53 protein-coding genes, 2 pseudogenes and 2 riboswitches (1 of these 57 running past the window's edge) are annotated in these 57671 nt (G+C 46.4%); of the genes and pseudogenes, 53 read left to right on the top strand and 2 right to left on the bottom strand.

Annotated features, from left to right (window positions below):
• From glmU to urtE, 12 genes and pseudogenes are all read left to right on the top strand, one after another.
• Positions 1-657, top strand: partial view of a bifunctional UDP-N-acetylglucosamine diphosphorylase/glucosamine-1-phosphate N-acetyltransferase GlmU gene (glmU, locus tag ACIFSR_RS26630; RefSeq protein ID WP_430061187.1) — the final stretch only. It extends 741 nt beyond the left edge of the window; 657 of the gene's 1398 nt are visible here — the last part of the coding sequence; its start codon lies beyond the left edge, outside the window; its stop codon occupies positions 655-657.
• Between the two features lie 258 nt (positions 658-915).
• Positions 916-1566, top strand: a complete 651-nt coding sequence (locus ACIFSR_RS26625) for a 50S ribosomal protein L25/general stress protein Ctc (RefSeq protein ID WP_339205868.1) — start codon at positions 916-918, stop codon at positions 1564-1566.
• Between the two features lie 184 nt (positions 1567-1750).
• Positions 1751-2311: an aminoacyl-tRNA hydrolase gene (pth, locus tag ACIFSR_RS26620; RefSeq protein WP_430061185.1), complete on the top strand. Its 561-nt coding sequence runs from the start codon at positions 1751-1753 to the stop codon at positions 2309-2311.
• A gap of 63 nt (positions 2312-2374) precedes the next feature.
• Positions 2375-2605, top strand: coding sequence for an anti-sigma-F factor Fin family protein (locus tag ACIFSR_RS26615; protein WP_339205871.1), 231 nt, complete (start codon positions 2375-2377; stop codon positions 2603-2605).
• Between the two features lie 109 nt (positions 2606-2714).
• Complete coding sequence (gene mfd, locus ACIFSR_RS26610) at positions 2715-6242, top strand: transcription-repair coupling factor (RefSeq protein ID WP_430061183.1); 3528 nt, start codon at positions 2715-2717, stop codon at positions 6240-6242.
• 71 nt (positions 6243-6313) lie between these two features.
• Positions 6314-7369, top strand: coding sequence for a peptidylprolyl isomerase (locus ACIFSR_RS26605; protein ID WP_339205874.1), 1056 nt, complete (start codon positions 6314-6316; stop codon positions 7367-7369).
• Positions 7370-7485: 116 nt separating this feature from the next.
• Positions 7486-7944: pseudogene (locus ACIFSR_RS26600) on the top strand (iron(3+)-hydroxamate-binding protein yxeB); the annotation flags it as partial.
• 327 nt (positions 7945-8271) lie between these two features.
• Entirely contained in the window at positions 8272-9546 is a 1275-nt protein-coding gene (urtA, locus tag ACIFSR_RS26595) for an urea ABC transporter substrate-binding protein (RefSeq protein WP_430061181.1), read from the top strand.
• Between the two features lie 129 nt (positions 9547-9675).
• A complete protein-coding gene (urtB, locus tag ACIFSR_RS26590) occupies positions 9676-10581 on the top strand; it encodes an urea ABC transporter permease subunit UrtB (RefSeq protein WP_339205875.1) in 906 nt (301 codons plus the stop codon).
• A gap of 22 nt (positions 10582-10603) precedes the next feature.
• The gene (urtC, locus tag ACIFSR_RS26585; RefSeq protein ID WP_339205876.1) at positions 10604-11686 is read left to right on the top strand and encodes an urea ABC transporter permease subunit UrtC; all 1083 of its coding nucleotides are present in this window, start codon (positions 10604-10606) and stop codon (positions 11684-11686) included.
• On the top strand, positions 11658-12431 hold the full coding sequence (gene urtD / locus ACIFSR_RS26580; RefSeq protein WP_430061178.1) for an urea ABC transporter ATP-binding protein UrtD: 774 nt from the start codon (positions 11658-11660) through the stop codon (positions 12429-12431). The genes urtC and urtD overlap by 29 nt, the downstream gene beginning before the upstream one ends.
• Entirely contained in the window at positions 12409-13104 is a 696-nt protein-coding gene (gene urtE, locus ACIFSR_RS26575; protein WP_076271287.1) for an urea ABC transporter ATP-binding subunit UrtE, read from the top strand. Before urtD ends, urtE begins: the two co-directional genes overlap by 23 nt.
• 87 nt (positions 13105-13191) lie before the next feature.
• Here the strand turns inward: urtE and ACIFSR_RS26570 are convergent, their stop codons facing one another.
• Positions 13192-14064 (bottom strand): phosphotransferase, encoded by an 873-nt coding sequence (locus ACIFSR_RS26570; protein WP_430061176.1) that lies wholly within the window; start codon positions 14062-14064, stop codon positions 13192-13194.
• Positions 14065-14089: 25 nt separating this feature from the next.
• Positions 14090-14581, bottom strand: a complete 492-nt coding sequence (locus ACIFSR_RS26565) for a hypothetical protein (protein WP_430061174.1) — start codon at positions 14579-14581, stop codon at positions 14090-14092.
• A 155-nt stretch (positions 14582-14736) separates the two neighbouring features.
• Here ACIFSR_RS26565 and ACIFSR_RS26560 point away from each other — a divergent pair, with 155 nt between their 5' ends.
• From ACIFSR_RS26560 to ACIFSR_RS26360, 41 genes and pseudogenes are all read left to right on the top strand, one after another.
• Positions 14737-15609, top strand: a complete 873-nt coding sequence (locus tag ACIFSR_RS26560; protein ID WP_339205884.1) for an SPFH domain-containing protein — start codon at positions 14737-14739, stop codon at positions 15607-15609.
• A gap of 12 nt (positions 15610-15621) precedes the next feature.
• Positions 15622-15807: a hypothetical protein gene (locus ACIFSR_RS26555; RefSeq protein WP_339205886.1), complete on the top strand. Its 186-nt coding sequence runs from the start codon at positions 15622-15624 to the stop codon at positions 15805-15807.
• A 343-nt stretch (positions 15808-16150) separates the two neighbouring features.
• Positions 16151-16693, top strand: coding sequence for a stage V sporulation protein T (spoVT, locus tag ACIFSR_RS26550; RefSeq protein WP_430061172.1), 543 nt, complete (start codon positions 16151-16153; stop codon positions 16691-16693).
• A gap of 127 nt (positions 16694-16820) precedes the next feature.
• Positions 16821-19202, top strand: coding sequence for a polysaccharide biosynthesis protein (locus ACIFSR_RS26545; RefSeq protein WP_430061170.1), 2382 nt, complete (start codon positions 16821-16823; stop codon positions 19200-19202).
• A 1518-nt stretch (positions 19203-20720) separates the two neighbouring features.
• Positions 20721-22217: a nucleoside triphosphate pyrophosphohydrolase gene (mazG, locus tag ACIFSR_RS26540; protein WP_430061168.1), complete on the top strand. Its 1497-nt coding sequence runs from the start codon at positions 20721-20723 to the stop codon at positions 22215-22217.
• A 180-nt stretch (positions 22218-22397) separates the two neighbouring features.
• Positions 22398-22670: an HU family DNA-binding protein gene (locus ACIFSR_RS26535; RefSeq protein ID WP_053373361.1), complete on the top strand. Its 273-nt coding sequence runs from the start codon at positions 22398-22400 to the stop codon at positions 22668-22670.
• A gap of 3 nt (positions 22671-22673) precedes the next feature.
• Positions 22674-22964, top strand: a complete 291-nt coding sequence (locus ACIFSR_RS26530; protein ID WP_076271293.1) for an RNA-binding S4 domain-containing protein — start codon at positions 22674-22676, stop codon at positions 22962-22964.
• Between the two features lie 131 nt (positions 22965-23095).
• Positions 23096-23839, top strand: coding sequence for a hypothetical protein (locus tag ACIFSR_RS26525; protein WP_430061165.1), 744 nt, complete (start codon positions 23096-23098; stop codon positions 23837-23839).
• 166 nt (positions 23840-24005) lie between these two features.
• Positions 24006-24293, top strand: coding sequence for a sporulation protein YabP (gene yabP / locus ACIFSR_RS26520; protein WP_076271295.1), 288 nt, complete (start codon positions 24006-24008; stop codon positions 24291-24293).
• Positions 24290-24898: a spore cortex biosynthesis protein YabQ gene (gene yabQ / locus ACIFSR_RS26515; RefSeq protein WP_339205893.1), complete on the top strand. Its 609-nt coding sequence runs from the start codon at positions 24290-24292 to the stop codon at positions 24896-24898. The genes yabP and yabQ overlap by 4 nt, the downstream gene beginning before the upstream one ends.
• Positions 24899-24906: 8 nt before the next feature.
• Positions 24907-25215, top strand: a complete 309-nt coding sequence (locus tag ACIFSR_RS26510) for an FtsB family cell division protein (RefSeq protein WP_076271297.1) — start codon at positions 24907-24909, stop codon at positions 25213-25215.
• 148 nt (positions 25216-25363) lie between these two features.
• Positions 25364-25882, top strand: a complete 519-nt coding sequence (locus ACIFSR_RS26505) for a S1 domain-containing RNA-binding protein (RefSeq protein ID WP_076271298.1) — start codon at positions 25364-25366, stop codon at positions 25880-25882.
• 504 nt (positions 25883-26386) lie between these two features.
• The gene (spoIIE, locus tag ACIFSR_RS26500; protein ID WP_339205896.1) at positions 26387-28879 is read left to right on the top strand and encodes a stage II sporulation protein E; all 2493 of its coding nucleotides are present in this window, start codon (positions 26387-26389) and stop codon (positions 28877-28879) included.
• 716 nt (positions 28880-29595) lie between these two features.
• Positions 29596-30321, top strand: a complete 726-nt coding sequence (locus ACIFSR_RS26495) for a vWA domain-containing protein (protein ID WP_339205898.1) — start codon at positions 29596-29598, stop codon at positions 30319-30321.
• Complete coding sequence (locus ACIFSR_RS26490; RefSeq protein ID WP_430061161.1) at positions 30305-31228, top strand: protein kinase domain-containing protein; 924 nt, start codon at positions 30305-30307, stop codon at positions 31226-31228. Before ACIFSR_RS26495 ends, ACIFSR_RS26490 begins: the two co-directional genes overlap by 17 nt.
• Positions 31229-31267: 39 nt before the next feature.
• Positions 31268-32680, top strand: a complete 1413-nt coding sequence (gene tilS, locus ACIFSR_RS26485) for a tRNA lysidine(34) synthetase TilS (protein WP_430061159.1) — start codon at positions 31268-31270, stop codon at positions 32678-32680.
• 49 nt (positions 32681-32729) lie between these two features.
• Positions 32730-33269, top strand: a complete 540-nt coding sequence (gene hpt, locus ACIFSR_RS26480; RefSeq protein ID WP_339205901.1) for a hypoxanthine phosphoribosyltransferase — start codon at positions 32730-32732, stop codon at positions 33267-33269.
• Between the two features lie 98 nt (positions 33270-33367).
• Positions 33368-35365 carry an ATP-dependent zinc metalloprotease FtsH gene (ftsH, locus tag ACIFSR_RS26475; RefSeq protein ID WP_339205903.1) on the top strand — a complete coding sequence of 666 codons (1998 nt, stop codon included), beginning with the start codon at positions 33368-33370 and terminating at the stop codon, positions 35363-35365.
• A 345-nt stretch (positions 35366-35710) separates the two neighbouring features.
• Positions 35711-36766 carry a BMP family lipoprotein gene (locus ACIFSR_RS26470; RefSeq protein ID WP_339205904.1) on the top strand — a complete coding sequence of 352 codons (1056 nt, stop codon included), beginning with the start codon at positions 35711-35713 and terminating at the stop codon, positions 36764-36766.
• Positions 36767-36928: 162 nt separating this feature from the next.
• Complete coding sequence (locus tag ACIFSR_RS26465) at positions 36929-38473, top strand: ABC transporter ATP-binding protein (RefSeq protein ID WP_076271306.1); 1545 nt, start codon at positions 36929-36931, stop codon at positions 38471-38473.
• Between the two features lie 5 nt (positions 38474-38478).
• Positions 38479-39561, top strand: coding sequence for an ABC transporter permease (locus tag ACIFSR_RS26460; protein WP_076271307.1), 1083 nt, complete (start codon positions 38479-38481; stop codon positions 39559-39561).
• A 1-nt stretch (position 39562) separates the two neighbouring features.
• Positions 39563-40525, top strand: coding sequence for an ABC transporter permease (locus ACIFSR_RS26455; protein WP_430061156.1), 963 nt, complete (start codon positions 39563-39565; stop codon positions 40523-40525).
• A 350-nt stretch (positions 40526-40875) separates the two neighbouring features.
• Positions 40876-41814, top strand: a complete 939-nt coding sequence (gene nadA / locus ACIFSR_RS26450; RefSeq protein WP_430061154.1) for a quinolinate synthase NadA — start codon at positions 40876-40878, stop codon at positions 41812-41814.
• Between the two features lie 33 nt (positions 41815-41847).
• Positions 41848-43461 (top strand): L-aspartate oxidase, encoded by a 1614-nt coding sequence (gene nadB / locus ACIFSR_RS26445; RefSeq protein WP_339209446.1) that lies wholly within the window; start codon positions 41848-41850, stop codon positions 43459-43461.
• Positions 43454-44338, top strand: coding sequence for a carboxylating nicotinate-nucleotide diphosphorylase (gene nadC, locus ACIFSR_RS26440; protein ID WP_430061152.1), 885 nt, complete (start codon positions 43454-43456; stop codon positions 44336-44338). The genes nadB and nadC overlap by 8 nt, the downstream gene beginning before the upstream one ends.
• Positions 44335-45108: a type III pantothenate kinase gene (locus ACIFSR_RS26435; protein ID WP_076271311.1), complete on the top strand. Its 774-nt coding sequence runs from the start codon at positions 44335-44337 to the stop codon at positions 45106-45108. The genes nadC and ACIFSR_RS26435 overlap by 4 nt, the downstream gene beginning before the upstream one ends.
• Positions 45108-46016, top strand: a complete 909-nt coding sequence (gene hslO / locus ACIFSR_RS26430) for an Hsp33 family molecular chaperone HslO (protein WP_430061150.1) — start codon at positions 45108-45110, stop codon at positions 46014-46016. Before ACIFSR_RS26435 ends, hslO begins: the two co-directional genes overlap by 1 nt.
• Positions 46017-46033: 17 nt before the next feature.
• Positions 46034-47026, top strand: coding sequence for a peptidylprolyl isomerase (locus ACIFSR_RS26425; protein WP_076271313.1), 993 nt, complete (start codon positions 46034-46036; stop codon positions 47024-47026).
• A 127-nt stretch (positions 47027-47153) separates the two neighbouring features.
• Positions 47154-48092, top strand: coding sequence for a cysteine synthase A (gene cysK, locus ACIFSR_RS26420; RefSeq protein ID WP_054025838.1), 939 nt, complete (start codon positions 47154-47156; stop codon positions 48090-48092).
• A 113-nt stretch (positions 48093-48205) separates the two neighbouring features.
• Complete coding sequence (locus tag ACIFSR_RS26415; protein ID WP_430061147.1) at positions 48206-49810, top strand: anthranilate synthase component I family protein; 1605 nt, start codon at positions 48206-48208, stop codon at positions 49808-49810.
• On the top strand, positions 49807-50388 hold the full coding sequence (pabA, locus tag ACIFSR_RS26410) for an aminodeoxychorismate/anthranilate synthase component II (RefSeq protein ID WP_339205911.1): 582 nt from the start codon (positions 49807-49809) through the stop codon (positions 50386-50388). The genes ACIFSR_RS26415 and pabA overlap by 4 nt, the downstream gene beginning before the upstream one ends.
• Complete coding sequence (gene pabC, locus ACIFSR_RS26405) at positions 50385-51275, top strand: aminodeoxychorismate lyase (protein WP_430061145.1); 891 nt, start codon at positions 50385-50387, stop codon at positions 51273-51275. Before pabA ends, pabC begins: the two co-directional genes overlap by 4 nt.
• 45 nt (positions 51276-51320) lie before the next feature.
• Positions 51321-52169, top strand: coding sequence for a dihydropteroate synthase (gene folP, locus ACIFSR_RS26400; protein ID WP_339205913.1), 849 nt, complete (start codon positions 51321-51323; stop codon positions 52167-52169).
• Between the two features lie 61 nt (positions 52170-52230).
• The gene (gene folB / locus ACIFSR_RS26395; RefSeq protein ID WP_339205914.1) at positions 52231-52617 is read left to right on the top strand and encodes a dihydroneopterin aldolase; all 387 of its coding nucleotides are present in this window, start codon (positions 52231-52233) and stop codon (positions 52615-52617) included.
• Positions 52592-53149: a 2-amino-4-hydroxy-6-hydroxymethyldihydropteridine diphosphokinase gene (gene folK / locus ACIFSR_RS26390; RefSeq protein ID WP_339205915.1), complete on the top strand. Its 558-nt coding sequence runs from the start codon at positions 52592-52594 to the stop codon at positions 53147-53149. Before folB ends, folK begins: the two co-directional genes overlap by 26 nt.
• Positions 53101-53313 carry a helix-turn-helix domain-containing protein gene (locus ACIFSR_RS26385; RefSeq protein WP_054025845.1) on the top strand — a complete coding sequence of 71 codons (213 nt, stop codon included), beginning with the start codon at positions 53101-53103 and terminating at the stop codon, positions 53311-53313. Before folK ends, ACIFSR_RS26385 begins: the two co-directional genes overlap by 49 nt.
• Positions 53314-53371: 58 nt before the next feature.
• Positions 53372-53544 (top strand): annotated as a pseudogene (locus ACIFSR_RS26380) (tRNA-dihydrouridine synthase); the annotation flags it as partial.
• 5 nt (positions 53545-53549) lie between these two features.
• Positions 53550-53759, top strand: coding sequence for a tRNA-dihydrouridine synthase (locus ACIFSR_RS26375; RefSeq protein WP_430061205.1), 210 nt, complete (start codon positions 53550-53552; stop codon positions 53757-53759).
• A gap of 314 nt (positions 53760-54073) precedes the next feature.
• Positions 54074-54550: a transcription elongation factor GreA gene (greA, locus tag ACIFSR_RS26370; RefSeq protein WP_076271320.1), complete on the top strand. Its 477-nt coding sequence runs from the start codon at positions 54074-54076 to the stop codon at positions 54548-54550.
• A 168-nt stretch (positions 54551-54718) separates the two neighbouring features.
• Positions 54719-56239, top strand: a complete 1521-nt coding sequence (gene lysS / locus ACIFSR_RS26365; protein WP_430061203.1) for a lysine--tRNA ligase — start codon at positions 54719-54721, stop codon at positions 56237-56239.
• Between the two features lie 169 nt (positions 56240-56408).
• Positions 56409-56487, top strand: a riboswitch (cyclic di-GMP riboswitch).
• Between the two features lie 51 nt (positions 56488-56538).
• Positions 56539-56617: riboswitch (cyclic di-GMP riboswitch) on the top strand.
• A gap of 12 nt (positions 56618-56629) precedes the next feature.
• The gene (locus ACIFSR_RS26360) at positions 56630-57439 is read left to right on the top strand and encodes a transglutaminase-like domain-containing protein (RefSeq protein ID WP_076271321.1); all 810 of its coding nucleotides are present in this window, start codon (positions 56630-56632) and stop codon (positions 57437-57439) included.
• The last annotated feature ends 232 nt before the right edge of the window (positions 57440-57671 follow it).

Raw genomic sequence — 57671 nt, 5'->3', positions numbered from 1 at the left:
CTGCTTGGCGGCGTCACTTTGATTGATGCGTCCTCAACTTACATCGAAGCGGGTGTTCAGATCGGATCTGACACTGTCATATATCCAGGCACAGTGCTTCGCGGGTCAACAATTATCGGAGAAGATTGTGTTATCGGTCCTCAAGCTGATATTGCGGACAGTACGATCGGCAACGGCGTCGCGATTAAATATTCAGTTGTTTCTGAATCTGTAATTGGCGATACAAGCGCTGTGGGGCCATACGCTAATTTGCGTCCAGGCTCGAAGCTTGGCGTTGGCTGCAAAGTTGGTGACTTTGTGGAGCTCAAAAACGCATCACTTGATGATGGCAGCAAAGTATCGCATCTAAGCTACGTTGGTGACGCTAAGGTTGGCAAAGACGTGAATATCGGCTGCGGCGCCATAACGGTCAATTATGACGGTTACAATAAATTTGTAACGGAAATCGGCGATAATGCCTTCATTGGCAGCAATGTCAATTTGATTGCACCATTGAAAATTGGCGATGGCGCATATGTTGTTGCCGGCTCTACGGTTACGCATGATGTACCTGCTGGTGATCTTGCGATCGCACGCGAACGCCAAGTGAATAAATCAGGTTATGCGGATAAGATCCGTGGACGTGCAAAAGCTAAAAAAGAAAAGAAACAATCATAATACCAAATGGTTGATATAGAGGATGCAGTGACGAATTCAGAGGATGAATTCGTTGCTGCATCTTTTTTTATGCAAATGTCATTTAAAGTTTAATTTTTGGCTGTAGTGGGTAAGTTATAGGGAAATCAAAACAGAAGCGAGTTTTTGCTTCACAAAAACAAAGCGTATGTTTGCGAAGCGAGTTTTTGCTTCACAAAACCTAAGCGTATGCTTACGAAGCGAGTTTTTGCTTCACAAAAACTTTAGGAGGTAATCAATATGGCGATAGCTATGAACGCGGATCAACGAACTGGCACGACGAAAGGTGAGTTGCGCCAATTGCGGCTCCAAGGGAAAATACCGGGCGTTATTTATGGTAAACAGTTGAGTGATGCAGCACAGGTCATAGTGGATAGTAAGGAACTGCAGGCTTTGCTGCGTTCTCAGCCGAATGCGGTGCTTGAAATTAATATTCCATCCCATGGAAAAACCTCCGTTATGATCGCAGAGGTGCAACGTGATTCTTTGAGCAGACAAGTGCTGCACGTTGATTTCCATCAAATTAATATGAACGAGAATGTGCGGGCGAACGTTCGTATTCATGCAGAAGGCGATTCTCAAGGTGTACGCGAGGGCGGTATCTTGCAGTTGATTTTGCATGAGCTTGAGGTGCAATGCTTGCCGGGCAGCATTCCTGATTCTATTTCCGTCGACATATCGTCGCTGGAGATTGGCGGAAGCATACTCGTAAGCGATTTGAAGCTGCCGAGCGGCGTGGAATTACTAGCCGAGCCTGAGCAGGTAGTTGCAACGATTCTTGCGCCGCAAAAAGAGCTTACAGAAGAGGAAGCAGAGGCTGCTGCAGTGGAGCTTACAGAAGCAGAGTCACGCTCCAACGAAGCGAAGCTTGAGGGCGTTAAGAGCCTGTAGAATCTCTTTTGAAAAATTACGTATACCATGCAGTACCGAGCATATTCGGGCGCCGTCCTCCATCAGGGCGGCGTTGTTTGCTTTTTGGGGAAAATAGAATGAAAGTTCTGACGCAGAACGGCTTCCGATGTTTACGCTCGTAATAGATTATGTTACATTTGTCCATAAAGGAGTGGAGTGAGCAATGAGGTGGATTGCAGGACTTGGCAATCCCGGTGCTGCTTATCAAGGAACCCGGCATAATGTCGGATTTATGGTTATTGATGAGCTTGCAAGGCGCTGGGGCATTAGTGTAACGCAAAATAAATGCAAGGCATTAATCGGAGAAGGCAACGTACAAGGCACGAAGGTTGTCCTTATTAAACCGATGACATATATGAATTTGTCTGGAGAGTCAGTAAGATCATTTCTAGATTACTTTAAGGCTGAGGTTCAGGACGGCTTAATCGTTTATGATGATTTGGATACGGAGATCGGCAAGCTTCGCCTTCGCTATCAAGGCAGTGCGGGCGGGCATAACGGAATCAAATCATTGATTCAGCATTTGGGCACGCAAACTTTTGACCGCGTTCGGATGGGCATTTCGCGCCCGCAGCCAGGCATGAACATTGCGGACTATGTGCTCTCCACTTTTCCGAAGAGCGAGCATGATAAATTGTCTGCTATGGTTGCTGACGCTTGTGATGCTATTGAGTTTAGATTGAAGGCGCCTTTCGAGGAGACAATGGCAAAGTTTAACCGATAATCTGTTAGAAATTGATTATGAGGGCATACTGAAGGATATAACTACCCTTCAGGAGGCATACATATGGCAGTAAACTATATTTGTCGGCACTGCAGAACATCGATGGGGTCGCTTAGTGGGTCAAATATAACGGAGCATCAACTGGGCTTCCATTTCTTGACCCCCGAAGAACGCAGCGATATAATAGCGTATGACCCAAATGGGGATGTAACGGTAAAAGTGGTCTGTGATTATTGCCGCGAGGCGATTGATGCGAACCCAGAGCTTCATTTGGTAACTAGTCCTCTTCAATGACGGAAAGTGAATAGTATGAGCCTTAGCAGATGGCTGAGGCTTATTTTCAATGTACAGGGAGCGATCGTATCACTCTCCGATTGTGTAAAGAAACGGGGTGTCGCAAAAGTTGAAAGCTTTAATTAATGCTTTTGCCGCGGATACGGACGTTCAGTCCGTTATATCCGGTATTCGTAAAGGCATGCGTGAGCAGATGATATCTGGCCTCGCAGGCTCTTCCAGACAAGTGCTCATTGCAGCGCTGCGGGAGGATGTAGAGCGTCCTATGCTTGTTGTGACGCATAACATGTTCTCTGCGCAGAAGATTGCGGAGGACCTGCAGGAATGTCTTTCGTCAGAAAATGTATTATTATATCCCGCAAATGAGCTGGTAGCTGCAGAAGCGGCGATCTCGAGTCCTGAGACGCTTGCGCAGCGAATGGATGTGCTGATCAAGCTGTCCCAAGGCTATCGCGGGATTGTTGTCGTGCCCTTCTCCGGCGTTCGGCGCTATTTGCCTATAAGCAGTGTTATGGCTGAAGCGCAAGTAGAGGTTCAAGTTGGCCAGTCACTGCCGATAGATGCTTTTCTGCGGCAAATGACCGCTCTTGGTTATACACGGGCTGACCGCGTAGAATTGCGCGGCGATATGAGCGTGCGCGGCGGGATTGTTGACTTCTATCCGCTTACGGCTTCACAAGCGTACCGGATCGAGTGGTTTGGCGATGACGTTGATTCCATACGTACCTTTGATCCAGCAGATCAACGTTCTTTGGATCGCTTGGAATCTTATGTGGTTCCGCCATGCCAAGAGCTGCTCGCAGATGGACACCGTATGGAGACAGCGGCTAATCATGCGCAGCGGCTGCTAGAGAAGCAGCTCGATAAGATGACAGATCGTACAGCCAAGGATCGACTTTGCACGGAGCTGGGCGGAGAGATTGAAAGGCTGCGTGAGCATGTTTATTTTCCGGAAATTTATAAATATATTTCGTTGTTATACCCAGAGCGTCAAACGATTCTTGACTATATGCCAGCCGACACACTGCTCATACTAGACGAGCCAACGCGTTTAATAGAGACAGCGAAGCAATTGGAGCGGGATGAAGCGGAATGGTCCATGCATTTGCTGCAAAACGGCAAGTCGCTTCCGGATCTTGCTCTTGCCCGCGATACAGAGGAGATTTTGCATCACCGTCCGTTTCCAACGCTTTTCTTGTCCTTATTCTTAAGGCAAATCCCACATTCGCAGCCGCAAAATATATTGAACATGACAAGCCGCTCGATGCAAAATTTTCATGGGCAAATGAATGTGCTGAAGGCAGAAATGGAACGTTGGCGCAAGACGGGTGCCACAGTAATGATGCTTGCCGGCAATGCAGAGCGCATGGAACGCATGCGCCGAGTTCTTGACGACTATAGCATTGAGACGCCTACTCTGCTAGAAGGTAATTTGCAGTCCGGTTTTGAGCTGCCATCCTCTCACCTTGTCATTATTACTGAAGGCGAGATGTTCTCCCAGAAGCAGCGCAAAGCCCGGAAAATGGATAAAAAAGTTGATAATGCCGAGCGTATTAAGAGCTATACAGAGCTTAAGGTCGGAGACTATGTCGTTCACCATAATCATGGTATAGGCAAGTATGTAGGCATTGGCACGCTTGAAATAGCAGGTATTCATAAAGATTATTTGCATATTCTCTATGCTGGCGGCGATAAGCTGTCTGTTCCAATCGAGCAAGTGGATATGATTCAGAAGTACGTCGGCAATGAAGATAAAGAGCCTAAGGTCAATAAACTCGGCGGCAGTGAATGGACACGGGCGAAGAGTAAAGTAAAAGCATCTGTTCAGGATATTGCTGATGATTTGATCAAGCTTTATGCGGAGCGGCAGACGGCACCGGGGTACGCTTTTGGACAAGATACGTCGTATCAGAATGAGTTCGAAGCGATGTTCCCTTATGACGAGACGCGTGACCAGCTCAGAGCGATCGAAGAGATTAAGAAGGACATGGAGAAAACCCAGCCGATGGATAGGCTGTTATGCGGAGACGTCGGTTACGGAAAAACCGAGGTCGCCATTCGTGCTGCCTTCAAATCAGCAATGGACAGCAAACAGGTAGCGGTGCTAGTTCCGACGACAATTTTGGCGCAGCAGCATTATGAGACATTCCGCGAGCGTTTTGCAGGTTATCCGATTAACGTTCAGGTGCTCAGCCGTTTCCGTTCACGCAAGGAGCAGAATGAAACGATGAAGGGCCTGAAGGCGGGAACAGTAGATGTCGTTATTGGGACGCATCGACTGCTGTCGCAGGATATTATTTTCAAGTCGCTCGGCCTTCTGATCGTGGATGAGGAACAACGTTTTGGCGTATCGCATAAGGAAAAGTTGAAGAAGCTGAAAACTAATGTCGACGTGCTTACGCTGACTGCAACACCAATTCCAAGAACGCTTCATATGTCGATGCTTGGCGTGCGGGACTTGTCTGTTATTGAAACGCCGCCGGAAAATCGTTTCCCTGTGCAAACCTATGTTGTGGAGTACAGCCCGTCCCTCGTACGGGAGTCGATAGAGCGCGAGCTGGCACGTGGAGGCCAAGTCTATTATTTGTATAACCGTGTTCAAGGCATCTACCAAATGGCGGAGCAAATCAATGCCCTTGTACCAGGTGCTAGAGTTGCGGTCGGCCATGGGCAAATGTCAGAGCAGGAGCTGGAGAAGACCATCCTTGATTTCCTCGATGGTGAATCCGATGTTCTCGTAAGCACCAGCATTATTGAGACAGGCGTCGATATTCCGAATGTGAATACGCTTATTGTGCATGATGCTGATAAAATGGGACTCTCTCAGCTGTATCAGCTGCGCGGACGCGTTGGTCGTTCGAATCGTATTGCATACGCTTATTTCACGTATCAACGGGATAAGGTGCTTACGGAGGTTGCCGAGAAGCGTCTGCAATCCATCAAAGAATTTACTGAGCTCGGCTCAGGCTTCAAGATCGCGATGCGCGATCTATCGATTCGCGGAGCGGGCAACCTGCTTGGGGCGGAGCAGCATGGCTTTATTGCCTCGGTAGGCTTCGACATGTATTCGCAGATGCTGGCTGATGAGATCGCGAAGCGCAAAGCGGAGATGAGCGGCGAAGAAGTCAAAGAAGAGAAGCCAGTTAGCATGCTTATTGATATTAGCGTAGATGCTTATTTGCCTTCGGATTACATTTATGACAGCATCCAAAAAATTGAGATCTATAAAAAAGTGGCTGCTATCCGAACGTTCGAAGAGGCAGATGATGTGATTGATGAGCTTGTGGATCGTTTTGGCGATTTACCGCAAGCGGTAAGCAATTTGCTCGCAGTGGCTAGATTAAAAGTGTATGGCACGATGTATGGTATTGAACAGCTCAGCGGCAAAGGTGATGATCTGCTGCTTCGTTACGCAGCTAGCGAGAAGCGGAGGATTGACCGTAAGAAGGTTGATCAGCTTTGTCTGAAGCATGAGAACCGCTTTAAGCAGGGCAGCGAGCAGGAGCCAAACCCAAGTATTTTGCTGCGCGGCAAGGGATTGAATATGGAGCAGAAAATTCATATGATTGAACAATTTTTGCAAGCGTACAAGGATGTTCTCCTTTATAAAGACGAATTGCAAGATGCGACAACATAGACAAGATTCGCTTTATACGCCCCTTTTCTGATACAATACTATCAAGTTCTCAATATGAAAGGGGATTCAACATGTTACACAGTTCACGCAAATCGGCATGGCGCAAAGGCGCGCTGCTTATTGTGGCAGTCGTGCTGGTCTTGACGATGGCGGCATGCGGCGGCGCGAAGGAAACAGAAGTTGCAACCTATAAAGGCGGCAATGTGACAGACAAGGAATTCAACAAGTATTTGGATGTATTTACGGTAATGCAGCCAGCGTATGCGCAAGTTATTGAAATTCCGCAATTTAAGGAGCAGCTGCTCCAGCAGTATATTTCCTACAAAATTTTAAGCGGCCAGGCTTCTAAGGAAGACGTTAAAAAGGCTGAAACAGAAGTAAAAGAACAAATGAAGCAGTACAAAACAGCACTTTCCCAAGATGCGGAATTGAAAGCTGCTGTAGATGCAAAAAAATTAAAAGACAAAGATATGGAAAACTATTTGCTTATGACTTCCAAGCTTGTAGCTCATATGAACGCTCAAGTAACTGAGGAAGAAATGAAAGCAGAATATGAAAAGAACGGTATTAACTATGCAACCGTTTCTGTTCGCCACATCTTGGTATCAACCAAAACAACGGATCCAACTACACAAGAAGAAAAAGAGATTCGCACGGATGCAGAAGCATTGGCTCGTGCTAAAGAAGTGAAAGACAAGCTGGCAGCAGGCGGAGACTGGGCTGCCCTTGCCAAAGAATACTCCGACGATCCAGGCTCGAAGGACGCAGGCGGTCTATATGCGGACAAGAAGAATGGTCAATGGGTAGAAGAGTTTAAACAAGCTGCTTATAAACAAGAAATTGGCGTTATCGGCGAGCCTGTGAAAACAGATTTTGGCTACCATGTTATCCTTGTTGAGAAACGTGATACGCCAGCATTTGATAAATTAACTGATGCAGATAAAGAATCAGTAAAAGGTACAGTTGCTTCTGAGAAAATGAACAAATACATGACAGACGAGCTTCCTAAGCAAGAAATCGTCATTAAGCTTCCAAAAGCAAGTGATACTCCTGCTAGCGATGCTCCTGCTGGTGAAGAAACGCCGGCTACGGATGCTCCAGCTACAGAAGCACCTGCAACGAAATAAGTGCAAAACAAACATGTCAGACCCTTTAACCATTCACCGGTTAAGGGGTCTTTTTCTGAAACTATGCTGAGTAAGGATGGATTGTATGCTGAACACAAATCAATATTTGCTGCGTGAAGCCAAAAGCGGGCCGTGAGAAGCTGAAAGGTGTTGTCGATGAAAATACGACAGTCGGCATTTTTGAGCTTACAGATAAAAGCGAAATATGGATGTTTGGCGAAAATTCGGGCAGATCGGGTCAAGCGGTATATAATACACTGGGTCTAAAAATTCCTGAATCGATTAAAAAGCAAGTGGATGCCAACGACGGCTTTTTCCAGCTGTCTAAAGAAGAACTTCCTGAGTATTCGGCAGATTATATGTTTATGACCGTCTATGACCCGGAGAAGAAGGGTGAGGCGATTAAGCAGCTGACAGACTTAGCGGTTTGGAAAAGCTTAGACGCCGTGAAAAACAATCAATATTTTGAAAATGATTTTAATACATTCTATCGTTATGATCCTATTGCTATAAGCGGGCAAGTCGATCTTATTGTAGACATGCTTATTGCAAGAGCAGAAGAAAATAAAAAATAACATATTAATTTAAACAAGTTAACCCAACTTGAGGCATTTGCCGTAGGTTGTTTTTTTTTGCATTAATAAATATGTCATATAATAAACCGTTCGCACATAAAAGAAGTAATTCCACAAACAAGTGTCATCATACCTGACATAAATACAAATTAATTGCCCCTAATTGACCATTTTTAAGTATAAATGTATCCCTTGAAAAAATTAATGTTAACTATATTGACATTAACTTAATTCCCAATCTATAATAAAAGCACGAACAATGGGAGTTAATTCCATGTAAATGTTCGGAAATATAGAGACAAATATGAAGCGATGGGGAGTGGGAAGATGAAAAAGAGAATGTTTTATTCATTTGGCCTTATGTTTGTAGCTTTAACAATCGTATTGACAGGTTGTGGCACAAACAACAACAAACCAGCATCTACGAATGGGGAAACAGATAAACCTACGAATGCTGCCAATGCCGGATCGGGAGCAGACGGGGAAATAAAAGTGGGAATATTGCACTCACAGAGCGGCACCATGGCAATTAGCGAGGTATCGGTTATCGATGCTGAAATGATGGCTATCGATGAAATTAATGCTGCAGGCGGCGTTTTAGGCAAAAAGATTGTACCTGTACTTGAAGACGGCGCTTCGGATTGGCCGACCTTCGCTGAGAAGGCACGCAAGCTTATTTCCGAAGATAAAGTGGCTACCGTATTTGGTGGATGGACTTCCGCAAGCCGGAAAGCAATGAAGCCGGTATTTGAAGAGTTAAATGGCCTGCTGTGGTATCCGGTGCAATATGAAGGTCTTGAATCTTCTCCGAATATTTTTTATACAGGCGCTACAACAAACCAACAAATCGTTCCATCTGTCTCGTGGCTGCTTGAAAACCGCGGCAAGAAATTTTACTTACTCGGATCGGACTATGTATTCCCTCGTACCGCAAACCTCGTAATAAAAGAACAGTTGAAGGCTGAAGGAGGCGAACTGGTTGGAGAAGAATACACGCCGCTAGGCCATACAGATTACAGCACGCTAATCAGCAAGATTAAAGAAGCTAAACCAGATGTCGTATACAACACGCTTAACGGTGACAGCAACGTTGCGTTCTTCAAGCAATTGAAGGATGCAGGCATTACAGCTAAAGATTTGACTACATTGTCAGTATCGGTTGCAGAAGAAGAGATCCGCGGTATTGGCGTCGATGTGCTGGAAGGCCATTTGGCGGCGTGGAACTATTATCAAACAACGGATACGCCAGCTAACAAAACATTCGTCGAGAACTACAAAAAGAAATACGGTGATGAGCGTGTAACGGCTGACCCTATCGAAGCCGGCTATACAGCGGTCTACTTGTGGGCAAAGGCGGTCGAGAAAGCAGGCTCCACGGACGTAGATAAAGTAAAGGAAGCAGCCAAAGAGCTGGAGTGGGATGCTCCAGAAGGAAAAGTGAAAATCGACGGCGCTACTCAGCATATTTACAAAACGGTTCGTATTGGCGAAGTGCAAGCGGACGGCCAATTCAAGGAGCTGTGGAACTCAGGTGAAGCGGTTAAGCCGGATCCGTATCTCAAAGGCTACGACTGGGCAGCAAGCATTCAACCAACGCAATAATTCATAAGCAAACAATGGTCTAATACACAGCAATTAATGGGGGAGTATTCGATCGCTTCGAATGCTCCCTTCTGCTTTTTTTGTGACAGAGGAAGGCGACAGCCGTTTACGCTAGAGAGGAGCGGTCATATGGAAGTGTTTCTGCTGCAGCTATTTAATGGTTTAAGCATCAGTTCCATTTTATTGCTGGTTGCTTTGGGGCTTGCGATTACGTTTGGCTTGATGAAGGTCATCAATATGGCGCATGGTGAGTTAATTATGATCGGTGCGTACTCCACGTATTTGACGCAAAATGTGTTTCATGATTATTTGCCGAAATCGATGTTTGATTGGTATTTTGTATTGGCTATTCCGGTCAGCTTTATCGTTGCATTTATCATTGGTCTCATTCTCGAAATGTCGCTGATTCGCTTTCTATATGGACGGCCGCTTGATAGCTTGCTCGCCACTTGGGGTGTGGGTCTCGTGCTGCAGCAGCTTGCAAGATCTATCTTTGGGGCGCCAAACGTTGCAGTCACAAGCCCAGCATGGCTAAATGGCGGCTTAAAGATTATGGATGGAACATTGCTTCCTTACAAAAGGTTATTCATCATCGGACTCGTCATCGCTTGTTTAGTTGCTATGTATTTCTATATTTACCGCAGCCATGAAGGCAGAAGGATGCGGGCAGTGATGCAAAATCGCGATATGGCTGCATGCCTTGGCGTTTCGACAAGACGAGTGGATGCGATGACCTTCGCTATCGGCTCGGGTATTGCCGGCATTGCCGGCTGTGCGTTAACGCTGCTTGGTCCTATCGGTCCGTCACTTGGCACTTATTATATCGTTGATGCCTTTATGGTTGTCGTGCTTGGCGGAGTCGGCAAGCTGGTTGGGACGGTGCTCGGGGCAACAGGGATTGGAATGTTTAATACGTTGTTTGAGTATTGGACGAATGCTTCGCTTGGCAAGGTGCTAGTGTTTGTCTGTATAGTTGCTTTTCTCCAATGGAAGCCTATGGGACTCGTTGCCATGCGTTCGCGGTCGCTTGACTAGGGAAAAGAAAGGTGGAACGCTTATGCGCTTGCAAAAGTTTACTCCTGCGCGGATATGGATCTTAATTGGCTATGCGGCAGCAGCGGCAGCACTCTTCTCCGCTCCGCTATTTGTAAGTGATTTTCGGCTCAATTTGTTAGCGAAATTTCTAGCCTTTGCCATAGTAGCATTAGGGCTTGATCTGATATGGGGCTACACCGGCATTTTAAGTTTAGGGCATGGCATTTTCTTTGGCTTAGGCGCCTACGCTATGGCGATGTATTTGAAGCTGGAGGCAAGCGGAGGAAGGCCGCCGGACTTCATGGGCTGGAGCGGTCTTAAGGAGCTTCCTCTATTCTGGCAGCCATTTCAGAGCTTCTGGTTTGCGGTAGCGATGGGAATTGCCATACCTGCGCTGCTCGCGCTTGTGCTTGGTTACGTCACGTTCCGCAACCGAATTCGCGGCGTTTACTTCACGATCTTGACGCAAGCGCTCGTTATTATTACGACGACACTGCTCATTGGTCAGCAAGCTTTTACAGGCGGTACGAATGGGATAACAGGCTACTCCACCGTGCTTGGCTTCTCTATAGGTTCTCCTGAGACAAAGCGCGTGCTTTACTATATTACCGTCATTGCTCTCATTGCTATCTTCATCTTTTGCCGCTACGTCATCGGCAGCCGCTTCGGCAAGGTGCTTCGCGCGATTCGCGATGGCGAGAACCGGGTGCGGTTTATCGGCTACAATCCCGCAATTTATCAAATGGTTGTATTTACGATTTCGGCTGGCATTGCAGGTATAGCGGGCATGCTGTTTGTACTCCACGTCGGTATTATTTCACCGTCGATGCTCGGAATTGTGCCTTCGATTGAAATGGTTCTTTGGGTAGCGATTGGCGGACGTGGAACGCTGGTTGGAGCCGCACTCGGCGCTATCCTCATGAACTGGGCTAAAAGTGAGTTCAGTACCGCTTATCCGCAGGGCTGGTTATTCTTTATGGGGCTGCTGTTTGTGGTCGTGGTCGTATTTATGCCTAAAGGTGTTGCTGGCTTAGTTGGCCAATTGAAATTACGCAAAAAAGGGAGGGAGCCGAAGCATGAAGGAGTCCGCAATCCTGCTGTGTGATGATGTGACTGTTGAGTTCGATGGCTTTAAAGCGGTCCAAGGCATGAACCTTAAGCTTGAGAAAGGGGAGCTTCGTTTCCTCATTGGTCCAAATGGAGCCGGAAAAACGACAATTTTGGATGTGATTTGTGGGAAAGTAAGGCCTACGGCGGGGCGTGTTACCTTTGGCAAGGTGGATATAACAAAAAAGAAAGAGCATCAAATTGCTGAGCTTGGCATCGGCCGCAAATTTCAAGCCCCTTCAATATTTCCCTCGATGACGGTAGCTGAGAATTTGGAAATCGCGATGCGCCAGAAGCGTACCGTTTTTGCGACGTTGTTTGCGAAGATGGTAGAGGAAGAGCGGGCTAAAATTGACGGGCAGCTCGTTATGATTGGTTTGCAGAAAAAATCGAGCTGGCGGGCAGGCGGTCTGTCGCATGGAGAGAAACAGTGGCTCGAAATTGGCATGATGCTGCTCCAGGAGCCGGAAATATTACTGCTCGATGAGCCGGTGGCGGGGATGACCGATAAGGAGACGGATAAAACGGGCGAGCTTCTCCACCAGATAGCCCGTATGCGATCGATTGTAGTCGTGGAGCATGATATGGAGTTTGTTCGTAATTTTGCGAGCAAGGTCACCGTTATGCATGAAGGGAAGCTGCTAAAGGAAGGCTCGATGGATGAAATTCAACGAGATGACCGCGTGGCGGAAGTGTACTTGGGGAAAAGGCGGGATGCCGATGTTAGCCGTTCAACAGCTTGAGGCCGGTTACGGCGAAAGCATTATTTTGCGGGATGTGTCGCTGAAAGTGAAGCAAGGGCAGGTTGTATGTCTGCTCGGGCGGAATGGCGTTGGCAAGACGACGCTGATGAAAAGCATTATGGGATTGCTGAAGGCGCGTGAGGGTTCTGTTTCTTATAATGGCTCGGATTTAACGAAGAAAGCGCCGGGACTGCGGGCTAAAAGCGGAATCGGCTATGTACCGCAAGGACGCGAAATCTTTGCTCAGCTGTCGGTTTATGAGAATTTGCTGCTTGGCCTTGAGGCTTCAAAGTCGAAAATATCTTCTATTCCGGAAGAGGCTATTGCGAAGTTTCCTGTGCTGCCGGCAATGTATACGCGCCGCGGCGGCGACCTCAGCGGCGGACAGCAGCAGCAGCTCGCCTTCGCGAGGGCGTTAGCTTCAAGGCCTCAAGTATTGCTGCTTGACGAGCCTTGTGAGGGGATTCAGCCTTCCATTGTCGATGATATTAGGGATGTTATTCGCTCAATTAAAGCGGATGGCAAGACGGCTATTTTGCTGGTGGAGCAAAGCCTGGATTTCGTGAAGAGTGTAGGAGACTACTTTTACGTGCTGGAAAAAGGGGCGATTGCGTGGGAGGGCGGCTTGGAGTCGCTGGATGATGAGGTCATACGCAAATATTTGACGGTATAAAGCGAATGATGAGCTAGAAGCGCCTTTATGAGAGGCGCTTTTTGCTTTGTGTTGTTAGAGCTGTTTTTGAGCTGTGATGATAGTGGTTTATTCATTGCTTATTAAGGACTTCCAGTAACGCCATGCTTGTAAGTAATCGTCTATATCGTGAGGGTGATGCTTGAGGCAAATGCCTACGCGGTAATAGAGCTGAATGATCACTTCTTCAATTAGCCTTGGTTGATCCGCATCCGATTGATTAAGCATAACGAATGCAGGCATTAACGTCTCTATGCTCAAGTCATCAGGTGAGGAACAGAATGCATAAAGCAAGTCATAGAGCGGAGGTCCGATTATTGGTGAAGGATCGATAACGCCAATTAACTCGTTATGACTAAAGATGAAGTTGTGAACACCGCAGTCGCCGTGAAGCAAAAATTTCCCCTGAGATTCGCTCATCGTTGCTTTCATTAAAAGTGACTTTACAAGGGTATGATCCTCTAATGGCAAGCGGTCGCCGATATAACTTCGAGCGTAATCGGCTTTCTCCTCCATAAATTCTCGCCAAGTATTGCGGGGATAATCCAGCCAATCTCCCCATTTCTGTGAGGGTGAGCAGCTTATGTAATGCTGAATAAGTCCGCTCACTAAAGCCTTCAACCATTGCTCCTTAGAGCAGCCAATACAATCGGTTGAACCTTTGAGAAATGTATAAACGATATATGTTTTATCTGGAGCGGTGTAAGTAAGCTTAGGCAACAGAGGAGCATCTGGATATGTTTTTTTATATTGTTCAACTAAAGAAAGTGCATCTGGCTGATCGAGCTTTAGCACATATTTGGGTGATTCATCGACGTTAATGAGGTATACAAGACCTTCCGTCGTTCCGTCCATTTGTTTATGGATTTCGGACTGTTTTTCAATGGCACTTATATGCCGAAGATTTTTGATGATTTCCTGCACGTCGTTCTTTATTTTCATTTAATCCCCCTGTATATGGAATGCTTTATGCTTCATCTGGTGAAGTGCTTTTATATTTCTCAGTCCAGCTTTTACGCCACTCTTGATAAGACATTCCTTGAATATCTTCTAAGTTTTTGCCGTCTATAGACCAATACCCGCCGTCTGTAGTGTCTCCGTTTGGAAATGAAGTTCCTCCTATAGGCTGACTATCAGCCAAATAAACAAAAACATCTACTTTCCCTTTGCTCAGCGGATGGTTCGTTACGGTAAATTTCTGTATATGAATCGTTTTTCCAATATAATCGGAGGGGTTCACGCGCTGCAACCCCCAGTACATCATATAGGGCAATGCTGATAATTTCTGTTCGGTAAGCTCATAGCTCTCAACTTGCCCTTCTTTTGAGCTGATTCGATATCCTTTTTCTTCAAGATAGCTTTGAGAAATGGATTGCTCTGATGTTGTTTTGGTTTCTTCTGTACAACCGATCGACAAGGAAAGCAGAAATAGGATTAATAAATATTTCAATGTATTCATCCCTTCTTAATCTCTTTGCTTTTTGTGACGAAGCAGAAGCTTCCATTGTTGCAGAAAGAGGTTGGATGTAAAAAGAAATAATTGCTTATATATGTAAAAAGTGATATCATATTTATATCAAAACAATATAGAAAAAGATGAAGGAGTGGGGTTTAATGAACGAGAAGAAAGCCTGGTATGTTAGCGGATACATGGCATTGCTATTTTCGGTAGTTGCTGCTGCTGGCGGTATTTTTCTAACGATATCGGAAGCATCCAAGGACAGCGGGTCTGGGGTAATTATTGGTGTTGGCGCCTTTTTAATTTTGCTGTCCGTCATTTGTTTATCCTCTCTTACGATCGTGCAGCCGAATGAGGCGAAGGTGGTTACGTTTTTTGGAACGTATATGGGCTCTGTGCTGGAAAGCGGCTTATGGATGGTTCTTCCACTTACGAACAAGGTTAATATTTCACTTAAAGTACGCAATTTCAATAGCCAAACACTAAAGGTGAATGATGCGGAAGGAAATCCGGTGGAGATTGGTGCGGTTGTTGTATTTAAAGTAATGGATACGGCAAGAGCGAGCTTCGACGTTGATAATTATGAGCGTTTTGTAGAAATTCAAAGCGAGACGGCGATACGTCACATTGCCGCGCAATATCCTTACGATGTTTTCTCTTCAGACGCGGCTTCCTCACTTAGAGGCAATGCGGATGAGGTAGCGGCGGAGCTAGGCAACGAGCTGCAAAACCGTCTTGCAGTTGCCGGCGTAAAGGTGCTTGAGACTCGCTTGACTCATTTGGCGTATGCTCAGGAAATCGCTAGTGCAATGCTTCAAAGGCAGCAGGCGATTGCGATTGTAGCGGCACGTTCCAAAATTGTTGAAGGTGCAGTTGGTATGGTAGATATGGCACTGCGGCAGTTGGAGGAAAACGGGATTAGCTTGGATGCCGAACGGAGAGCGGCGATGGTGAACAATTTAATGGTGGCGATTGTATCTGATCGCGCAGCAACTCCAGTCATTAATACAGGAACTCTTTACGGCTAGAGGCTGATTATTATGGCTAAAGAAAAGAAAGCATTTCCGCTTCGTTTGGATCCCGATATCCATCGTGCTCTTGAGCAATGGGCCGCAGACGAATTCCGCAGCGTCAACGGGCACATTGAGTTTTTGCTCAGAGAAGCGCTTGGCAAGGCAGGCAGGCTCAAAAAAACGAATCTGATGGACAATAATGAAGGTAAATAATATTCAGGAAAAGGGCGGTTATCGATTCAAATCGATAACTGCCTTTTTTAATCCATAAACAATTAAAAAGCATTTGCTTCTCATGCAAGCAAAAGGGAGAAATGGGGAATGCTGAAAACGAGCTCGGGGAAGCGTAAAACGAAGGCTGGACGATACGTCGACGGCCTTTTTCACAAAGAGATGGAACGTTTGGCTTGAACTGTAGTCCGTGCATAAGAAATTGGGAGCGGATGAATACTATGGTCAGATTCAAAATCTTTTGAAGGAAGTTTCTTCTTCGTTATAAACAAGCTGCAAGAATCCAGTCGATTCAAAATCCTCTAGGAAAGCGGGGCAACAAGAAATGAAAGCAACTGGAATTGTACGTCGCATCGATGATCTCGGGCGTGTCGTCATTCCGAAGGAGATCCGCCGTACACTGCGTATTCGCGAGGGAGACCCTCTAGAAATATTTGTAGATCGTGATGGCGAAGTTATTTTGAAAAAATATTCTCCTATCGGTGAGCTTGGCGACTTCGCTAAGGAATATGCGGAATCGTTATTTGAGGGAACAAATCATGTTACATTGATCACGGACCGGGATACCATAATTGCTGTAGCTGGAGCCTCCAAGAAAGAACTGCTTGATAAGCAGGTAGGCACTGTTCTGGAGAGCTGTATGGAAAATCGCAAGACGCTTGCTGAAGCAAATGGCGGTGCCTTTGAAATTGTGAAGGATACGCAGGAAACTTACAGCTCCTTCGTTATTGCACCGATCATTGCTGGTGGCGACCCCATTGGAACAGTCGTGCTGCTTAGCAAGGATGAAACGGTAAAAATGTCTACTATGGAAACAAAAATGGCTGAAACGGCAGCGGGCTTTTTGGCAAAACAGATGGAGCAATAGTAAGAAATGTGGCTATAACAGCTTCTTTGATCGAGATACACTCGATTGGGGAAGCTTTTTCCACGTTTACGATTGTGAGGTATAATAGATACCAATAGAAATCGTGCGATAGGCAGGAGTGAACGGAATGAACCGCAAGCCGGGGGAAAATGGGCAATCGGCGGAAATGCTGGGGCAGGCGGGCGAGCGAAAAACAAGCGCGGGAGTGGTCGAAGCACGCCAAGCTGAGGCTGAACTCACGGAGAGCCAAGAGCGACCTTATGACGGCGAACAGTCGCTAGCTAAAGCAGCAGAAACAACAGTTGAAGGACGGGTTCAAGTAGAACGAAGCTCGAAGCAGCATCTCATGAATGGCGTGGCGCTCATGGCGGGTGCGGCGCTGCTGTCAAAGTTGATTGGTGTTTTTCAAAAAATACCGCTGCAAAATCTAGCTGGGGACCGCGTGTTTGGCATTTACAACGCCGTGTATCCGTTTTATCAGCTGGCAGCTGTTCTAGCCACTGCGGGATTGCCAACGGCCGTATCGCTTCTCATTGCAGAGAGGCTTCGCAAGGGAGATGATGCAGAAGGCGTCAGGCGAACGTTATACGCTGCGCTTTTGCTGCTTGGTGTGACGGGTATTATTTCGTTTGGCTTGATGTGGGGTGGAGCGAATCAAGTAGCAGGTTGGATTGGCGATGCGGAGACGGCTGGTGCAGTGCGCTCGGTCTCGTTTGCGCTGCTGCTTGCTCCATTCGTTGCTGCGTTAAGAGGATATGTACAGGGAATTGGACAAATGGGATTGTCTGCCGCCTCACAAGTTGTTGAGCAAATGATTCGTGTAGGCGTAATGCTGCTAGTGCTTGCATTAAGCTGGTCCGCTGGATGGGCAGATGCATCTGTAGCGTCTGGTGTGATGAGCGGTTCGGCATTCGGAGCTTGCGCATCGCTTTTGCTGCTGGCTATATATTTATGGCGCAGACGCAGCGGGGAGCGGCTTAATCGAATGGCAGGGGCAATACGAGCAGAGATGAGAAAGCTTGCCGTTATTGCACTGCCTGTCGCGCTTGGCGCGGTGGTTGTTCCTGTTCTTGGCGTTGTGGATGCCTTTATGGTTCCTCGCTTATTGCAGGAAGGCGGATCTTCGGAAGCTGCGGCAATGACATCGTTTGGCGTGTACAGCCGAGCGCAGCCGCTTGTTCAGCTTGTTGTTATGGTAGCCGGAGCGGCGGCAGCGGCGCTCGTACCAAGCATTGCGTTAGCGCGTATGCGAGGGGCATACGGACAGCTTCGAGTGCAGCTCTCGCTTGCTGAGCGGGCGGCTTGGGCAATCGGCGCTGCAGCAGCCATCGGCTTGGCGCTGCTCGCGGAACCGCTCAATATGATGCTGTATTCGGATACTCAAGGCACATTCGCCTTCGCTTTGGTTGGCTGCACTGCTCTTGCGGGCAGTGTGAATGCGGTGACGGCTCCTGTGCTTCAAGGATTAGGCGCTGTACGTATTCCAGCTATTCTGCTGCTGGTTGCAGCGCTGCTTAAAGGCGTAATTAACGCTGTGCTTGTGCCCACTTATGGCATTGAAGGCGCAGCCATCGCAGGCGTCGCGGCGCTAAGCGTGGCGGCTTTGCTTGGGATCATTGCAGTGCGGTATGCAGCAGCGGGTTCTGGAGCGGCGCTAGCTGGCGGACGAGCGGGAGTGGAAGGGCGAGTGAAGACGCGCGAGCGAGTGGTTGGTGAGAGGGTAGTGAGAGAGCGGGTGCTGGGGGAAGAGCGGGGAGGAGTGCAAGGGCAGGAGCAAATGCAGGGGCGAGTGCAAGAGAAAAGTCAGGAGCAAGGGCAGGAGCAAGGGCAGGGACGAGTGCAAGAGCAAAGTCAGGAGCAAGGGCAGGAGCAAGAGCAGGAGCAAGAGCACGGGCAGGAGCAAATGCTGAAGGATGAGCAGGGCCGAGTGCGAGAGCAGGGGCAGGGGCGAGTGCAAGGGCGAGAGCAGGAGCAGGAGCAGGAGCAGGAGCAGGAGCAGGAACAGGAGCAGGAACAGGAGCAGGAACAGGAACAGGAGCAAGAGCAAGGGCAGGAGCAAATGCTGAAGGAAGAGCAGGGCCGAGTGCGAGAGCAGGGGCAGGGGCGAGTGCAAGGGCGAGAGCAGGGCCGAGTGCAAGAGCAAGGGCAGGAGCGAGTGCATGGGCGAGAGCAGTGGAGAGAGCAAGAACGAGTGCTCGAGGAAGAGGGACGCCAGCCGTCGCATGGGCGAGCGGCGGCGGGCACGGTCTTTGCGCTCGCGGTCATGGCCGCGGCGCTTGTTATCGCCGAGCGAGCGCTGAGCGCTGCGCTTGGCGGGCTGCCGCCTAGGGCGGCAGCAGCTGCGCTTGCGCTGACGTGCGTTGCCGTCGGCGCTTGCGCCTTTGGCGCCGCAGCTTTGCGCGGCGGCGCTATCAGCGCGCGCGAATTGCGCGCGTTGCCGGGCGGCGCGGTGCTGGCCGCCCGTTTGCAGCGCTGGCGGCTTATTCCGCCAGCGAAAGATGAGCGCTAGCGCCGCAAGTTGGCGGCGGTGAGCGCTTGTAAAGCAAGTGTTTTTCATGGAGTAATATGAAAAACGCCAACTGTCTGTGCTGCACAGGTTATCTCGTGTAGATTATTAGGGTTTTCTCTAGAGTTGAGAAAACCTAAGCATCTTTTCAGCACAATCATTGCTGTGCGGCATCGCTTGCCACGGTTGAATGTGTAATCTCTCAACGTGATGAATCCATAGATCTATTTCTGACCATTCCGCAGTTCTGCTGCCCATTGGCAGAAAGCGCTACAAGATAAGACTAATATCTAGGCTTATTTGTGTAATATTGATCATTCCGAAGTAAATAGAACTAAATTCTAGTCCTATTTCTGACCATTCCGCACTTCTGCTGCCCATTGGCAGAAAGCGCTACAAGATAAGACTAATATCTAGGCTTATTTGTGGAATATTGATCATTCTGAAGCAAATAGAACTAAATTCTAGTCCTATTTCCGACCATTCCGCACTTCTGCTGCCCATTGGCAGAAAGCGCTGCGAAATAAGACTAATATCTAAGCTTATTTGTGGGATATTGATCATTCTGAAGCAAATAGAACTAAATTTTAGTCCTATTTCCGACCCTTCCGCGCTTCTGCTGCCCATTGGCAGAAAGCGCTACAAGATAAGACTAATATCTAGGCTTATTTGTGGAATATTGATCATTCCAAAGCAAATAGAACTAAATTCTAGTCCTATTTCCGACCCTTCCGCACTTCTGCTGCCCATGGGCAGAAAGCGCAACAAAATAAGACTAATATCTAGGCTTATTTGTGCAATTTTGGTCATTCTGAAGCAAATAGAACTAAATTCTAGTCCTATTTCCAACCATTCCACACTTCTGCTGCCCATTGGCAGAAAGCATCGCAAGATAAGATTAATATCTGCACTTACTTGTGCAATATTGGTCATTTTGAATAAAATAGATCTAATTTCTAGATCTATAACAATCTCTAAGAATCTAGCAATTATGAGCAGAATTAGTAGAGGTTATTGCATAATCATTACATATTTTTATAAATAATTCTGTTAAATAGGTTAGTTTCACGGGCAATAAACCTGGTCACCAGCTCATTTATTCTGATCAACAACCCTCTCAATTGATGAACTATTTTTAATAGATATATGTCATTAAGACTAAACTATCCGCTATACCCATATTCCGTATTGTTTCCTGCAAATTGACTATTTCAACTATGAACATCCAGTGTGATATGCTAATCGCAAGCATTTTTTACGGCTATATTGAAGTTTATGTCAAATTGGTTCATTATTGATTTTTGAGCAAAAATAAACGATGATTAGTCGTGTTTTTATGTATGTGAGCTCGATTTCGAACTCATTTTCGAATGCATCCGAGCTCTTACCGAACACACTTCCGAACTCGTTTCAATCCCTATAAACGACCCCAAAAGGTCTTTTTGCAAGTCGCTGGCATTATAGCTACTCCATCAAATTTCGACCATAATACGAATGAATAGTTAAGGAGGCTTTACCACTATGGCAACCCCATATCTTACTGTTGTTGGGCTCGGCTCAGGTGACCCTGACCAAATGACGCTTGGCGTATGGCGCAGGCTGCAAGCAGCGAAGAAAATTTTTGTCCGTACGGCTGAGCATCCTGCAATGTCGATGCTTCTGGAAATCGGTATGGAATATACCTCATTTGATACTTTGTATGAGCAGCATGACTCCTTTCCAGATGTGTACAAGGCAATAGCTGAGGCGCTTATTTCCGAAGCGAAAAGCATGAGCACAAGTGTGGACGAGCCTATTATTTATGCGGTTCCCGGGCATCCAATGGTGGCTGAACGCACGGTTCAGCTGCTGCGTGAGCAATGTCCGGAAGCGGGTATTGAGCTGCAAATTATCGGCGGTGAAAGCTTCCTTGATCAAGCTTTTATTAGTCTTGGAATCGATCCAATAGAAGGTTTTGCGCTGCTTGATGCAGCTGAATTACAGCCGTCTTTGTTGCAGCCGCAGTTGCATACTCTGATTGGACAGGTGTATGATGCCTTCACGGCATCTGATGTTAAGCTTGCGCTTATGGAGCGTTATCCCGATGACTACGAGGTTGTGGTTGGGCATGCTCTTGGTGTTGCGTCCCAGCAGCAGATCATTCGCGTTCCGCTATACGAGCTTGATCGCACACCTGGTTACGGTAATTTATCGCTGATTTGGGTACCGCGCTCTGATGATGCAGCGCTTCGCAATCGTTCCTTTGAGCGATTGCATGAGATTGTATCTATTCTTCGCAGCCCTGAAGGTTGTCCTTGGGATCAGGAGCAGACGCATCAGTCTATCCGCAAAAATTTTATCGAAGAGCTGTATGAAGCGCTTGAAGCCATCGATAATGATGATCCGGATGCCATGCAGGAGGAATTTGGCGATGTTATCCTGCAAGTGATGCTTCATAGCCAAATGGAAGAAGAGACTGGCGCATTTTCCGTCTATGATGTGATACAATCACTTAACGAGAAGCTTATTTTCCGCCATCCGCATGTATTTGGGGACGTTGATGCGAGCAATTCGGAAGAGGCGCTGGTTAACTGGGAACAAATGAAGGCTGAGGAAAAACGGATTAAAGGAACCGATGTTTCGCGTACATCGGTACTGGATGGCATTCCGCCAGATCTGCCAGCACTCATGAAAGCCTACAAGCTTCAGAAAAAAGCTGCTAAGGTAGGTTTTGATTGGGACGAGCTTGGCCTTGTGCTTGCCAAGATTGAAGAGGAGCTTGCAGAGCTGCGCGCAGCGATAACCTCGCAATCGGAAGAGGAGCAGGCATCTGAGCTTGGTGATTTGTTATTTGCAGTCGTCAATGCCTCACGTTTCATCCACGCTGATCCGGAAGAGGCGCTTTCCCGCACGAACAAAAAATTCCGCAGTAGATTTGAATATATTGAGGAACAGCTTCGTATAAGCGGTAAAAATTTTGACCAGACTGATTTAACAGAAATGGATCGTTGGTGGGAAGAGGCAAAGCGTCAATCCTAGCTTGCAATTCGTCATGAATCGCCTTTATTCCGCAACAAACGCAAAAAAATTTCAAATAGCGGCAGGATTTATTTGCTACAAGGCAGAATAAGTATTCTTCGTGAGAGTAAAAATGGGAAGCAAAGGCGGCGCCACAAGCGTCGACCACAAATAATGGTTAAAAATTAGGAGGATTTTATAATGAACAAAACAGACTTGATCAACAACATTGCAGAAAAAAGCGGTTTGACTAAACGTGACGTAGAAGCAGTACTTAACGGCTTCTTGGGCGAAGTAACAGATGCACTTGCTGGTGGCGATAAAGTACAATTGATCGGCTTCGGTACTTTTGAAACTCGCAAACGTGCTGGACGCACTGGCCGCAACCCGCAAACAGGCGCTCCAATCGAAATTTCAGAAGCAAAAGTTCCTGCATTCAAAGCAGGCAACAAGTTGAAAGAAGCTATCCAATAATTTATGCGATTAGATAAATTTCTTAAGGTATCCCGGCTGATCAAACGCCGTACCGTTGCGAAGGATGTATCCGAGCAAGGTCGCGTATGGATCAACGGCCGCGAAGCGAAAGCTAGCAGCGCCGTCAAAGTCGGTGATGAGCTCCAAATCCAGTTCGGTCAAAAAATCGTAACCGTTCGCGTTGAGCGAATTGCGGAGACGACCCGTAAGGATGAAGCCGGAGAGCTGTATACCTTGGTGAAAGAAGAGCAACGCCAGCGCGAGAATACGCTCGACTGGGAAGTACCGCAATAACAACAAGGCTGCCTACAAGCATAATACTTGCAGGCAGTCTTTTTTTTGTGCCCAATAAGTAGCTTCTAAATTTTACGAGATTCCCTGTTTCAACATCATAAATTATGTTTATATACTCGGAGGACTATTCGATGAATCATCTGCAGCTGCCCATTCCCGAGTATCGGCGAAAGGGCTTTTCATTGCTTGCGCATGCTTGTGCTCTCTATTTCAAAAACATTGTACCCATTCTATTTCTAACAGCGATAATTACGATTCCGGTTGAGGCTATTAAAAACTATTACTATTTTGAACCGGAAGACGGCTTTATTTATATGCCCGTCAACAGCATGGATAGTGTGACCAGTCTATTTTTCCTATGTGTCATCACGCCGATGATTATGTATTACATACTTGGTAAAATGTCGGGGAATAGCAGTGGCATTGTGCTGCCCATTCTGTGGGGGCTTCGCAAATGGCCGCGCATGATTGTGTACACTTTTCTACACGGCATCATTGTAATTGCGGGATTTATCGTATTTATTGTTCCGGGTTTCTTGTTTGCCGTATGGCTGATGCTGATGCCTATTATTGTTTCTATTGCTGATACATCGCGGATAAATCCGATGACAGTTAGCCGTGATTTGGCACGCGGGCGTTATTTCAAGCTTGTAGGCTATGCGATTGGCGGATACGTTATGGTCATAGTGCTTACCAGCATTATCGTTTTTATTTTCTCTCTTTTTGTGAATCAATCATTGATAACCGCGACGATATTTGATTTATGCTATAGCCTATTTAACCAGTTGGTAACCATTGTACTATTGCTAGTTTTTCTACAGGTATATACAGAAAGAAACGACGACGCGCTGAATGCTATGAATCAAGCAGATTAGGTTCTAATTCTCGTCCACGCCCCATAAGCTAGTCTTAACATATAAGACAGGATAAGCTTCACGCCTATGCCCTTCTTATATTTGAACGCGAAACGTATGCTGCGCCGCACTAGCTCGGCTGTAGCCGTTTACGCCAAGACATGTTAACGAAGCGGAGGACGAGTCTATGGTTGACCAAGGCAAGGGGCAGAAGCGTCAGGAAGTCAAAATGCTAAATCGCAAGCTGCTGGAGCTTACCGGCGTCGTAAACGTAGAGAGCTTTGACAGCGAAGAGTTTTTACTCGAAACAGAGCTTGGCTTCTTGGAGGTTAAGGGCCAAAATTTGCATATGAAGCTTCTTAGCCTTGAACAGGGAATGGTAACTATTGAAGGACTCGTCCATTCGCTCGCCTATATGGACAGCAACAATTCCTCCTCTAAATCCAAAGGGTTGTTCGGGAAGCTATTTAAGTGACGCTTAATATGCAATGGTTAACGATGGCGGTCATGCTATTATCAGGCCTTGGCATGGGAACAGTATTCGACGGCTACCGAGTCGTGACGAATGAGCTCAAGCTTCCGCGCTGGTGGCTTCCGGTGCTTGATGTCGTTTACTGGATGGCAGCGGCATTGATCGTCTTTCGGGTACTGTACGCTAGCAACAATGGCGAGGTGCGAGCGTACGTTTTTATCGGACTGGCTATTGGGATGGTCATCTATTATTTCTTTTTTAGCAGAATCGTTATTCAAGTCGTAAAATGGATCATCGGAGCCGTTCGCAAACTAATCCAAATTGTGCTAAAATGCCTGGATATTCTTATCGTTAAGCCGATTTTACTGCTCTATAAGTTGGTAAAGGTAATTTTGGCATTTGGGTCTGCGCTCACTATTTTCACTCTAAAAATTGTGATACAATTAGTCCGTCCATTTTGGAAATTGTTTGTTTGGATGGCAGGTCCAGTCATTCGTCCGCTTGGACGGTGGCTATCGCGCTACGCTGCCAAATGGCAATTAGTTGGCAAGCTGAGAGGATTTGGACAACGAATAGCTCGATTGTGGAGCAAATGGTTTAGGAGGTAACACCGCTCATGGCAAAAGCAGCTGAGAATAAAACGCCAGGGAATGCTGGCACAAAACGCCGGTTCAAACTATGGATGATGTTCATCGTGCTATTTATGGGCTGGGCGGGGTATACAATTTTTGGCCAAATGCAGCAGAAGAACGCAACAGGTTTGAAGCTGACTACAATTCAAGATAAGCTTGATGTTACCACCAAAGAAACCGAGGAGCTTAAACGTCAAATTGAACGATTAAACGACCCAGAATATATCGAACAGCTAGCAACAAAAGAGCAGGGCATGGTAAAGAAGGGCGAGCAGCAAATTTTCAGTGACTAATTAGGGCGTCAATTCGGGTGAACGTCTGTTGACCTTACTTGAACGGTTCGGTTATAATCACGTTAATAGCGTTTTCGCAAAACTTTTAGCATATGCTTATGAATTCAGTTTTGCTTCGCATAACTTTTAGGGAGGAACATTTTATTTTATGGCAATTGAAGTGGGCGCTAAGTTAGAAGGAAAAGTGACAGGCATTACGCATTTTGGGGCATTTGTCGACTTGTCGGGAGGTGTCACGGGTCTTGTTCACATTTCGGAAATTGCTGATAATTACGTCAAAGACGTGAAGGATCACCTGAAGATCGACGATGTCGTGAAAGTCAAAGTGATCAACGTGGACAAAGACGGAAAGATCGGGCTTTCCATTAAGCAAGCCATTGACCGGCCAGAAGGCCAACCAGCGCCACAACAACGCGAGCGTCACAGCGGAGGCGGCGGTGGAAGCACTGGCGGTAGTGGTGGTGGTGGCGAACGTTTCAACCGCGGTGGCGGTGGTGGTGGCGGCGGACGTCCCTTCAACAAGCAATCGGCTGGCAGACCGGCATACGGTAAACCGTCATTCGAGGATAAAGTGTCACGGTTCCTGAAAGACAGCGAAGAGCGCATCTCCTCTTTGAAGAAGAATACGGAGGGCAAACGCGGCGGACGCGGTGCCAAGCGAGTATAAGCTGAATCGTCATAACATTATACATGAAGCAGAACCTAACCGGTTCTGCTTTTTTTTGCGTCCAGCTGCTCAATATTCCCCGCGATAATGAGTAAGCGTATACAGGTTGCTGTCGAAGCAGGACAATAAGACTGCGTATATGCTGGTGAATGTTTGGACGAGCCTCTAATTGTCACGGTCAATGTCGTTTGTAAAGCGCGCAGAATCGTAAAAAAAATACTTTTCTCTAATCCTCCATCATTCCCGACACATTATAACCTCGATTCGCCATCATTTCGAAAGGACACAACACATATTTTGTTGTCGGACCTGTGTGATTTGGTTGTGCAGGAGGCATTGAAATCCCATACGGGATATATGTTTGACATTGAAATGACAATGACCGCAATGCCATTTATTTTTGTCGGAAAAAATTTACAATTCAGTTGCTTTAACTGACAAACTTTATGCGGACAACCTCCTATAATGAAAAACACATTACATTCGGAATGGTGGTGTCTGCTCATGGAAAAGGAAAACGCGGTTGTGCTTCCAGGTATGAAACGGTTAGGACTAGCTCAGACGATGTTGCAGAAAGGTCGGGAATGGGCGGCTGCAAGGCGGTTCATTCAAGTCATTTTAGCAAAAAAGTGGACGTTTCTACTCGTAGGTGTAGCTTTCTTGCTCGGAAGAGCGGTTATACTCGAATCGCTGATGCCGTTTGCCATTGCTTATTTCGCCGTTATTTACTTTATGAGAAGGGATATTTACCCGTGGGTAGCGATATCCTTAGTAGCCGGGAGCTGGTTTGCAGCTGATCCTGCCCCGATGTGGATTGCGATGGAGATTGCTGTACTCTTTCTTTTCCTAAAGGGATTAGAAACCTACGAGAAGGCAGAACTGTCGTCGGCGCCCATTCTAGTGTTCGCATCAACGTTAATGGTGCAAATGTTCAGCGTGTTTATAGGGGACGAGCTGAGCTGGTACAATTTCATGCTCGTTGTGGTGGAGGCAGCACTTGGTTTTGTGCTCACATTAGTATTCATACAAGCGATACCAGTGCTTACAATGACCAAAAAATCAGCTTCTCTCAAAAACGAGGAAATCATTTGTTTAATGATTTTGCTTGCGTCGGTTATGACGGGGGCGGTTGGATGGGTGTTTTACGGAATGTCGGTAGAGCATGTGATGTCACGTTATATGCTGCTCCTCTTTGCTTTAGCAGGGGGTGCGCCGCTTGGCGCTTCGGTCGGTGTAGTTGCAGGACTCATTCTAAGCTTGGCTGATTTTGGTGCAGTCGTTCAAATGAGCTTACTCGCTTTTGCGGGCTTGCTGGCTGGTCTGCTGCGTGATGGCGGCAAAATGGCAGCGGCATTCGGAATGTTGCTTGGAACATCGATTTTATCCATATATGTAGGAAGTCAGGCTGATGTTATGAGCTCAACCTGGGAGTCGGTAGCAGCCGCAACGCTGCTTATGCTGACGCCGCGTATTATGATCCGCACAATATCAAGGTATGTGCCGGGTACGAATGAGCACGCCAAATCGCAGCATGATTATGCGAAGCGGGTACGTGAGGTGACTGCGGACCGCGTATCACAGTACTCAGAAGTGTTCCGTCAGCTGTCAAAGAGCTTTGGCCAACTCAATAGCAGCGTTACGACGGTTAAAAGGGAGGATGAGATCAGCCATTTTATGAATGCGGTTGCTGAGCGAAGCTGTGCCAGCTGCCATAGGCAAAATGCTTGTTGGGAGGACAAGTTCTTTCATACGTACAAAATGATGACCGATATGATGACGGTTGTAGAGGAGAAACGGATTCCGTCCCCTAAGGAAATACCGCGGGCTTGGTCGGCGCATTGCGTGAAATCGTCACAGGTTCTTGTGGATATGAGCCAGCAGTACGAGCTATATCAAAATAATATGCACTGGAAGAAGCAAATATGCGACTCCCGTCAGCTTGTAGCGGATCAATTGCAGGGTGTATCACAGGTAATGGAGGATTTGGCGAAAGAAATTAAAAGGGAGGGACAAACGCTTCATCTGCAGGAGGAGCAAATTCGAGAGGCGGTGGAAGGACTCGGTTTATCCGTACAGGGAATTGATATTGTGAGCTTAGAGGAGGGGAATGTGGATATAGAGGTGTATCATACGTTTGGACAAGGCTATGATGAGTGCCGAAAAATAATCGCGCCGCTGCTTAGCGATATTTTGGGAGAGCATATTGCAGTGAAGTCGGAGCACTCCCCAACGAGAAGCGGTGAGCCGTCCCTGGTCGCGTTTGGCTCAGCCAAGCAGTACGAGGTGGAGACGGGTATAGCTGGTGCAGCTAAAGGAGGAGATCTGCTGTCTGGCGATAGCTTCAGTATGGTGGAGCTTGGAAATGGCAAGTTTGCAGTTGCGATCAGCGATGGTATGGGCAATGGTGAGCGTGCGCGTCAGGAAAGCAGCGCGGCATTGTCGATTCTGCAGCAGCTGCTGCAGTCAGGCATGGATGAGAAGCTGGCCGTGAAGTCAGTTAACTCGGTGCTCTTATTGCGCTCATCTGATGAAGTATTTGCTACCGTCGATTTAGCGATCGTTGATCTGTATACGGCGCAAACGACGTTTATGAAAATAGGATCAACGCCAAGCTTTATTAAACGAGGAAATGAGGTTATTCCGATAACAGCGAACAATTTGCCGATTGGCATTCTTCAAGATATTGACGTCGACTTCGTGTCGATGCAAATGCAATCGGGCGACACGCTAGTCATGATGAGTGACGGCATTTATGATGCGCCGGGCCTTGCGGTTAATAAAGAGCTCTGGATGAAGCGAATTATTAGCGAGCTGGCGACAGATGATCCGCAGGAAATGGCGGATGCGCTGCTTGAGAAGGTGGTTCGTCATCATAATGGAGAGATTATTGATGATATGACCGTGCTTGTAGCACGTATCGATAAGCATTTGCCGGAATGGGCATCCTTCCGTTTTCCGGGTGTGACGCGCATGGAGCGTCCAAGGACGGTGAGCTGAGTATAGAAATAAAATATGGAATGTGAAATCATTTATAAAATTAAAACAATGATGAATGGATACTTGAACGGTGAGCTTGTATCTATGATATTCATTGGGCAAGCAGTAGCCTATTTTGTTGTCGGCTGACTCACGCTGACAACAAAATAGGCTATTGTTATTGTTTGTTACATAATAGCGAGCGTATAGTACATAAAAGCTTTAACGTAACAAAGACATGACATGCTCTGTTGAATTGAACCTCGAAGCGGAATTCACACTAATATTAATACATACACGTAGATTTTATTTTTGAAACATCCATTTGTTGCTGCATTCATTTATCACTCAATTAAGACCGATGAAAGATAAAGGGGCATATGAAGTTTAGTAATTCTCAACTGTGGTACATAGTAAATGCTCAAATAAAATAGTTATACATATTGCTATGACTATCAAACCTATTTTTAGTGAGTAAACAGATGTGCCTTATTAATACAAGTAATATTTGTTTGTTATATGTGTAAATATCAATTTTTAACTAGTCTAGCTGTTTATCCCTCTCAAAAAAGGCAAAGCTAATAGAAAGGCAAAGGGCGAAGCCTATGCTTACGATGCTGCGTTTGATTCTCAAACGCTAAGCCTATGCTTACGATGCCGTGTTTGTTTCTCAAACACTTGTCTCATGCTTACGATGCTGTGTTTGATTCTCAAACACTTGAGGAGGGTAAATCATTATGAAGCAAATATTGTTGATTACAGATGGATGCTCTAATGTGGGTCTAAGTCCAGTCATAGCGGCAGCACATGCACAATCGGAAGGGATTTCAGTAAATGTAGTAGGCGTACTCGATCATGGCGATGTAGGTGAGCTTGGCGCGGCTGAGATTGATGAGATTGCGCGTGCGGGCGGCGGTCTAAGCAGGATGGTAAATATGCGTCAGCTGTCGCAGACGGTACAAATGATGACTCGCAAGACTGTAGTGCAGACGATTCAATTAGCAGTTCAGAAGGAATTGAAGCAGGTGCTTGGCAACGGCTCAATCGAAGCATTGTCGCCGGAGAAGCGTGGCGATGTTGTACGTGTTATCGACGAGCTGGGGGAGACATCAAATTTGCAAGTGGCGCTTCTTATTGATGCCAGCGCCAGCATGAAGCCAAAGCTGGCGGCTGTGGAGGAGGCTATACGCGATTTAATGCTCAGCCTGCAAGCGAGACAAGGGAAAAGCGAAATCTCGGTATTTCATTTCCCTGGCTCAAGACATGGGGATGACTGTTTGATGGATTTGAGCTGGACGAGTCACTTGAATGGTGTTCACGCCATCTTTCCGAAACTGCAAATGAGCGGAACCACGCCGACGGGCCCTGCGATTATGCATGTCATTGATTTTTATCGCCAGGGCGATTATGGTAGACAGAGCAGAGACGAAACGGATGGGATGATGAGTGACTACGTCGTTTAAAGTTGATCTTCGCCGTGGCATGGTGGTGGTTGGCAAGTGGAAACAAGGGCGTTACCGGGTAGAGAGGTTGCTTGGAGAGGGCGCAAACGGTAAAGTATATCTCGTACAGCGTGATCGCAGCTGGTATGCGATGAAGCTCGGTTTAGATGCACTTGATCTGCAATCGGAGATCAATGTGCTGCAGTCGATCGCCAAGCAGAAGCAATACGGGCAGGAATCCTTTTTGTTCGACGTAGATGATCTGTACGGTCCGGATGGAAAGGAATATCCTTTTTATATTATGCGCTATGTACTGGGATCTAAGCTGGACGATTACCTAAAGCAGCACGGCTTGGAGTGGTTTCCGTTAGTTGGCTTGAATCTGCTGGGCAAGCTGACGAAGCTGCACCAAGCAGGATGGGTGTTCGGCGACTTGAAGGTGGAAAATGTGCTCGTTGCCGATTATGGTCATGTTGAGCTGGTTGATTTCGGCGGGGTGACTGCAGCAGGTAAAGCCGTTCGCCAATTTACTGAGATTTATGATCGGGGCTACTGGAATGAAGGCTCGCGATCTGCTGATCCGAGTTACGATTTATTCTCGTTTGGCGTGCTTTGCATACAGCTGCATGAACCAAAACGGCTTCATCAGCTAACGGTGGAGCTATTGCCGCAAAATCGCTCAGCTGTGGAGCTCATCCAGATCGCTGAATCCAGTTCAGTTTTAAAGCCAATTGCCGGATGGCTGCGTAAAGCTTTTGCAGGACAGTATTCGGATGCGGGTGAGGCTTCAGCGGCTTGGCGTTTACTGATGCATAGACGAGACACGCATAGACCCTCAGCTACACCAGGGTGGTTAAAGGGGCTTGCTGCCCTTTCAGCGGTCTTGCTTGGAACGTCGGTTTACTGGCTCATACGCAATGTGCTGTAGCGGCAGCACGCAACGGGAAATGAAGGTGAGGTACAACCTATGAATCTGCGAAACGAGCTTGAGAAAACAGCTGCAGAACGCAGGCTTTGGTCGAAAGGGGATTGTATTGTTGTAGCGGTGTCTGGAGGTCCGGATTCAATGGCGCTGCTGCATATGCTGTCTGCTGTAGCGAAGAGCAATGAAATCTCCATTATTGCAGCTCATGTGAATCACGGCTTTCGAGTAGAGGAGTCGGCGCATGAGCTGATTGTCGTTAAGCAATTTGCGCAGCAGCTAGGGGTCATTTGTGAGACGGTAACGTTCGACATGCCGTCTTATATAGAAGAAACCCGAATGAATGGACAAGCTGCCTCACGCGAGAGGCGGTACGGCTTTTTGCATGAAATCGCGACCCGATATGGAGCTTCGCGTATCGCGCTCGCCCATCATGCAGATGATCAGGCGGAAACCGTCCTTATGCGACTCATTCGTGGGACAGGCTTAACTGGTTTGGCGGGAATTCTCAGTAAAAGAAGAGAAAAAAACGTGGAACTTATCAGGCCGCTGCTTCGTATGAACAAGTCAGACCTTCTGCGTTACTGCGAAGAACACCAAATTCCTTACTGCACGGACAGCAGTAACAAGGAACGCCATTATTTCCGAAACATCATTCGGTTAGATATTTTACCGTATTTATCAAAGCATAATCCGCACATATCCCAATCCCTTCAACGACTTGCTGAAGTAGCGGGTGCGGAAGACGAATGGATGGAGAAACAAACCGAAGCGTTATTTGCGCAGCTCGTTACGTTATCCCCGGGTGGATGCGCGATAAGCTGCGACGATTTGCATGGTCTCCACGTCGCTTTACAAAGGAGATTGATTAAACTAATATTAAGTTATCTTTCTAAGGAAACGGAAAAGATATCTTTCGAGCAGATTGAGACGATGAGGCTTGCTGCTTCCACTCATGCGCCTGCAACTTGGCGAATCGATGCTGGTGCCGGCATTTGCTGCGCTCGTGAATATGATAGAATGCGGTGGATTCAAGTGCCACAGCATGTATCCAAAGAAGCGAGTGTCTATTTGTGCGAGGTGGGAAGGGATAAAGCTAGCCTGGCGATCGAGCAATGCGGGTGGACATTTGAGTTTGCTTATACATCAGCGTTAGAAAGTTGTAAGCCTGCATCGCGTTATGAAGCCTGCTTTGATGCGTCGGAACTAACGTATCCGCTCGTTGTTCGAAATCGGCAGCCGGGAGACAGAATTCAGGTTTTAGGATTAAATGGTTCGAAAAAAGTGCAAGATATGTTCGTTGACGAGAAAGTTGCTCCGCTGAAGAGAGAGCTGTATCCACTGCTGTTTGATGGATCAGGCAAATTAATCTGGATTCCGGGCATTCGCAGATCAAGTCATGCGCTTACGGATGTACACACAAAAGACGTGTTATTCATAAGGGCAGGCAACGAATAAGAAGCACTGGTACACTCATAAACATAGTTAAGCGTAGGGGGATTTACACTTGCAGAACGATATTCAAGAAGTATTGTACGACGCGCAGCAAATTGGTGAGAAGGTTAAGGAACTTGGTGCAACACTAAGTAAAGATTTTAATGGGCGTAATCCGCTCGTTATTTGTGTTTTGAAAGGCGCTTTTATTTTCATGGCTGATTTGGTTAAGGAAATTACAGTGCCGCTTGAAATTGATTTTATGGCTGTATCTAGCTACGGACAATCCACGAAATCATCTGGCGTTGTCAAAATTATTAAAGACCTCGATGTATCTGTCGAAGGCCGAGATGTTCTAATCGTTGAAGATATTATCGACAGCGGGTTGACGCTTAGTTACCTAATTGACGTGCTAGAGCGTCGCAATGCGAAGTCTGTTACAGTTGTAACTTTGTTCGATAAGCCTGCTCGCCGTACAGTTGAATTGGAAGCAGACTATAAAGGCTTTACACTGCCTGATGAGTTTGTTGTCGGTTATGGACTGGATTATGCAGAGAAATATCGTAATCTCCCTTATATTGGTATTTTGAAGCCGCAAGTTTATCAAAAATAATTGCGATTCACCCGTACATGCCCTTCTCCGTACACCTCTATTGTTATGGAAAGTCATGATATGGTAAAATATTTTAAGCGTCTGAGAGGAGGTTGGGGATGAATCGGATCATCCGTAATACTGGTTTTTATTTAATTATCTTTTTGGTGACCGTTGGGATTTTTCAATTTATCAGCAGCCAAAATAACACGACCGTTGGATTGCGTTACGATGAACTCGTTGCAGCAATTGAGTCAGGGAATGTTAAAGAGTTAAGTGTTAAGTACGAGAACCAATCTTATTTTGTTTCCGGAAAATATAAAGTGAAACCTGCGGATGCAGAAAACGATCAATTCGTATCAAGGACCGGCGTTAGCGCTGAGCCTAAGATCGCTGAATGGTCGAAGCAGTATGGATTCGCTTATGAGACGAAGGAAATGGATCAGCCAAGCATTTGGCTTACATTCCTTACCTCCATTATTCCGTTTGTCATCATCTTTGTCCTGTTCTTCTTCTTGATGAATCAAGCTCAGGGCGGCGGCGGCAAAGTTATGAACTTTGGCAAGAGCAAAGCGCGGCTTTACGATAATGAGAAGAAGCGGATTACATTCGAAGATGTCGCAGGCGCAGACGAGGAGAAGCAAGAGCTCGTTGAGGTTGTAGACTTCTTGAAGGACCCGCGGAAATTCAATTTAGTAGGCGCTCGTATACCGAAGGGCGTATTGCTTGTTGGTCCTCCGGGTACAGGTAAAACATTGCTTGCACGTGCAGTAGCAGGCGAAGCGGGCGTGCCGTTCTTCAGCATTTCCGGTTCTGATTTTGTAGAGATGTTCGTCGGTGTCGGTGCATCCCGTGTACGCGACTTGTTTGAGAACGCGAAGAAAAATGCTCCTTGTATCATCTTTATCGATGAGATTGATGCGGTAGGTCGTCAACGTGGCGCTGGTCTAGGCGGCGGACATGATGAACGTGAGCAAACGCTCAACCAATTGCTCGTTGAAATGGATGGCTTTGGTGCCAACGAAGGCATTATTATTATTGCAGCAACAAACCGTCCGGATATCCTTGATCCAGCGCTTCTGCGTCCAGGCCGTTTTGACCGTCAAATTACGGTTGACCGTCCGGACCTTAAGGGCCGTGAAGCGGTGCTTAAAGTACATGCGCGCAATAAACCGCTATCCAAGGATGTTAAGCTTGAAGTTATCGCAAGACGTACAACAGGCTTTAGTGGCGCTGATTTAGAAAACTTACTTAATGAAGCAGCTCTTTTGGCTGCCCGTCGTAATAAGAAAGATATCGCAATGGTTGAAGTTGATGATGCAATTGACCGAATCATTGTTGGTACGGAGAAGAAAAGCCGTGTTGTCAGTGATCGTGAGAAACGTATTGTCGCTTACCATGAAGCAGGCCATACGATTGCAGGCTTCTTCTTGGAGCATGCGGATATGGTGCATAAGGTTACGATTATTCCTCGCGGACGTGCTGGTGGATATGTCATCATGCTTCCAAAAGAAGATCGTATGCTTGTAACGAAACAGGAGCTTCTGGACAAAATCACTGGTTTGCTTGCAGGCCGTGTAGCAGAGGAACTGTTTATTGGTGAAATTGGTACAGGTGCATATAGCGACTTTAAACAAGCGACAGGCATCGTACGCAGTATGATTATGGAATACGGTATGAGCGATAAGCTTGGACCGATGCAATTCGGCAGTTCACAAGGCCAAGTATTCCTTGGACGTGATATTGGGCATGAGCAGAACTACTCTGATGCCATTGCATACGAGATAGATCAAGAAATGCAATCCATTATTACAGGCTGTTATGATCGTGCGAAGAAGCTATTAACAGAGAAGAGCAAAGAAATGCATTTGATTGCTCAAACACTGCTTAATGAAGAAACGCTCGAAATGGATCAAATCAAACGTTTGGTTGAGACTGGTACTTTGGAAGGCGGTCCTTCTACTGATGCAGTTGAAACAAATGAGCCGACAACCGAGCCTATTATTGAGACGGTTGGAGACGTAAAGGTGCGCATCCAAACTCGTGATCAGGACGAAGCGAAAGCTCCGAACCTTGAGAAACGTGATGTAACAGAAGATCCAGATAAGAACGAATAGTATTTTATGGATAATTGTTAACGATAGTCGCTTTGCTACTTGTAAAGAGTAGCGGGCGACTATTTTTTTCTTTATTAATGTTCGGATTTAGCCTATAATACGTGTATAAACCTCGGATGAAAAACAGAAATGCTTACATGGAGGTTTTGTCTATATTGGTCATACGTTACATAGATGTTACATGATGACGGTCATAACGTTTTTATGTCACTTAGACTGACATAAGTTATTGACGTTTATTTTTTTGTAACTATAATGAAATAATAGCGGCCAGTATCAGCAAGAATAAGAATGTAACAGGGGTTGCCAAGTTACACAAAAATTAGAGCAGGGGAGAAAAAACTCATGAAAAAGACATTTAGCTTTATGCTTGTAATGATGATCGCGTTGACACTAGTGTTGTCAGCTTGCGGAGGAAAGAAAAACAACGAGGGTGGCACGAACGGAGATAAAGGTACTACGCCTGCAGTTGAAAACGATGGTACTGGAAAAGGCAAAAAAATTGGTATGGTTACTGATGTTGGCGGCGTACACGATAAATCCTTTAACCAAAGCGCATGGGAAGCTCTTCAGAAAGTAACTGCTGAGACCGGTGCGGAAACGAAGTTCTTGGAAAGTAAAGGCGAAGCAGACATGGAGCCGAACCTAAACAGCTTCGTTAAAGAGGGATATGACCTTACTTGGGGTATCGGTTTCTTGTTTAATGATGCACTAAGCAAAGTGGCTAAAGAAAATCCAGATGCTAAGCTAGCAGTAATTGACAGCGTAGTTGAAGCGCCAAACGTTGCTTCTATTACTTTCGCTGAAAACGAAGGATCTTTCCTTGTTGGTGTCGTTGCAGGTTTGATGACAAAAACAAATAAAGTTGGATTCGTTGGCGGTATGGAGATTCCGGTTATCAAGAAATTTGAAGCAGGCTTCAAAGCTGGTGTTGCTGCGGTTAAACCGGATGTTAAAGTTGAAGTTAACTATGCAGGTGACTTTGGTAAACCTGACCTTGGTAAATTGGCTGCATCAACAATGTACGATGGCGGTGCTGATATTATTTTCCACGCTGCTGGCGCTACAGGCAATGGTGTGTTCAATGAAGGTAAAGCGCGTAAAGACAATGGTGAAAACGTTTGGGTTATTGGTGTAGATAAAGACCAATCACTTGAGTTCGGTGATGAAATTACACTAACGTCCATGATGAAGGGCGTTGAAACTGCTGTTCATAAAGTATCCAAAGATCTACTCGCTGGAACATGGGCTGGCGGAACTGTACAAGAGCTAGGTTTGAAAGACGATGCAGTAGGCTTGCCAGAAACATCTAAGAAAAACGTTCCAGCTGATGTTCTTGCTGAAGTAGAGAAATACAAAGCAAAAATCGTTAGCGGCGAAATTAAAGTACCTACTGAATAGTTTTCTCCATTCAATGGTATCCTTTGATTGAGGATCGTTTGTTGATGAATCAGACAAGACCGGCTTCGGCCGGTCTTTGTTCTTTGTTGGGATAAGTAAGTGCTTTTAATGTCAAATTTTTTATGCATATTCAAGCAGTAAAAACCGGGGAGATGATGAGGAATGGACCGGAGCAAGGCGGCTGTACAGTTAAAGGGAATTACAAAGCGGTTTCCCGGATTGGTAGCTAACGATTCCATAAATTTTGAATTGAAGAAAGGTCAGATTCATGCGCTGCTTGGCGAGAATGGCGCAGGGAAATCGACCCTAATGAACATTGTGTTCGGACTATATCAACCGGACGAGGGCGAGATTTGGGTTAATGGTGAGAAGACAGTCATTGAGGGTGCTTCTAAAGCAATTGACCTTGGCATCGGCATGGTTCATCAACATTTTAAACTCGTACAGCCTTTTACCGTTGCAGAAAATATTGTGCTTGGCAATGAGCCTGTTAAAGGTATGAAAATCGACTACAAGCTCGCTAATGAGAAGGTTCGGGCGATATCCGAACGTTATGGTCTGAATGTAGACCCTCAGGCGCGAATTAAAGATATTACAGTAGGCATGCAGCAGCGTGTTGAAATTCTGAAAACGTTGTATCGCGGCGCCGAAATCGTTATTTTTGATGAGCCGACAGCTGTTTTGACGGTGCAGGAAATTGAGGAGCTAATCGAAATCATTCGCAACCTGGCTGCTGAAGGAAAGTCGATTATTATCATTACGCATAAATTGAAAGAAGTAATGGCTCTTGCAGATGCTGTAACCGTTATTCGACGCGGCAAGGTTATCAAGACAGTAACTACAGATGAGACGAATGAGCAGCAGCTTGCGGAATTAATGGTCGGCAGGGACGTATCCTTCGAGGTGAAGAAGACGAAGAACGAGCCTGGCGAAGTTATTTTATCTGTGGATGGATTGCAGATGAAAGGTGATCAAGGCAAGAATGTACTGGATGGTACCAGCTTCAACATTCGTGCAGGAGAGATTTTTGGCATAGCCGGTGTTGATGGCAATGGGCAAAGCGAACTCATTTACGCTATAACAGGTATGCGCAAGCTGGACGGCGGCAGCGTTAAGCTGAATGGCAAGGATATGACGAATCATTCTCCGCGCCAAATATCGGTTGCGGGAGTAGGGCATATACCAGAGGATCGGCATAAGCATGGGCTGGTGCTAGATTTCTCGGTTAGTGAAAATATGATTTTGAATACGTATTTTGAGCCGGAATTCGGCCGTTCTATGTTTATTGATTACAACAGCATGGACAAGCTGTCTGAAAAGCTTGTTAACGAATTTGATGTTCGCTCATCAGGTATTCATACGCATGCTCGTCAGTTGTCTGGAGGAAACCAGCAGAAGGCTATTATCGCACGGGAGCTTCATAAAGATCCTGATTTGTTAATTGCGGTTCAGCCTACACGCGGTCTCGACATCGGTGCGATTGAATTTGTGCACAAGCGGTTGGTACAAGCTCGTAACGAAGGAAAAGCGATTTTACTCGTATCATTTGAGCTTGATGAGCTGTATGCACTGTCCGATCGAATTGCGGTCATGTATGAAGGCAAGCTAATGGGTGAGGTTGATGCTGAGCAAAGAGATGATCAGCAGCTTGGACTTATGATGGCTGGTAACAAAATAGCTGTACCTGCATCAGAGGGGAGAGGATAGCGTATATGGAAACCTTGAAAAAAATATTTAATAAATCGTCTATCCTTATTCCAATTGTGTCAATCATTCTTGGATTTGTGGTTGGCGCCATTGCCATGCTTGCTGGAGGGTACGATCCGATTCTAGCGTATACTTCTTTAATCAATAAGCTGTTTAGCACTCCATACAATATGGGAGAAGCGGTTCGAGCAATTACACCATTGATCTTTACAGGTTTAGCCGTTTCCTTCGCTTTCCGTACAGGTCTATTCAATATCGGTGTTGAGGGACAATTTGTAATGGGCATGACTGGCGCAACAATCGTAGGCGTGCTGCTCGACCTGCCATGGTATATACATGCGCCTCTAGCTGTAATTACGGGTGCTGTATTCGGCGGCCTATGGGCGGGTATTGCTGGTTACTTGAAAGCGAAGCGTGGAGTAAATGAAGTGATTTCATCCATCATGCTGAATTGGATCGCATTGTTCCTCTCCAATTTTATCATTGCGAAGTTTCTTGTTGAGAAAGGCCAGCAGAAGTCGATGCCGGTTCATGAATCAGCTATGGTGAAAATTGATTGGCTTATTAAATTGACAGACAACGCTCGTATGCACTGGGGTACGGTAGTTGCTCTCATTTGTATCGTTGTGTTTTATTTCGTATTATGGCGTACGAAACAAGGCTACGAGCTTCGTGCTGTTGGACATAATCCGGATGCTGCGTTATATGCAGGTATGAACGTTAACGTAACGATGGTTAAGTCGATGTTTATAAGCGGAGTATTCGCTGGTCTGGGCGGCGTGTTTGAAATTTTAGGCGTGTTCGGCAACCAGACCGTTATGGCCGCTTCTCCAGGCTATGGATTTGATGGTATTGCGGTAGCGCTCCTTGGCGGCAATACGCCGATAGGTGTATTCCTTGGCGCAATTTTATTCGGTGGACTCAGCTACGGTTCAGCAGGCATGAGCTTTGGTGCGGGTGTTCCTCCTGAGGTCGTGCGTATCGTAATCGGCGCCGTTATTTTCTTCGTTGCTTCGCATGGATTGGTGAAGTGGTTCTTAAAGCCTTTTCTAAATAAACGTGCAAGCAAGCGGAAGGAGGCGGTGTAGGATGAACGTGCTAGACATCATTGGACAACTTATTAATACAACGCTCGTGTTCTCCACCGCACTCATTTTTACAGCGCTTGGCGGTATGTACTCAGAGCGCTCAGGTGTTGTGAACATCGGACTAGAGGGCTTGATGGTTTCAGGAGCGTTCGCCGCGGCAGTTGCAACGGAGTATGCGATACAAGCTGGGTTAGGCAGTGCTTCACCGTGGATTGGATTTATAGCTGCAGCTATTTATGGTACGTTATTCGCTTTATTGCATGCGATATCAACGATCACGTTCCGTGCGGATCAAACCGTCGTCGGTGTCGTTATTAACATTCTATCGCTTGGCTTAGCGCTTTACCTAACCAAAAGCCTTTATGATGGATCAGGTCAAACGCCGCTTTTGGCTAATGTGTTCCACAAAGTGAAAATACCTTATTTATCTGATATTCCGTTGCTCGGGAAAGCTATTTTCACCGCGTATCCGACGACGTATATTGTCCTAGCTATCGCAGTAGTCAGTTATTTCGTCTTGTTCCATACGCCGTTTGGCTTGCGTCTGCGTGCGGTGGGCGAACATCCGAGCTCTGCGGATACCGTTGGTATTAGCGTAACGAAATACCGTTATATCGGCGTATTGCTTAGCGGCGCGCTTGCAGGTCTTGGTGGTGCAACAATTACATTGACGACGACTAGCAGCTTTGCGCATAATACGATTTCTGGGCAAGGATTTATTGCGCTCGCAGCACTGATTTTCGGCAAATGGAATCCGCTTGGCGTTGTAGGAGCAGCAATGTTCTTCGGTCTAGCTCAGGCGCTTAGAAGCTTTGCACAGCGCTTTGAATTCTCGCAGCATATTCCAGTTGAATTTTTCTACATGCTGCCATACGTTTTGACATTGATCGTTTTGGCAGGAGCTGTTGGTCGTTCAAATGCGCCATCAGCACTTGGTCAACCTTACGATCCAGCAAAAAGATAATTCAAAATGGTCTCTCTCCATCGCGGAGAGAGACTTTTTTTATTTCGTTGCTAATATAAGTGATGACGGAGGTCGCGATTATATAGTAAAAAAGGTTCATTTACGAAGAATGTGAGTGAGATACAGCGATCAAAATAATTTATTTTAAATTGCTGCCTTAAAAAGGCCTTTAACGCATTGACAGTAGCATCTACCGCGTGTAAATTAAAACTTAATCAAATGAATTTATCCCTTTTGGTTTAAACTATAGGTAAGCGACTTTCTAAGTTTGTGCATCAATTCACAAAGTTCAGCTTGCCGTATAACGGAATGGGTTATCGCCCATCCCTCATAAGAGGAGAGGATCTACTGTGGAAGCACTGGCACTGGAACGCAAGGCGGAGCAAAACCGAGAGCTGCGTGAACGGTTGTTACAGTTGAAGAAAGAACGGAATGCTATCATTTTAGCTCATTATTATCAACGTGATGAAATTCAAGAGGTAGCTGATTTCCGTGGAGATTCCTTCCTGCTTGCGCAGAAGGCTGCACAAACGGATGCTGAAGTTATTGTTTTTTGCGGCGTTCACTTTATGGGTGAGAGCGCAAAAATTTTGGCTCCTAATAAAACCGTTATCATTCCCGACGAGCGTGCGGGCTGTCCGATGGCCGACATGGTAAGTGTTGATGGCTTGCGTAAGCTGAAAGCGCAGCACCCGAATGCAAAGGTCGTTACTTACATTAACTCGTCTGCTGAGATCAAAGCTGAGACTGATATTTGCTGCACATCGGCAAATGCGGTTAAAGTTGTCAATTCGGTTGAAGGCGACGAGATCATCTGGGTACCAGATAAGAACCTAGGCCACTATGTGCAGCGGAATACCGATAAGAAAATGATTATCTGGGAAGGTTACTGCAATACGCACGATATGCTGACGGTTAAAGACGTAGAAGAAATGAAAGCGAAATATCCTAATGCGCAATTCGTTGTGCATCCGGAATGTCGTCCTGAAGTCGTTGAGCTAGGCGACTTTGTAGGCAGTACAACCGCTATTATTAAATATTGTAAAGAATCAGATTGCCAAGAATTTATCGTGGGAACAGAAGATGGCACTGGCTATCAGCTTCGTTTAGACAGCCCAGGTAAAACTTTTCATTTTGCATCTAAATATTTGGTGTGCCCTAACATGAAAGTAAATAATTTGAAGAAGCTAGTGAAATGCTTGGAAACGATGCAGCCTCAAATCTACGTACCGCCACATGTTGCAGATCAAGCCCGTTTATCCTTGGAGCGCATGCTACTCGTGAAGTAGTATGCGCTGCTTCTACGCTTGGAGGAGCCAATGATGATTCCTAGATATTTAGTCGATGTGCAGTTAAGTGAGCTGCCTGTTATAGAAAAAGATGTGATCGTAATTGGGGCCGGCATTGCCGGTCTTTTTACCGCTATACGAGCAAGTGAAAACAATTCTGTCCTCATGATTACGAAAAAATCGCTGCTCGACAGCAATACGCGTTATGCGCAGGGCGGTATCGCTGCGGTTATTTCGGATGAGGATTCACCGGCTTACCATAGACAAGATACACTCGTAGCGGGTGCAGGCTTATGTTCTAATGAAGCGGTTGATGTACTTGTTCATGAGGGGCCCAAAGGTGTTCGCAGCTTAATAAAGATGGGAACGCAATTCGATCTGGAGAATGGCGAGTTTGCGCTTACGAAGGAAGGAGCGCATAGCCAGCGGCGTATTTTGCATGCTAACGGAGATGCTACAGGTTTTGAGATCGTACGAGCATTGTCCGAAACGGCTATTGCCAATCCTAAGATCGAAGTTTGGGACGACCATTTTGTTATTGATTTGGTTACTCAGGACGGCGAATGCTGTGGTGTCATTGTACAGAAGCCGAGCGGTGCGCGGTTGTTTGTAAGAGGCAAAGCCGTCATTTTAAGCTCAGGCGGGGCTGGCCAGTTGTACCGTTACACGACAAATCCTGAGGTTGCCACAGGAGACGGCATTGCGATGGCTTATCGAGCAGGGGCATACATACAGGATGTCGAGTTTATTCAGTTCCACCCTACCTCTCTATGTTATCCAGGCGCGCCAAGGTTTTTGATATCAGAGGCTGTGCGCGGCGAAGGGGCGTATCTTCGTAATATTAAGGGAGAGCGCTTCATGGAACGCTACCATGAGCAGCTGGAGCTGGCACCGCGTGATGTTGTGGCGAGAGCCATCGTCAGTGAAATGGAAGAGACGAAATCGACCTTCGTTTATATTGATATTACACATGAATCACCGGAAATGGTGAAGCACCGTTTTCCTACTATATATGAATATTGCTTAAAATACGGCCTCGACCTGACGTCGGACTGGATTCCGGTTGCGCCAGCTATGCATTATATGATGGGCGGAGTGAAAACCGACCTAAATGGGGAAACGAATATAAAGCGTTTATTCGCTTGCGGCGAAGTATCCTCAACAGGTGTACACGGCGCTAATCGATTAGCGAGCAATTCGCTATCCGAGGCCATTGTATTTGGCAGAAGAATTGTAAAACGAATCGATGAGCTTCCAAGTCTAACGGTTCAGCCTATTATTAGTAATGAGATAGAACGGAGCAGTACATCAATCCAAGCTGTCGTAGAAAGACGGCTTAAGCTGCAAAAGATTATGGTTCGTTACGCTGGCTTGCGCCGCGATGCAAGTGGTCTTATGAAGGGTCTTGAGGAATTGAAACGGCAGTTGCCTATCTATCAATCCGTTCTGACTGGGCGTGAGGAATACGAATTTGCTAATCTGCTCACCTGTGCCCTGCTGACTACGGAAGCTGCACTCTCTCGGGAGGAAAGCCGTGGAGCTCATTTCCGTGAGGATTTCCCGGTACGCGATGATGCAATGTGGAGAAAGCATACGGTGTTACACCGTCTATATGGATTGACGGAGGAGCGAATAGAGGATGTTTGAATGGATGGCAGGCGGTTATAATGCAGCAGTGCGCGAGCAAATTCGCGGATGGCTTGCAGAGGATATAGGCAGTGGGGATATTACGACCGAAACGACGATTCCAAGGGACTCGCGTTCCAAAGCGGTTATCCATGTGAAGGAAAGCGGTATAATTGCAGGGCTTCCGATTGCGAAGCTCGTATTTGAGGTTGTTGATTCGTCACTTGTCTTTGATTCCAAAGTACAGGATGGCGAGTATGTAAACAAGGGTACAATTATCGCCACCGTAGAGGGCAGTACGCATAGCCTATTAACCGGAGAGCGACTTGCGCTTAACTTAATGCAACGGCTGTCGGGCATTGCGACTAAGACACGTTCTTTCATCGATGCGCTTGAAGGATTGACGGTTCGGCTTGTCGATACTCGCAAGACAACCCCAGGCCATCGGATGCTGGAGAAGTATGCAGTGCGTGTGGGGGGCGGCGCTAACCACCGATTCGGTTTATATGATGCAGTTATGATTAAAGATAACCATATTAAAGGCTCTGGCGGCATTCGTGCTGCGGTTGAAGCTGCGCGCAGTAAAATTCCACACACAATGAAAATTGAAGTAGAGACAGAATCGTTACTGCAAGTGGACGAAGCGCTTGCTTGTGGCGCAGACATTATTATGCTGGACAATATGTCTACAGATTTGATGAAGGAATGTGTAGCTCGAATTAAAGCAGCTTCTCCTCACGTTATCGTAGAAGCATCTGGCGGTGTCTCTTTAGAAACCGTTAAAGGTATCGCAGCTAGCGGCGTTGATGTCATTTCGGTAGGCGGATTGACTTATTCCTTCCATGCGCTCGATATTAGCTTGGATTTGAATGAGAAGAAGGGTGTGGAGTCGCTTTGATCCTCGTCATTGATGTTGGAAATACGAATATTGTGCTAGGCATCTATAAAGGAAAAGAACTTTTGCACCATTGGCGGCTGAGCACCAATCGTTCTGCTACAGTAGATGAATACGGCATTAACATTCATAATCTGTTTCATTATGCGGGCGTGAAGCTGGAACAAATGGAAGGCGTCATTATTTCATCGGTTGTTCCACCGTTGATGCGGACACTCGAGCAGCTTTGTCTCAAATATTTGCGTAAAGTTCCCCTAGTCGTAGGGCCTGGCGTCAAAACCGGATTAAACATCCGCTATGAGAATCCACGTGAGGTTGGGGCTGATCGGATCGTCAATTCGGTGGCGGGCATCGTAAAATACGGCTCACCGCTTATTGTTGTTGATTTCGGTACAGCAACGACCTTTGACTATATTGATGAAGGCGGCAATTACTTGGGCGGTGCCATTGTTCCGGGGATCGGCATTTCTACCGAAGCGCTTTATCAGCGCGCCGCTAAGCTGCCGCGTATTGAGCTTGTGAAGCCGAAGAGTGTCATTGGACGCAATCCTGTGACATCGATGCAGGCTGGCATTATTTTTGGATACGCAGGACAGGTTGACGGTATTGTTAAACGGATACGCACAGAATTCGGTGTCACACCACGTGTAATCGCAACCGGCGGCTTAGCTGAGTTAATCGCTGCTGAATCGGAAACGATAGAAGAGGTTGATCCGCTGCTCACACTTGAAGGATTGAGAATTATATATGAACGCAATCAGGAGGGATTTTGATGGAAAATCAGCTGAAGGACGTGCTGGTGCGAGGGACGGCATGGAATGGCAAGATTCGAGTGTTCGCGGCTCGCACGACTCAGCTTGTTGAAGAGCTTCGCCAAAGGCATGGTACATATCCAACGGCTACAGCAGCGTTAGGGCGTACATTAACAGCAGGTGCTATTATGGGCGCTATGCTGAAAGGGCAAGAAAAACTGACGATTCAAGTAAAGGGCGACGGTCCAATCGGCCAGATCGTTGTTGATGCCAATGCAGACGGAGAGGTTCGCGGATACGTTGATCATCCTGAAGTGCATTTGGCAAGCAACGCACTGGGTAAGCTTGACGTAGCCGGAGCTGTTGGACGCACTGGTTATCTTCATATTACAAAGGATTTAGGGATGAAGGAACCATACCGTGGCAGTATTCCGATTGTATCGGGTGAACTCGGCGAGGATTTCACATACTATTTCGCGGTCTCCGAACAAACGCCTTCGGCGGTTGGTCTTGGCGTCTTGGTGGATACAGATAACTCGGTGCTGCATGCTGGTGGGTTTATCGTTCAGCTTATGCCTGGTTTGACGGACGATGAGATTACAAAACTGGAGCAAGCGGTTGGATCGATGCCCCCTGTAACGACCTTGCTTGATCAAGGAGAGTCACCGGAGGGGCTGCTGCGCAGGATTGTAGGCGAAGATGGCGACCTTCACATTCACAATACGATGGACTTGAAGTTTCAATGCTTCTGTTCCTCCGAGCGTGTAGAGCAGACACTTCTCAGTTTAGGTGAGCATGAGCTGCAACAAATTATTGATGAAGATGGAAAAGCGGAAGTCGTTTGCCAATTTTGCAACGAAGCGTATACATTTGAACGGGCTCAGCTAAAGCTGCTGCTTGAACAAGCGAAACCAAAGCCGATCCAATAATCGGAGGCATTAGGGCAATGAGGAAATACGAGGTGCTGAAGGCCGTTGTCATCCTTCAAGCCGTATGCATGGTGGTATTATCGGTAGTCGTCGTAATTAGAGTGTGGCCGGGTCATGATCGACAGCTGGATAATCAGCAGCCAACGAATGTCGGTAGTGGGGAAGAAACGGCTGAACCGAGCAAGCCAGGCCAAACACCAACGAATCAATCGGATGGTAGTCGTGTTATCGCTAAAGTGGGCAAGGAAAACATTACGCTTGCAGATTTGGAAGGTGAGCTTCATTCGCAATATGGAGCTGCCGTTCTGCGCACGTTAATGGTTCATAAAGCGATTGATTTAGAAGCTGCAGCCTCTGAGCTTAGCATACTTGCTGAAGAGCAAAGCCGTGAGCTTGATAAAATGATTGAAGGCTACGATAGTGAAGAACGTTTTTTTGAAGTCATGCAAGAGCAATTAGGCATGAGCCGTGAACAGGTGTTGGAGGACTTGCATTACCGCTTGCTTCTGGAGAAAATCGTCGTGCGAAGCATTCATGTTTCAGATGAAGAGGTTGAACGCTATATAACCGATCATCCTGAGGAATTTGATGAGAAAATGCAGCTGCATCTGCAATGGATTATAACGGAGACGATGAAGGAGGCTAACTCCGTGATGGGGCTTTTATCGGATGGCGAGGATTTTGCTGAGATGGCACATTCTTATTCCATTGATTCTTTTACGGCAGATACAGGCGGCGATCTCGGCTTGATTGATAAAGATGACCCATTCTATAACCGCGAAATGATGGAAACAGCCAGTCGTTTGCGGGTAGCTGAAATTGCTGGTCCGATTAAGGTAGATGGGGGTTATGCGGTTATTCGTCTTATCGAGCGCCAAATGACAACGAATATGTCGGGCGGCAGGCTGCAAGATACCGTACGCAAGCAGCTGGCGCTTGAACGTGCTGACTCATTGACCAAAATTGAGGATAAGCTGCTAGAGAAATATGATGCTGTGAAAACAGAATAGCTTTGCCCGGTGCTGCGTTTTCAGTGGAGCGTTAAAGTCACTATTGACAACGGATGCAAGAGATTGTTAAGATGTAATTAGTGAAAATACCAACTGAATTAGTCGGAATAAGGAGGCAGTTATTTCCATGGCCAAAATTGTACAAAGTGTTCTAGATCTTATCGGTGACACTCCGCTTGTTCGTTTAAACCGTCTCGTGCCTGAGGGCAGTGCAGAAGTTTATGTGAAACTTGAATATCAAAATCCAGGTGCAAGTGTAAAAGACCGTATTGCAATCAGTATGATTGAGGTAGCTGAGCAAGAGGGAATCATAAAACCAGGCGATACTATTATTGAGCCTACTAGTGGAAATACAGGAATTGGACTAGCACTTGTAGCAGCTGCAAAAGGCTATAAGGCTATTCTTGTTATGCCTGAAACGATGAGTATTGAGCGTCGCAACCTGCTTCGCGCTTACGGTGCAGAGCTTGTATTGACGCCAGGTTCTGAAGGTATGAACGGTGCTGTTCGCAAAGCGGAAGAACTAGCTGCTGAGAACACGAACTACTTCCTGCCGCAACAATTCAAAAACCAAGCAAACGTTAAGGTTCACCGCGAAACGACAGGTCCTGAGATCGTCGAAGCGATCAACTCCCTTGATGGTAAGCTTGATGCGTTCGTTGCCGGTATCGGAACTGGCGGAACGATTTCAGGTACTGGTGAAGTGCTTAAGAAAAACTTCGACGGTATTAAAATTTACGCGGTAGAACCTGCTGCTTCACCAATCCTCTCTGGCGGCAAACCAGGTGCTCACAAAATTCAAGGTATCGGCGCAAACTTTGTTCCTGATATTTTGAACCGTGATATCTACGATGCTGTCATTACAATTGAGAACGAAGATGCGTTTGAATACGCTCGTCGTGCAGCGAAAGAAGAAGGCATTCTTTGCGGAATTTCCTCTGGCGCAGCGATCTATGCGGCATTGCAAGTTGCGAAAGAGCTTGGCGAAGGAAAACGTGTTGTTGCGATTGTTCCAAGCAACGGCGAACGCTACCTTTCCACACCGCTGTTCAACTTCGAAAACTAATTTTTACTGCCTATATCGAACAGCCTTTCATTCCTCGGAATGGAAGGCTTTCTTTTTACTTAGCTATTCTGTATACTGAGCAAAATAAGTCAAGTATTCGGGGGTTGAAGGTGATGATCACCGCGATAGAGCAATGGACTCGGTGGCACGCCGAACAGAAATATACGACGCTGCCATTCGTTAAAGAATTACCCTTTGAGTTCGGTAATCGGGCGAACGTAACGTCATGGGAAGAAGTATGGCAGGACGCTTCGCCACATGCTTTTGTACTAGAAAGCGGCAAGGACGGACGATATACGTATTTGGGATTGCATCCTGACGGGGTTATCCGTGGAAAAGGGCTGCAAGCAGAGTCGATACAATTCCATTCGCTAGAGGAGCAAAGCAAGCGCCGCTGGGAAGGTAAGCCGCTTGAGGTTGTGAGAGAATGGATGAGCGGTTTGCTGGGGCCGAAGCTTGAGAATGGGCCTAAGTGGGTTGGCGGCTGTATCGGATTCTGGGGTTACGATGTCATCCGTTCGATCGAACGATTGCCGGTGCTAGCCGAGGATAATCAGGATATTCCCGATTATTTATTCATGCAAATGAATGAGATATGGATAATCGACCATGAGCAATCAAAAGTGTATTGTGCTGTCCATTCAAAAATAGATCAAAATGCGGATCAAGAGGAGCTGCGTGCTGCTTATGACCGTGCTTCATCTAGAGCGGAAGGGATGACCGACTACTGGTTAACCTGGTTTGATGAAGAGCGTGCCCAGGCGAAGGCGATATCGCTTCGAGCAGAACGTCAGCGCTTGTTGACAGATGATTTATTGCAATTGGATGTGGATTCGATTACTGGCATCACATCGCCTTTCTCGAAGCAAGCATACATGGACGCTGTTCGCAGCATTCAGCGATATATTGAGCAGGGTGACGTTTTTCAAGTGAATTTGTCCGTTCGTCAGAGCAAGGCGATTGCGGCTGCTCCGGAAGAACTTTATGAATGGATTCGACTAGTTAACCCATCGCCATATATGGGGTTTCTGCGTTGTCCTGATTTTCAGATTGTATCTGCATCCCCTGAGCTTCTCGTTGAGCTCAATGACAACAAGCTGATCACAAGACCGATTGCTGGAACGCGTAGACGCGGGCGAACGGAGGAAGAGGATCGGCGCCTAGCTGACGAACTTCTCACGAATGAGAAGGAGCGGGCGGAGCATATTATGCTCGTTGACTTGGAGCGGAACGATCTTGGGCGGATTTCTACTTATGGTACGGTTAAGGTCGAAGAGTTTATGGTTATTGAACAATACTCACATGTTATGCATCTTGTTTCTCAGGTAGTAGGACAGCTTGCAAACGGCAAAGATGCTTACGATGTTATATCGGCTACCTTCCCCGGAGGAACGATTACAGGTGCTCCAAAAATTCGCACAATGGAAATCATAGAAGAGCTTGAACCGACACGCAGAGGACCGTATACGGGCTCGCTTGGATGGATTGACTACAGCGGAGATATGGAATTTAATATTATTATTAGAACAATGGTGCTTCAGGAAGGCGTTGTTCATATTCAAGCGGGAGCAGGCATCGTTATTGATTCTGAGCCGGAGCGGGAATATAAAGAATCGCTAAACAAGGCGAAGGCATTATGGAAGGCCATTCAGTACAGCGAACGGTTTGCAGCAGTCGATTTGGCAGCGGAAACGGAAAAAGGGGGAGCCTTAACATGATACTTGTCATCGATAATTATGATTCCTTTACGTACAATTTAGTACAGTATTTGGGTGAGCTTGGGGAAGATATTACGGTAAAAAGAAACGACGAAATAGATTTAGCCGGAATCGAAGAATTAGCGCCCGATCATATTCTAATATCACCAGGTCCGTGTTCACCGAATGAAGCGGGCATTAGTTTATCTCTAATCGAGCATTTTAAAGGTAAAATCCCGATTTTTGGCGTATGTCTTGGTCATCAATCGATCGGACAAGCATTTGGCGGGGAAGTGGTACGTGCGGAGAAGCTGATGCACGGCAAAACGTCTGCCATTTATCATCAAGGAAAATCCGTGTTTGAAGGTTTGCCATCACCTTTTACCGCTACTCGCTATCATTCTCTTATCGTACGCCGTGAAACGCTGCCTGATTGCTTGGAAATAACAGCGGAAACCGATGAAGGAGAAATTATGGGTTTGCGTCATAAGGAATATGCGATTGAAGGGGTGCAATTTCACCCTGAGTCCATTATAACGGAGCATGGCTTGACGATGCTTCGTAATTTCTTGCAAAATCGGACGGGCGCAGTGCGATGAAGGTCGAACTGAACGGCTCCGTAATGGATGCGAGCGAAGCCGTGATCTCAGTTTATGATCACGGCTTTTTGTACGGTATAGGTTTGTTCGAGACTTTCCGCACGTATGAGGGGAAACCTTACTTACTAGACAGGCATATGAAGCGATTATGCTCAGGTTGTGATCAGCTAGGAATTCAGTACACGCCTAATATGGAGGAGCTGCGCAGCTCTGTTAACGAGCTTCTTGAGGCGAATGAATTAAAAGATGGCTATATAAGACTAACCGTCAGTGCAGGCGAAGCTGAGCTAGGGTTGCCGACAAGAGATTATGAACAGCCGAATGTGTTAATGCTTGTAAAGGCTTTGCTGCCGGTTAATGATGCGGTTCATATGCGCGGACGGGAGCTGCGGGTTTTGCAGACAAGGAGGAATACGCCTGAGGGCGAGGTTCGCTTTAAGTCTCTCCATTATATGAACAATATTATTGCTAAGCGAGAGCTGCTTGCCAGTGGTGCTGCGCCTGGGGCCGAGGGTCTTATGCTCAGCCGAGAAGGATGGTTGGCGGAGGGAATCGTGAGCAACTTGTTTTTTGCTAAGGACAATGTTGTATATACGCCTGAACTGGCCACCGGCATATTGCCGGGCATAACGCGCGAGCGAGTTCTGGAGCTGGCTGGCAGTGCAGGGTATGAAACCGAAGAGGGCCTTTATAGCTTGGAGAAGCTGCAAACGGCCGACGAGATATGGCTCACTAATTCCATTCAGGAGCTCGTTCCCGTTACTCTGTTATCAGAAGCCGGCGGGGTGAGTAGAGTTATCGGCAACGGTCAAGCAGGGACTATTACGAAGCAATTGCTTACCCTTTACCGACAGACGACAATTGACGGTGATGCTGGAGCTATCTAAGCTCTGTAATCATGTAACATTAAGAAGAAGGATGGCGGTCTAACAATGGATCAACAACCAAATTTCTATAAAAGAGCATATGAGTTTGGCAGCGGAACGAGGCTGGAGCTAGGCGGGCGTACGTTGATTATGGGCATTTTGAATGCGACACCTGATTCTTTCTCGGACGGCGGGAGCTACACGAGTGTGGATGCGGCTCTTGCCCGTGCGAAAGCGATGGTGGAGGAAGGCGCTGATATTATTGATATTGGCGGTGAATCGACACGTCCAGGATTTGAGCCGGTGGGAGTGGAGGAAGAGCTGCGGCGTATCCTCCCTGTTATTCAGGTTTTGCGTAAGGCGCTGCCGCACATTCCTTTATCCATCGATACATACAAAGCTGAGACTGCGCGGCACGCGCTAGAGGCGGGCGCTCATATCATTAATGACATTTGGGGGCTTAAGGGTGACCCTAATATGGCCGCAGTTGCAGCTGAATATGCTTGTCCTGTCATCATCAATCATAACCGCCATGCGAGAGACTATAATGATTTTGTTCCCGATGTACTTACAGATTTGCAGGGCAGTGTAAGCATTGCGCGAACGGCTGGCATCGCTGAAGATCAAATCTGGCTAGATCCGGGTATTGGTTTTGCCAAAACCTATGAGGATAATCTGGAGCTGCTTGGCCGTCTATCCGAGCTGCATGCACTTGGATATCCGGTGCTGCTTGGCACCTCGCGTAAACGTTTCATTAAGCAGACGCTGAATCTGCCTGTTGATGAGCTTGTTGAGGGAACAGCTGCGACGGTTGCTCTTGGCATTGCGCACGGCTGCCAAATCGTACGTGTGCATGATGTGCGTGCAATTAAGCGTACTGCGCTTATGACGGACGCTATTTTATATCGACGTTAATTGTGTTGTTAAATGCCGTTTCTTATTTTGAATAAGGTACATCGTTAGGAGAGTGACTATAATGGATAAAATGCTGATCAAAGGGATGAGGTTTTACGGCTACCACGGCGTATTTCCTGAAGAAAACAAGCTAGGCCAGAAATATTATGTGGATGTTGAACTCAATATGGATTTGGAGCAAGCGGCGTTAACTGATGATTTGAACAGTACGGTGAATTATGCAGAAATCCACGCTCTCACGAAAACGATTGTAGAGGGCCCTCCGTTTAAGCTTATCGAAGCTTTAACAGGTCACATTGCATCGCAAGTACTGGAAGTTTATACTATGGTAAATGAAGTGACGGTTCGAGTAACGAAGCCTAACCCGCCGTTTGATATCCATTTTGACGGAGTAACGGTAGAACTGCGCAGAAAGCGGGACAATGATGGACGAACAATTCCCGCTTGATGGCGCACAGGCAGAGGCATATATCGCTTTAGGATCAAACATGGGAAACCGTGAGCAACTGCTGCTGGAAGCGATTAGCCTCATCGATGCGCACCCAAACATCGTGGTTAGCAGAGTATCGGGCATGTATGAGACTGATCCGGTAGGCTACACAGAGCAACCGCCCTTTATCAATATGGCATTAGCTGTACGAACGACACTATCTCCATTAATGCTTTTGCGTCAGCTTTTGGAGTACGAGCAGCAGCTCGGTAGAGTTCGACAAATTCGTTGGGGACCGAGAACCATTGACCTTGATCTGCTCCTATACGATAATGTCAGAATGGATCAAGAGGAATTAACTTTGCCGCATCCGCGTATGATGGAGCGGTCGTTCGTTCTCGTTCCGCTGCATGATGTTTTGGATCAAACACATCGGCTGCAGTCCGAGGTAAGCGCAGTATCTGAAGCAGCGCTTCTGGATGGAAAGGAAGGCATTACGTTATGGAAAACAATCAATTGGCGCAGCGCGTCAGAGCCTTTCGAAAGCTGAAGGGCTATACTCAGCAGGAGCTGGCCAAGGAGCTTGGCGTATCGGTGGCCGTTCTTGGCTCATTGGAGCGAGGAACAAGGAAGACGGATACGAAGTTATTAAATCATATCGCTAAGACGCTCGGAATCAGCTATGAGGAATTAATGTCTGATAACCGTGAATAGTGCTGTCTGGTACACAAGATATGAACCATAATCAATTAGAAGAGGAGGAAGGAGTGACATGCTGAAAATCGATGGCATCGAAATGAAGAACAGAGTGGTGCTAGCGCCGATGGCAAGCGTGTGCTATCCTGCCTTTGATTAATTGCCAAGGAGTTTGGAACGGGTCTTGTATGTGCGGAGATGGTAAGCGACAAGGCCATTTTGCATGGTAGTATACGGGTAAGGCAAATTGGGACATTATAAAGGATGTCAAAGTAGCGGCATCGATTCCCGTAATTGGGAATGGCGACGTTTTCTCACCAGAGGATGCAAAAAAGCTGCTCGAACATACCGGCCGTGATCCGATGGTAGCGATTTTGGAAAACTACGTCCACTCGCTTGGAGAGGACGAAGAATTCCAAGCTGTCAGTGCTGTTTCAGCAAAGAAGCGGGTTCTGCAGAAGTAGACGCCTACTAAAATACAAATAGATCGGTTATGCGATTTACCCCGTGACGGGAGCGAGCCGACACCATTCGACAAAAGCCGCTATCATGCGGCTTCTGCTCTACATTTCAGAAATGAAACGGTTTCAATGGGTCGTCTGGCTTTGATTGACATTCAGGGTAACTTTGCAATATAATCGTGCAATATAATCTAACGAAGACATCAAGAGCGCTTCAAACAACAGTTGGTATGAGGAATAAGAAGCGTAATATATTAGGTAACAGTGAATTCATACAAGGTATGAAAAATTAGTCACATGACAGGAGAATCGGAAAGATGAACGATAAGCAAATCATTCTGACTCAAGAAGGGTTGCGAAAGCTCGAAGATGAATTAGAGAACCTAAAGTCGGTCAAGCGTCGTGAAGTAGCTGAACGTATTAAAGTAGCAATTGGCTATGGTGATATAAGCGAAAACTCGGAATATGAAGATGCGAAGAATGAGCAAGCATTTATCGAAGGCCGCGTTCTTACCCTTGAGAAAATGTTGCGCAATGCGCGTATTATAAATAATGACGATATTGATATTGATACCGTGAGCATCGGTTCGATCGTAACGGTTGAGGATATGGAGTATGGCGACACAATGGATTATTCCATTGTTGGTACAGCGGAAGCCGATCCTTTGCAAAACAAGATTTCAAATGAAAGCCCGGTTGGTAAAGCGATTCTAGGCAAGAAAAAAGGCACCGTTGTCGAAGTTAGCGTACCAGTCGGCATTATTCAATACAAAATTCTCGATATCAAAAAATAATGTTTGCTATGAGCGGTTCAAAAAGCTTCCTTGTAGGAAGCTTTTTGAACGTTTAAAATATAAGAACGTATATTACAGGTCTATACATTGCTTATATTTTATTGCGAAACGAGATTTTGCTGCATGAATCCGGTGACAGCTGCTTGCTTTTGCCGAATGATCAAGGAGATGAAAGAAGTGGAACAAGAAAACAATGAACAGCAGGAGCTAAGTGAGCTCTTGCAAATTCGCAGAAACAAATTGGACGAGCTTAGAGGGTTAGGTGTGGATCCATTCGGCCGAAAGTTCGAACGCACTCATAACGCCAAAGATATTGTACAAGCCTATGAAGGGCTCAGCAAAGAAGAAATAGAAGAAAAAGCGGTTGAAGTGCGTATTGCTGGCCGTATTATGCAGAAACGCGGCATGGGCAAAGCGGGTTTTGCTACGATTCAAGATTTGAGCGGCAAGGTTCAAATTTATGTTCGTAAAGATTCCGTTGAAGAGCATAAGTTTGCAGCTTTTGATTTGCTAGATATCGGTGACATCATTGGCGTAGTAGGCGTTGTATTCAAAACGAATACAGGCGAAGTCTCTGTCAAAGCACGTGATATTGAAGTTTTGACAAAGTCGCTTCTTCCATTGCCTGATAAATATCATGGCTTGAAAGACGTAGAGCTTCGTTACCGTCAGCGTTATGTTGACCTTATCGTGAATCCCGACGTCCAACAAACCTTTATTACTCGTTCCAAAATCATTCAATCCATGCGTCGCTACCTAGATTCCCGCGGGTATTTAGAAGTAGAAACACCAACGCTGCATTCCATTGCAGGCGGTGCTGCAGCACGCCCTTTCGAAACGCATCATAATGCGCTGGACATGCAGCTCTACATGCGTATTGCAATCGAGCTTCATTTGAAGCGACTGATTGTAGGCGGATTGGAGAAAGTATATGAGATCGGCCGTGTATACCGGAATGAGGGGATTTCGACTCGCCACAATCCAGAGTTTACAATGATTGAGCTTTACGAGGCTTATGCTGATTACAAGGATATTATGGCATTGACAGAGAATGTCATCGCACATATTGCGCAAGAGGTTCTTGGAACAACGAAAATCACTTATCAAGGCCAAGAGATTGATTTGACACCTCAGTGGCGTCGCGTCAGCATGGTTGAGCTTGTCAAAGAAACGACTGGCGTAGATTTCGGCGTGGAAATGAGCGACGAGGAAGCCCATCGTTTGGCGAAAGAACACAAAGTTGCCGTTGATCCGCATATGACATTTGGTCATATTCTCAACGCTTTCTTTGAACAGTTCGGTGAGCACACGCTTATTCAGCCAACCTTTGTTACAGGACATCCGGTTGCTATTTCGCCGCTTGCTAAGAAGAGTGAAGCAGATCCACGCTTCACCGATCGTTTTGAGCTATTCATCGTAGCACGTGAGCATGCTAATGCATTTACGGAGCTTAACGATCCGATCGATCAGCGTGAGCGTTTCGAGTCGCAGCTTGTTGAGCGTGAGCATGGAAATGACGAGGCGCATGAGATGGATGAAGACTTTATCCGCGCTCTGGAATACGGCATGCCGCCAACTGGCGGACTAGGAATCGGTATCGACCGATTGATCATGCTTCTAACAGATGCTCCATCTATTCGTGATGTACTGTTGTTCCCTCATATGAGAGATCAGCGTTCTGCTGAATAAGAAAGAGACCAAGGAACCTTATGGCTTTTAGAAGCCATAAGGTTCTTTTTTTTCTAATATCGAGAATTTGCAACAACAATCCTTAAAAACATTCAAATTATGATTGATATTGTAGTACAATCTATTGATTTGCTAGATTCATATGGTAGAATAGAACTAATAAAGCGCTACACGATAACGGCAAACCTATCGAAAGGTAGGGACGCAAAGCTAAAGGGCCTTCCGTAAGATGGCAGCCAGCTACCGAATGAACAGGCTTTTTTTTGTTTGTATAGGGGAAATTCATCACATAGCGCTTCACACGATAATGGCAAACCTATCGAAAGGTAGGGACGCAAAGCTAAAGGGCCTTCCGTAAGATGGCAGCCAGCTACCGAAGGGAGTATATTCATGCGTAAATTTATGTTAGTCATCGCAGCTTTTGTTCTTTTTGCATCCATCCATGTAACGGTCGTTCAGGCAAATGAAGCAGACTCTTCTGATTGGCTCAATACGGGGAATTTAGATAAAGGTGTTGTCTCCGTACAATATGCAGTGAGCACTAAAGTGAAAACGAAGCTTATGATCGCAAAAGGCGCATCAAATTATACATATAATCTAACTAGCGGAAAAACAGCTGAGAAGTTTCCATTGCAGCTTGGCAATGGCGAATATACAATATCTGTTCTAGAGAATACAACAGGAAACAAATACAAATTGGCGAAGAAAGAAACCGTGACGCTTGATTTGAAAGACAACAAGGTTTTGTACTTGAATTCCATCCAGAACATTGACTGGTCGAATGCAAGCAGCGCCATCGTCAAGGCAAAAGAATTAGCCAGCAATAAAAAAACGGATATGGAGAAAGTAAAGGCAATCTACGAATATATTATTACGAATGTAAGTTATGATAATCAATTAGCTGCTAATCTGTCAGTTGATTACCTCCCCAATATTGATCGCACATTTAAATCGAGAAAGGATATCTGCTACGGATACGCTTCATTGTTTGCGGCAATGCTGCGGAGCGTGGATATTCCTACGAAGCTCTTGATGGGACAATCTACTTATGTGGATGTTTATCATGCTTGGAACGAAGTGTACTTGGATGGGAAATGGGTTACGATTGATACGACAGTTGATGCGGGTCTAAAGAAGGGCAAGAAAAAGTATGAGCTTATCAAGGATGCAGCTCAATATACAGTAACAAAAACATATTAGAAGTCATACGAGCTTGCGGAAATCGCACAGCTCGTTTTTTTATGTTTTTCTTCAATATAGATAAGGAGGAAGTGAAGCAACGATTACGCAATTAGAAGGCAAATAGGAGTGTTGAAAACTTTTTCGTAAACAATGAAAAAAATGCTTGCAATGCTATATACGCCTATGATATATTATCTAGGTCGCCAACGAGATACACGGTCGACAAGAGAGAAAAGATTGCTCTTTGAAA

Origin of the sequence: Paenibacillus sp. NRS-1760 (assembly GCF_050467785.1) — a bacterium.
GTDB lineage: Bacteria > Bacillota > Bacilli > Paenibacillales > Paenibacillaceae > Pristimantibacillus.
Note: the sequence above shows the minus strand (reverse complement) of the source record. Positions and strands in the feature narration are given on the sequence as shown.

Bases quoted from the DNA above. Each gene is read 5' to 3' on its own strand.
- ACIFSR_RS26625 (WP_339205868.1), top strand. From the start codon at position 916: ATGGCGATAGCTATGAACGCGGATCAACGAACTGGCACGACGAAAGGT.
- pth (WP_430061185.1), top strand. From the start codon at position 1,751: ATGAGGTGGATTGCAGGACTTGGCAATCCCGGTGCTGCTTATCAAGGA.
- ACIFSR_RS26615 (WP_339205871.1), top strand. From the start codon at position 2,375: ATGGCAGTAAACTATATTTGTCGGCACTGCAGAACATCGATGGGGTCG.
- ACIFSR_RS26605 (WP_339205874.1), top strand. From the start codon at position 6,314: ATGTTACACAGTTCACGCAAATCGGCATGGCGCAAAGGCGCGCTGCTT.
- urtA (WP_430061181.1), top strand. From the start codon at position 8,272: ATGAAAAAGAGAATGTTTTATTCATTTGGCCTTATGTTTGTAGCTTTA.
- urtB (WP_339205875.1), top strand. From the start codon at position 9,676: ATGGAAGTGTTTCTGCTGCAGCTATTTAATGGTTTAAGCATCAGTTCC.
- urtC (WP_339205876.1), top strand. From the start codon at position 10,604: ATGCGCTTGCAAAAGTTTACTCCTGCGCGGATATGGATCTTAATTGGC.
- urtD (WP_430061178.1), top strand. From the start codon at position 11,658: ATGAAGGAGTCCGCAATCCTGCTGTGTGATGATGTGACTGTTGAGTTC.
- urtE (WP_076271287.1), top strand. From the start codon at position 12,409: ATGTTAGCCGTTCAACAGCTTGAGGCCGGTTACGGCGAAAGCATTATT.
- ACIFSR_RS26570 (WP_430061176.1), bottom strand. From the start codon at position 14,064: ATGAAAATAAAGAACGACGTGCAGGAAATCATCAAAAATCTTCGGCAT.
- ACIFSR_RS26565 (WP_430061174.1), bottom strand. From the start codon at position 14,581: ATGAATACATTGAAATATTTATTAATCCTATTTCTGCTTTCCTTGTCG.
- ACIFSR_RS26560 (WP_339205884.1), top strand. From the start codon at position 14,737: ATGAACGAGAAGAAAGCCTGGTATGTTAGCGGATACATGGCATTGCTA.
- ACIFSR_RS26555 (WP_339205886.1), top strand. From the start codon at position 15,622: ATGGCTAAAGAAAAGAAAGCATTTCCGCTTCGTTTGGATCCCGATATC.
- spoVT (WP_430061172.1), top strand. From the start codon at position 16,151: ATGAAAGCAACTGGAATTGTACGTCGCATCGATGATCTCGGGCGTGTC.
- ACIFSR_RS26545 (WP_430061170.1), top strand. From the start codon at position 16,821: ATGAACCGCAAGCCGGGGGAAAATGGGCAATCGGCGGAAATGCTGGGG.
- mazG (WP_430061168.1), top strand. From the start codon at position 20,721: ATGGCAACCCCATATCTTACTGTTGTTGGGCTCGGCTCAGGTGACCCT.
- ACIFSR_RS26535 (WP_053373361.1), top strand. From the start codon at position 22,398: ATGAACAAAACAGACTTGATCAACAACATTGCAGAAAAAAGCGGTTTG.
- ACIFSR_RS26530 (WP_076271293.1), top strand. From the start codon at position 22,674: ATGCGATTAGATAAATTTCTTAAGGTATCCCGGCTGATCAAACGCCGT.
- ACIFSR_RS26525 (WP_430061165.1), top strand. From the start codon at position 23,096: ATGAATCATCTGCAGCTGCCCATTCCCGAGTATCGGCGAAAGGGCTTT.
- yabP (WP_076271295.1), top strand. From the start codon at position 24,006: ATGGTTGACCAAGGCAAGGGGCAGAAGCGTCAGGAAGTCAAAATGCTA.
- ACIFSR_RS26510 (WP_076271297.1), top strand. From the start codon at position 24,907: ATGGCAAAAGCAGCTGAGAATAAAACGCCAGGGAATGCTGGCACAAAA.
- ACIFSR_RS26505 (WP_076271298.1), top strand. From the start codon at position 25,364: ATGGCAATTGAAGTGGGCGCTAAGTTAGAAGGAAAAGTGACAGGCATT.
- spoIIE (WP_339205896.1), top strand. From the start codon at position 26,387: ATGGAAAAGGAAAACGCGGTTGTGCTTCCAGGTATGAAACGGTTAGGA.
- ACIFSR_RS26495 (WP_339205898.1), top strand. From the start codon at position 29,596: ATGAAGCAAATATTGTTGATTACAGATGGATGCTCTAATGTGGGTCTA.
- tilS (WP_430061159.1), top strand. From the start codon at position 31,268: ATGAATCTGCGAAACGAGCTTGAGAAAACAGCTGCAGAACGCAGGCTT.
- ftsH (WP_339205903.1), top strand. From the start codon at position 33,368: ATGAATCGGATCATCCGTAATACTGGTTTTTATTTAATTATCTTTTTG.
- ACIFSR_RS26470 (WP_339205904.1), top strand. From the start codon at position 35,711: ATGAAAAAGACATTTAGCTTTATGCTTGTAATGATGATCGCGTTGACA.
- ACIFSR_RS26465 (WP_076271306.1), top strand. From the start codon at position 36,929: ATGGACCGGAGCAAGGCGGCTGTACAGTTAAAGGGAATTACAAAGCGG.
- ACIFSR_RS26460 (WP_076271307.1), top strand. From the start codon at position 38,479: ATGGAAACCTTGAAAAAAATATTTAATAAATCGTCTATCCTTATTCCA.
- ACIFSR_RS26455 (WP_430061156.1), top strand. From the start codon at position 39,563: ATGAACGTGCTAGACATCATTGGACAACTTATTAATACAACGCTCGTG.
- nadB (WP_339209446.1), top strand. From the start codon at position 41,848: ATGATTCCTAGATATTTAGTCGATGTGCAGTTAAGTGAGCTGCCTGTT.
- nadC (WP_430061152.1), top strand. From the start codon at position 43,454: ATGTTTGAATGGATGGCAGGCGGTTATAATGCAGCAGTGCGCGAGCAA.
- hslO (WP_430061150.1), top strand. From the start codon at position 45,108: ATGGAAAATCAGCTGAAGGACGTGCTGGTGCGAGGGACGGCATGGAAT.
- ACIFSR_RS26425 (WP_076271313.1), top strand. From the start codon at position 46,034: ATGAGGAAATACGAGGTGCTGAAGGCCGTTGTCATCCTTCAAGCCGTA.
- cysK (WP_054025838.1), top strand. From the start codon at position 47,154: ATGGCCAAAATTGTACAAAGTGTTCTAGATCTTATCGGTGACACTCCG.
- ACIFSR_RS26415 (WP_430061147.1), top strand. From the start codon at position 48,206: ATGATCACCGCGATAGAGCAATGGACTCGGTGGCACGCCGAACAGAAA.
- pabA (WP_339205911.1), top strand. From the start codon at position 49,807: ATGATACTTGTCATCGATAATTATGATTCCTTTACGTACAATTTAGTA.
- pabC (WP_430061145.1), top strand. From the start codon at position 50,385: ATGAAGGTCGAACTGAACGGCTCCGTAATGGATGCGAGCGAAGCCGTG.
- folP (WP_339205913.1), top strand. From the start codon at position 51,321: ATGGATCAACAACCAAATTTCTATAAAAGAGCATATGAGTTTGGCAGC.
- folB (WP_339205914.1), top strand. From the start codon at position 52,231: ATGGATAAAATGCTGATCAAAGGGATGAGGTTTTACGGCTACCACGGC.
- folK (WP_339205915.1), top strand. From the start codon at position 52,592: ATGATGGACGAACAATTCCCGCTTGATGGCGCACAGGCAGAGGCATAT.
- ACIFSR_RS26385 (WP_054025845.1), top strand. From the start codon at position 53,101: ATGGAAAACAATCAATTGGCGCAGCGCGTCAGAGCCTTTCGAAAGCTG.
- greA (WP_076271320.1), top strand. From the start codon at position 54,074: ATGAACGATAAGCAAATCATTCTGACTCAAGAAGGGTTGCGAAAGCTC.
- lysS (WP_430061203.1), top strand. From the start codon at position 54,719: ATGAAAGAAGTGGAACAAGAAAACAATGAACAGCAGGAGCTAAGTGAG.
- ACIFSR_RS26360 (WP_076271321.1), top strand. From the start codon at position 56,630: ATGCGTAAATTTATGTTAGTCATCGCAGCTTTTGTTCTTTTTGCATCC.